The sequence below is a fragment of the Stenotrophomonas sp. SRS1 genome (assembly GCF_026130205.1).
Classification (GTDB): Bacteria; Pseudomonadota; Gammaproteobacteria; order Xanthomonadales; family Xanthomonadaceae; genus Stenotrophomonas; species Stenotrophomonas rhizophila_B.
The window spans coordinates 228,419-283,423 of sequence record NZ_JAINFD010000004.1 but is presented as its reverse complement, the minus strand read 5'-3'; the positions used below and the strand labels follow the sequence as shown (position 1 = coordinate 283,423).

Sequence of the window (55,005 nt, the reverse complement as noted above, 5' to 3'; positions counted from 1 at the left end):
CTCCGGCAGCGGGGCGACGTGCCAGTCGCTGGCGCGGATCTCGGCGGTATCGGCTCGGAAGTCCGGCAGGCCGCCGCCATCGAAGAAGGCCTGGCGCGCGACCCGTGCCTGCAGCCGGCGCTGACGCTCCGGCTCCACCGCCCGGTGCAGCGACACCAGCAGCGCCAGTACCCCCGCCGGCAGCAGCGCGGACTGGCCGGCCAGCTGGGTGGTGAGGGCAATGCCGGGGGTGGCCGGTGCATCGGCGGGGGTGGGCTGGGCGGTGGCGTAAGCGACGGCGGACATGGCGGGCTCCTGCGGTGCGGTTGAACGCCACCGTGCGCTGCCGCGCCGATATTTGACAAAGCAGTTATTGCAATGGCTTACATAAGGTGTGCTTATACTCATGACGCCATGACCACGCCGCGCACGCCAAGCCCCCGGTTTTCCTACAAATCCGACCGGCTCAAGCCGCTGCGGGCGTTCTGTCAGACCGTCCGCCTCGGCTCAGTCTCACGGGCAGCTGAGGCGCTGTTCGTCAGCCAGCCGGCCATCAGCCAGCAGTTGCAGGCGCTGGAGCGCGAACTCGGGGTCAACCTGTTCGAGCGCAGCGGCCGCCGCCTGGTGCCCAGCCGAGAGGGCCAGTTGCTGTATGAGATGGCGCTGCCGCTGGTGGAGAACCTGGACGGGCTGGAGGCCAGCTTCCGCGACAAGGTCAAAGGGCTGGACGCCGGCGAACTCAACATCGCGGCCAACAGCTCGACCATCCTGTACCTGCTGCCGCGCATCGTGGAGCGCTTCCGCCAGCGCCATCCGGACGTCCGCCTGACCCTGCACAACGCGATCAGCGCCGACGGCACCGACCTGCTCCGCAGCGATGCGGCCGACCTGGCGGTGGGCTCGATGACCGATGTGCCGGCCGACCTCAGCTACGCCCCGGCCTATCGCTTCGAGCAGGTGCTGATCGCCCCGCCCGAGCATCCGCTGGCGCACGGCGAACTCAGCCTGGAGGCGATCTCGCAATACCCGCTGGTGCTGCCGCCCAAACGCCAGATCACCTACCGGCTGGTGGACCAGGTGTTCCAGCGGCATCGGCTGCCCTACACCGTCGCGCTGGAGGTGGGCGGCTGGGAAGTGATCAAGCAGTACGTCGCAATGGGCATGGGCATCTCGATCGTGCCGGCGCTCTGCCTGCACGATGCCGACCGCGAGAAGCTGGTGACGCGCTCGATGGGTGCGTGGTTCCCGGAGCGCAGTTATGGCGTGATCGTGCGGCGCGGGCGGTTCCTGTCACCACAGGCAAGGGCGTTCATCGAGCTGATCCAGCCGGACCTGTTCAGCCCGCGCAGCTATGATGAAAGTGGTCATTCCGAGCGCTGACGCACGCCCCATGTCCATCGAACTCCGCCACCTGCGCTACTTCCTGGCCGTCGCCGAGACGCTGCACTTCGGCCGCGCGGCCGAGCGGCTGGGGATGTCGCAGCCGCCGCTCAGCCAGCAGATCCGTCAGCTGGAAACACTGCTCGGCGCGCGGCTGTTCCTGCGCGCGAACCGCCGGGTGGAACTGACCGACGCCGGGCGCGTGCTGCAGGAGCAGGCGCGTGAAGTGCTGGCCCGGGTGGATACCGCGATCGATCTGACCCAGCGCGCGCAGCGCGGGGAAACCGGTGAGCTGCGCATCGGGCTGACCCGGGCCACGCCGCTGTCCACGCAGATCCCGCGCGCGATCTTCGCCTACCGCCAGCAGTTTCCGCAGGTGCAGTTGAAGCTGCGCGAGATGAACACCCTGCAGCAGATCGATGCGCTGATGGCCGGCGAACTGGATGTCGGGTTGATCCGCAAACGTGCCCTGCCCGCGCCGCTGATGTCACGCAAACTGTTCAGTGATCCACTCGCGCTGGTGGTGCACGACCAGCATCCGCTGGTGCGTGATCTGCCGGCCGATGCGGCGGTGGCGCTGCGGCTGTTCGCGCATGAGCCGTTCGTCGGTTTCCTGCGCGAGGTCGGCGCGGGCATCCACGATCATGTGATCGCGCTATGCCGCAGCGCCGGCTTCACGCCGCGCATCGTGCAGGAGGCAGGCGAAGCCTCGACGCTGATCAGCCTGGCGGCCTCGGGGTTGGGGGTAACGGTGCTGCCCGCCTCGTGCTGCCATATCCAGGTGGACGGTGCACGCTTCGTCGCACTCAGTGATCGTGCGGCCAGTTCGGAAGTGCACGTGGCCTGCCGCCGCGGCCCAGCGTCGCCGCTGATCGGTCACTTCACCCGGCTGCTGCAGGGTGTCAGCGGCTGAGCGCAATCGCGGCGGCGGCCGGTTGCACGCGCTGGCCGAGACGCCACGCGATCACGCCACCGGCCACGGTCAGTACGCCGACGAAACCGCACACGCCCAGCCAGTCCCACTGCGTGTAGAACACACCGCCGAGCACGCCGGCCACGCTGGAGCCCAGGTAGTAAGCGAACAGATACAGCGCGGACGCTTCGGCGCGCATCGCACCGGCGCGGCTGCCGACCCAGCTGCTGGCCACCGAGTGGCCGCCGAAGAAGCCGAACGTCACCAGCGCGATGCCGGCCGCCATGCAGCCCAGCCACGGCATCGCGAGCAGCACGATGCCCAGCGCGATCAGTCCGTAGCAGATCGCCAGCACGCGGCTGCGGCCATGGCGATTGGCCTGCTGCCCCATCCACGCCGAGCTGAAGGTGCCGACCAGGTACACGCTGAAGATCAGGCCGACCACGGTCTGGCTGAGGCCATACGGCGGCGCCAGCAGGTGGAAGCCGAGATAGTTGTAGAGGGTGACGAACACGCCCATCAACACGAAGGCGGTGGCGAACAACCACGGCAACCCGGGATCGCCGAACAGGCTGCGCCAGCGCGAAGGCAGTTCGCGCAGGCCGATACGGCGGCTCTGGAAGTGGCGTGACGGCGGCAGCTGGATCCACAGCAGCACGGTACTGAGCAGTGCGATCAGCGAGACCACGCCGATACCCCAGCGCCAGCCCCAATGGTCGGCGACGATGCCCGCGATGAGACGACCGCTCATGCCGCCGATCGCATTGCCGCCGATGTACAGGCCCATCGCCAGGCCCAGCGCGCGGCTGTCCATTTCCTCGGCGAGGTAGGTCATGCCCACCGCCGGTACGCCACTGAGCGCGATGCCAAGCAGCGTGCGCAGCACCAGCAGCGAGGTCCAGTCATCCACCATCGCGGTGGCGACAGACAACACGCTGGACGCCAGCAACGCCGCGACCATCACGCTGCGACGCCCGATGCGGTCGGAGATCAATCCCGCCATCAGCATCGAGACCGCCAGCAGACCGGTGCTCAGCGACAGGGTCAGCGCACTGTTGGCTGCGGAGACACCGAAGTGGCGACTGAATTCCGGCAGCAGCGGCTGCACCGTGTAGAGCAGCCCGAAGGTGGAAAAGCCGGCCAGGAACAGCGCGGCCGCCGTGCGCCGGAAGGCCGGGGTGCCCTGCTGGATCTGATCGCCGGCCGCCGCTGCGGTGGCCGGGGGGCTGCGATCGGGGACCGCTGCGGTGTCGCCATTCATGCCGGTAAGGCCCGCGTAGACGGGCCGGAGCGAGGAGTCAGCGCTCAGGATAGGCAGCGCCGGCAGGTCGATCCATAACCTGATAGGTCTGAATCGAGATGTTGCAGATATCGATTCAGATCGCGACGGGCATTACAGCGTCTGCCAGGTCAGGCCTTCGCCCCGTCGGTAGTAGACGTGCGAGGCCTTGCCGTACAACGCGCTGGCCTGGACCAGGCCGAAGAAGCGGCCGTCGGCACTGTTGCCGCGGTGGTCGCCGAGCATCAGCACCTGCCCGGCGGGCACGGTCAGGCCGGTGATGTCCGGACCACCGCCCTGGCCCAGATCCAGCTGCGCCAGATGCTGACCGAAGTCTTCGATCTCACCCACCCCGGCCTGAGCCAGCGGATGGCCGTTGATGCTCAGGTGACCGTCGTGCAGCTCGACCCGATCCCCGCCAACCGCCGCGATGCGCTTGATCAGCCGGGTGCCGTCCTGCGGTGAATCGAACACCGCCACGTCACCGCGCTGCGGCTGGCCGGTGTGCAGCAGTTCCACCGACGTAAACGGCAGGCGCACGCCGTAGGCGCGCATGTCCACCACCACCCGGTCGCCCGGCATGAGCGTGTGCTGCATCGAGCCGCTGGGTACCTGGTAGTGGTTGGCCAAGGTGTCGCGCGCCGCAGCGAGCAGGCCGAGCATCACCAGCAGCGGCAGGGCTTCCTTCTTCAGCCAGCGCAGCAGGCGGTGGTCGGTGGCGGCAGAGGCGGCGGCGGGGGTGTCCATACGGGCGCTCCAGGAAGTGTGTGGCTGTGACCGGATGGACGGCGGGCAAGTTCCCTGGCCGGGTCCGAAAAAGCTACGCACTGTTTACGCCGGGCGTGCCGGGTCGGCATCGCGGTTTTACGGGGCGCGGCCGCATCGTGGCGACACCGCGCCGAAGGGCGCTTCGAAGAGACGTTCCATGACCATCCTGCTGATCCGGCATACACCGTCGAACGCCGTGCCGGACGCGTCGCCGCTGCCTGCGCGGGTCGCCGGGCACCGCCTGGCCTGCCGCGACTGCGACTCCGTGCCGGCCCTGGTGCGCTGCCTGCAGCGTGCCCAGCGCAGCCGCCCGGCGCTGGTCCTGATTGCCACCGCGGCGGTCGATGCGCCGCAGTGGGCGCGCTACGGCCAGGCACTGCGCACCGCGCTGGAGGACCTGCCGGTGCCGTACATCGAGATGGCCAGCAACGACGACGACGCGCTGGACGAGCACCTGCATCCGCAGCATGCCCCGGCCGCGCGGGTCGTCTGCAGCAGCGGTCGCCAGGATGCGTGCCGGCTGTCGTTGGCGATCGCCGCCCATCGCCTGCAGGCCGTGGAGGGCTGAGCCATGTCGATCTTCATCATCCGTGGGCCGGAAGCGGCCGGGCAGCTGATCCGTACCGCGCAGCCGCTACCGCCGCTCGTTCTCAAATCCCTGGTGCATCGCGCGATCGATGCGGGCACCACGGTGGCGATCCGCGCGTGTGGCTCGGAGCAGGAACTGCTGGATGCCCTGCGCGTGGCCGATCACAGCCGAGGCGAAGTCACCCTGCTTGATCCGGGGGCGTGCGTGGACAGCGCGCGCCTGCAGCGCCTGCTGCCGCATCTGCATAACGCCTACGTGGAAGTGCACGACGACGATGCGCGCGCCCCGGAGGCGTGCCTGCCAGCGCATGTGGGCCAGCGCATCGGCGTGGCCCGGGGGTACTGCGCGCAGAGTTACATGCACGCGCTGGAGATCGCGCTGGATCACCTGGGATGCAGTGAAATCGCTGAGGGCGTGCATGTGGGGACGTGATGCGCCGGGTCGCTGGGGCGGGCGCTGGGCCCCTATGCCCTTGGAGGCGAAATAGAGGGGGAGGGGGCGGCCGCAGGCCGACGCCGGAGGACATTCGCCGGAAAGGGCATAGGGGCCCAGCGCCCGCCCCAGCGACCCGGCCAGCGGAGCAGCAACCCAGAAAAAACGGCAGGGTTTCCCCTGCCGTTTTCGTTTCAGCGTGTACCGGTGGCAGGCGTACCGACCAACGGTCGGTACCTACCGGGATGCCGCGATTATTTCAGGCCACGATTGACCAACAGCGGTTCCACCGACGGATCCTTGCCGCGGAACTCGCGGTACAGATCGGCCAGCTCCACGCTGTTGCCGCGCGAGAGGATCTTGTCGCGGAACACCTGGCCGTTCTCCGGGGTCAGGCCACCGTTCTCCTTGAACCACTCGAAGGCGTCATGGTCCAGCACTTCGGCCCAGAAGTAGGCGTAGTAACCGGACGAATACCCGCCACCCCAGATGTGATCGAAGTAGCTGGTGCGGTAGCGCGGCGGCACCTGCGGCAGGTCGACCTTGAACTTCTTCAGCGCGGCCGCTTCAAACGGGGCGACGTCCTGCAGCTTGGCGTCGGCCGGCTGGGTGTGCCAGGCCAGGTCGAGCAGGGCGGCCGAGAGGTACTCGGTGGTCGCATAGCCCTGGTTGAAGGTGCGCGCCTTGAGGATCTTGTCAACCAGCGCCTGCGGCATCGGCTCGCCGGTCTTGTAGCTCTTGGCGTAGTTGGCGAAGACCTTCGGGTCCAGCGCCCAATGCTCGTTGAACTGCGAGGGGAACTCGACGAAGTCGCGCGAGGTGCTGGTACCGGCGATGGACGGGTACTTCACCTTCGAGAACATGCCGTGCAGCGCGTGGCCGAACTCATGGAACATCGTGGTCACGTCATCGAAGCTCAGCAGCGCGGGCTGGCCGGCGGCGGGCTTGGTGAAGTTGCACACGTTGTACACCACCGGCTTGGCACCGGTCAGGCCGTCCTGTTCGACGAACACATCCATCCAGGCGCCGCCGGACTTGCTGTCACGCTTGAAGTAGTCGGTGTAGAACAGGGCCAGCGAGGTGCCGTCCTTGTCGAACACTTCGTAGACCTTCATGTCCGGGTGGTAGGTGGGGATGTCGGTACGCGGCTTGAAGGTGATGCCGTACAGCTGCGTGGCGGCGTAGAAGACGCCGTTCTGCAACACGTTGTCCATCTCGAAGTACGGCTTGATCTGCGATTCGTCCAGGTCGTACTGCGCCTTGCGCACCTGTTCGGCGTAGAAGTCCCAATCGGAGGCAGCGAGCTTGAAGCCGCCCTTCTGCGCATCGATCACCTTCTGCATTTCGCTGATCTCACCACGCGCCTTGGCGGTGGCGGCCGGCACGGTGTCGGTCAGCAGCTTGAGCGCGGCGGCCGGGGTCTTGGCCATCTGGTCGGCCAGGCTGTAGGCAGCGTAGTTCTCGAAGCCGAGCAGCTTGGCCTTCTGCGCGCGCAGCTGGGCCAGGCGCTGGATGGTCTCGCGCGTGTCGTTGGCGTCGCCCTTTTCGGCCCGGGTTTCCGACGCCTTCAGCACCGCAGCACGCTGCTCGCGGTCGCTCAGCGAGCCGAGCACCGGCTGCTGGGTGGTGTTCTGCAGCGGCAGCAGGTACTTGCCATCGAGGTTGCGGGCCTTGGCATCGGCGGCGGCGGTGTTGATCGCATCCTCATCCAGGCCGGCCAGCTTGGCCTTGTCATCGACGACCACGGCACCGGCGGCGGTCGCAGCCACCAGACGGGTGTGGAACTGCGTGGCCAGCGTGGTTTCTTCCACGTTGAGCTTGCGCAGCGAGGCCTTGTCGGCATCGTTCAACTGCGCGCCGGCGCGCACGAACTCCTGGTAGTCACGCTCGACCAGGCGCTTCTGCACCGGGTCCAGGCCCAGCGCATCGCGCTGGTCGTAGATGGTCTTGATGCGGGCGAACAGCTTCGGGTCGAGGTTGATCTCGTCCTGGTGCTCGGCTAGCTTCGGGGCGACTTCTTCCTGCACCTTCTGGCGTGCATCGTTGGTGTCGGCCTGGACCAGGCCGAAGAAGATGCGCGACACGCGGGTCAGGGTCTCGCCGCTGCGCTCCAGCGCTTCGATGGTGTTGTCGAAGGTGGCGGGCTCGGGGTTGTCGGCGATCTTGCGGACTTCGGCCAGGTGCTGCTTCATGCCTTCGTTGAAGGCCGGCAGGTAGTCACTGTCCTTGATCTTGTCGAACGGCGGCGCCTGGAACGGCAGCGTGCTGGCGCTCAACAGCGGGTTGGCGGACGCATCGGCCGGCTGCTGGGTCGGGGCGGGCTGGGTATCGGTCACGGGGGTGGACTCCTTGCCGGAACAGGCCGCCAGCGCCAGGCTGATGGCAGCGGCCAAAACTACGGTACGCGACATGAAACGGGCTCCTTGGATGAGGGCGCGGGACGGAAAATCCCGCAGCCGATCACCCTACTCCCAAAGCCCGCAGGCGGCATGTGCCGGTCGTGGCGCGTGGCTGTGCGGGCCGTGGGGGCTACCCCGCCCGACCCGCCCGGCGGCGCTCAGACGGTGCCGCGGGTCTTGCCCTGCCAAGGGCGGTAGTACTCGCGGATCGCGGCCATGTCGGCCACGTCGTTGCCGGTGGGATGGAACAACGGGCCGATGCCGATGGTCTTTTCCGGGTAGTGGAAGTACGCGGCCAGCACCGGCACATCGGCCATGCGTGCGATTTTGAGGAATCCGGCCTTCCAGTGCTGCACCGCCTTGCGCGTGCCTTCCGGGGTGATCGCGTACCACAGGCGGTCCGAGCCACGGATCAGGCTGACCGCCTGCTCCACGGTGCCCTGCGGCGAGCTGCGGTCCAGCGGGATGACGCCGAGCTTGCGCAGCAGCGGCCCCAGCGGCCACCAGAACAGCGAGGCCTTGCCCAGCACCTTGACCTGCATGCCCAGCGCGATCTTGGCCGCCATGCCCCAGAAGCCGTCCCAGTTGGACGAATGCGGGGCGATGATGAACACCACTTTGGGCACATCGGGCAGGGTGCCGGTCACTTTCCAACCGCCCAGGCGCAGCGTGCAGCGGGCCAGCCAGCGGAGGAAGCGGTTCGGTTTGACCTGCGGCATGTTCGGCGGAACCACCGGCAACAACGGACTTCGGTTGTTCAAGCAATCACTCCCAATTGCGTGTGGTGCGCCCGCGCTTGACCTGCGCGCGCCCCTTTTTGGCGTCCAGACGACGCAGTTTCGACCCGTAGGTCGGCTTGGTGGCCACGCGTGCCTTGGGCACGCTCAGCCCCGCCTGGATGAAGGCGGCCAGTCGATCGCGCGCGTCCTCGCGGTTACGGTCCTGGGTACGGAAACGCTGTGCATCGATGACCAGCACGCCTTCGCCGGTCATGCGCCGGTCGCGGCGGGCCAGCAGGCGCGCGCGCAACGGCTCGGGCAACGAAGGCGAGCCGGCCACGTCGAAGCGCAGTTCGACGGCGGTGGAGACCTTGTTGACGTTCTGGCCACCGGCGCCGCTGGCGCGCACGAACCGCTCGACGAGTTCCGTATCCGGAATCGTCAGGTGCGCGCTGATGGTGACTGGCCCGTTGCCCATGGGCCGCATTGTAAGGGGAGGACCGCCGGCTGGGTGACTGCAACGTGCGTGGATGTCGCCGATAACGTCCTCAATTACGGTCTGATGACGCCATCGCAGGTATTCTCCGGTTTCCCGCAACGCAGGATGCTCCGCAATGTTCCCGATCCGCCCGATGGCCCGCCGTGGCCTGATCCGCATGACATTCGCCTTGGCGCTGGGCCTGGGCGCGATCGCGCCGGCCATGGCTGCGCCGCCGTCGGATGCCGACATCAACCGCCTGCTGGCCGCGTCGCGCGCGCAGACCATGCTGGACACGATGCTGCCGCAGATCGAGGCGATGCAGCGCCAGCAGTTCCAGCAGGTGGCGCAGCAGCGCCAGCTGGATGCGACGCAGCAGGCGCAGTTGCAGCGGATCGAACAGCGGACCAACCAGACCGTGCGTCAGGCGCTGTCCTGGAAGGAGCTGCGGCCGATGTACGTGGATCTGTACAAGCAGACCTTCAGCAAGGAAGACGTGCTGGCGATGGCGGAGTTCTATGAGAGCTCGGCGGGGCAGAGCCTGTTGGACAAGACGCCGGCGCTGATGCAGAACGTGATGGTGGCGATCCAGGCCAAGATGCAGCCGCTGTTCGTGGATCTGCAGAAGGACCTGGAGGCGATCGTCAATGAGCCGGCGCCTGCGGCCGCGCCGGCGAAGAAGTAATCGGGCTCAGGATCACAGAGGGGTACGTGTAAGTCCGCGTACCGCAGCTGTTCGTATCCCATGGATGAGGAAGCCGGGCAGGTCAGCGCACTTCCCAGTCGAACAGATCCATCGCCTTGCGGAATTCGCCATCCACCGGCGCGCTGATGTCCATCGGCGTGCCATCCGGATGCGGGAAGCGCAGGCGCTCGGCGTGCAGGAGCATGCGGTGGATGCCCTGCATGCGGAAGCTGCGGTTGTGGCGACCGTCGCCGTGGCTGGTGTCGCCGATCAGGTGATGCGAGAGGTGCTTGAGGTGGCGGCGGATCTGGCGGAACCGGCCGGTCTGCGGCTGGCAGCGCAGCAGGGCGTAGCGTGAGGTCTCGAACTCGCCCATCGGGATCGCGATCTCGCCCACGGCGACGCGCTGGAAGTGGGTGATCGCCTGTTTCTTGACCGGCTTGCCGGGGCCGCCATCGAGGTCGTGGTCGACCGTGAAAGCCTCGTCGGCCGGCCAGCCGCGGCAGATCGCGAGGTAATCCTTGGTGACGTCGCCGCCCATCAGCGATTTGCCGAGCACGCTGGCGCTTTCGCGATCGAAGGCGAGCAGCAGGCAGCCGCTGGTGGCGCGGTCCAGGCGATGGACGAGGAAGATCGGCTTGCCCAGCTGTTCGCGCAGGCGGTCGGCGAGGAAGTCGTCTTCGCCCCGGGCAAGCTTGCTGTCGTGGACCATCAGCCCGGCGGGCTTGTTGACCACGGCGAGCTGGTCGTCCAGGTGCAGCAGCTGCAGAGGGGGAAGCGCCGCCGGCGCCTCGGCGATGGCCTCGGCCTGCAGCTCGATCGCGCTCATCGGCGCCACCAGGCACTGGCCAGCGAGAACACGCCGGCCGCGCCGGTCACCCAGCTCCACACCGGGGCATCGCCGAAGTACCAGCCACCCGGCTGCAGGCCATACAGCACCGCGGCGACGATCATCAGGCCGACGCCGGCGATCGCCGCCACCGCGCGCTTCTGCAGTTTCTGCACGCTGACATTCAGCGCCGCCAGATCGCGCGAGCGCATCGACAGTTCGTGGTCGCCTTCCACCTGCTGCCGCAGCCAGGCGTGGACCAGGCGCGGCATGTCCGGCGTATGCGTCATGATTTCAGGCAGGCGCTTGCGCACTTCCTTGAGCACGCGGCGCGGGCTGTAACGCTCGCGCAGGATGCGTTCCAGCACCGGTCGCGCGACCGCCCAGATATCCAGTTCCGGATCGAGCTGACGGCCGACCCCTTCGATGTTGAGCAGGGTCTTCTGCAGCAGGATCAGCTGCGGCTGCAGGGTGAGCTCGTAGCGCTGGGCCACGCGGAACAGCTTGATCAGCACCTCGGCCAGCGAGATCTGCGACAGGGGGCGGGTGAAATAGGGTTCGCACACCGAACGCGCGGCCGCTTCGAGTTCATCGATGCGCACGTTGTTGGGCATCCAGCCGGCCTCGACATGCAGCGCAGCCATGCGCCGGTAGTCCTTGTTGAAGATGGCCATGAAGTTCTCGGCCAGGTAGTACTGATCTTCTTCGGACAGCTGGCCCATGATGCCGAAATCCAGCGCGATGAAGCGCGGGTTGTCGCGGCGTGCCGGATCGGTGTCGACCCAGATGTTGCCGGCGTGCGCATCGGCGTGGAAGAAGTTGTCGCGGAACACCTGGGTGTAGAACACCCGCACGCCCTTGGCGGCCAGCGCCTTGCGGTCGATGCCGGCCTTGTCCAGCGCGACGATGTCATCCGACGGAATGCCCCACACGCGCTCCAGGGTCAGCGCGCGCTCGGCGGTATGGCTCCAGATCACTTCCGGTACGTACAGATCGTCCGAGTCGATCCAGTTGCGACGCAGCACGCTGGCATTGGCGCCTTCGCGCTGCAGATCCAGTTCGGCGGCCAGGGTGTTTTCGACTTCGGCGACCACTTCGCGCGGGCGGATCTTGTCGGCACGCGGGTGCGCGCGCTCGATCAGCGCGGCGGCCGATTTGAGCAGCGCGATGTCGGCGTCGATCTGCTTTTCGATGTCCGGGCGCAGCACCTTGACCACCACCTGGCGGCCATCGGCGAGCGTGGCCGCGTGCACCTGCGCGATCGAGGCCGAGGCCAGCGGCTGCAGATCGAAGCTGGCGAAGGCTTCGCTGACCGGGCGGCCGAGCGCACGCTCGACGATGGCCTGCGCGGTGGCGCCGTCGAACGGCTTGACCCGGTCCTGCAGCAGGGTGAGTTCGTTGGCGACGTCGGCCGGGATCAGGTCACGGCGGGTGGAGAGGATCTGGCCGAACTTGACGAAGATCGGGCCGAGGTCCTGCAGCGCCAGGCGCAGGCGCGCACCGCGCGACTGTGCGGCGATGTCGGCCGAGGCGCGTGGCACGAATGGTTTGGCCAGGCGCAGCCAGCGTTCGGCCGGGGTACCCTGGAGCAGATCGTCGAGGCGGTAACGCAGGATGATGCGGCCGATGCGGCTGGCCCGGAAGATCGCCTTCATGGGCCCACCTGCCGCAGGCGCTGGACGCGCACGGCCATGCGTTCAACGTCGTCGCGCATCACGTCCACATCGTCGTGGAAGGCATCCAGTTCTGCTCGGGGTACCACGTCGCGCGACTCCTCGGTGACAAATTCAGCGGCGCTGTGCGCCAGGTCGGACGCGCCGCGGCGGGCGTGCTGCAGTGCCGAGCGCAGGGTGTTGGCGATCTGCACGCCCATCACCTCGCCGAACACGCGCACGAACGGCTGCTGCCAGTCCGGATCGAAACGGGTCGCCAGCTGCTGCAGGCGGCGGGCCAGCTCGGCATCGCCAGAGACCTTGACCCGCCCGGCCGGCGCATCACCGCCGCGGCGTGCATTGGCCAGGAAGGGCAGCTGGGCCAGCACCCCGCCCAGCGTGCTGCGCACGGCCAGGTCTGGCTCCTGCTGCGGATCGACCGGGCCAACCGTGAGGCGCTCCCCGTCCACCCCGATCCGCATCGCCAACGCAGGCGATTCCAGGGTCAGGGCGATGTGGCGGCCATCCAGCGCGGCCAGCGCGCGGCGGGTGTCCGGGTCCAGCGCCAGCGCGCGGTTGAGCGTGAGCTGCAGCGCATTGCCAGCCAGCGGCTTGAGGGAAGAGAGCAGGGAACGGGCCATCACCGCATTCTACCGTGCCCCCTTGAACGGCGGGCGTGCGCAGGCATCACGCGCTGCGCGTTTTGCCATGCACCGCGCGCCGGTCCATCCTGTGTGGCTCCAGAAGACGCAGGAGCGGCAACAGGCATGGGCAAGACCCGGGTAGGCATCATCTTCGGCGGCCGTTCGGCCGAGCACGAGGTCTCGCTGCAGTCGGCGAAGAACATTCTCGATGCGCTGGACAAGGACCGCTTCGAGGTCAGCCTGATCGGCATCGACAAGCAGGGCCAGTGGCACGTGAGCGACCCGCGCGACTTCCTGCTCAATGCCGGCGACCCGGCACGGATCGCACTGCACCGCTCGGGCAATACGGTGGCGGTGCGGCCGGGCCTGGAGCGCCAGCAGCTGGTTCCGACCGATCCGGCCACCGCACTGGAGCAGATCGACGTGGTGTTCCCGATCGTGCACGGCACGCTGGGCGAGGACGGCTCGCTGCAGGGCCTGCTGCGCATGGTCAACCTGCCCTTCGTGGGCTCGGGCGTGCTGGGCTCGGCAGTGGCGATGGACAAGGACGTGGCCAAGCGCCTGCTGCGCGATGCCGGGCTGGCGGTGGCGCCGTTCGCCTGCTTCAACCGGGTCACTGCGGCCCAGGCCGATTACACCGCGCTGGTCGCCGCGCTGGGCACGCCGCTGTTCGTGAAGCCGGCCAACCAGGGCTCTTCGGTGGGTGTGAGCAAGGTGCGCAACGAGGCGGACTTCCATACCGCCCTCGCGCTGGCGCTGTCGTTCGATCACAAGGCGCTGGTGGAAGCGGCGATCGACGGCCGCGAGATCGAGTGCGCGGTGCTCGGCAATGAACACCCCGAAGCCAGCGTCTGTGGCGAGGTGGTCGTGCACGATGATTTCTATTCGTACGACACCAAGTACATCAGCGAGACCGGTGCCGACATCGTGGTGCCGGCGGCCATCACCGATGCGGAGCAGTCCCGTATCCGGGAGATCGCCGTGCAGGCCTACCAGGCACTGGAGTGTGCCGGCCTGGCACGCGTGGATGTGTTCCTGACCGCGGCTGGCGAGGTGGTGATCAACGAGATCAACACGCTGCCTGGCTTCACCCGCATCAGCATGTACCCGAAGCTGTGGGCGGCCAGTGGGCTGGATTACACCGCGCTGATCACGCGGCTGCTGGAACTGGCGATGGAACGGCATGCGCACGAGCGCGATCTGCGCAGCGCCATCGCAACGACGGCCTGAACACCGTTGCCGATGTCAGGCCGTCGTTATTTCCGCAGCGCGTCCCACGCCGGAGAGAGGTGGCGCGGGACGCGCCGGACACTAGGTCCGCTTGCGGAACATCGAAACCACAGCCAGGATCAGGAAAACGACGAACAGGATCCAGGCGACGTTGCTGGCGGCGCCGGCAATGCCCGAGAAACCAAGCACCGCCGCGATGATGGCGATGACAAAAAAGATGACGGCGTAATGCAGCATGTCGACCCTCGCGTTGATGCGTGCCGGAGTTGGCGTGGGGCCATGTTCACCAACCTGCGGTGTTCAGGGAGTGATGGAATCCTGTGCGTTCGATGAAGATGCCAGCCGGGCCAGCCCTTCTTCGATACTGACCAAGGGCACATAACCGAAGTCGCGGCGCGCCGGTTCCATGCTGTACCAGTGCGGGGTGCACAGCTGCTCGGCCAGAAAGCGGGTCATCGGCGGTTCGCCGCGCAGGCGCAGCAGCGGCCACAGCCGCTCGCAGACCGCGCCGATCCGGTAGGCCGCCTTGAAGCTGATCGACTTCGTCACCGGCGGGGCATCCACCGCGGCCAGCAGCTTGTTGAGGAGCTCGCGCATCGGCAGCGGCTCGCCGTTGGAAATGAAGTACGCCTTGCCGGCGCAGGCCGCGCCCGGGGCCAGGTGTTCCAGGGCCAGGAAGTGGGCCAGCGCGGCGTTGTCGATGTAGGTGGTGTCCACCTTGTTCTGCCCATCGCCGACGAAGCGCAGGCGGCCGGCGCGGGCGCGCTCGGCCAGGCGCGGCACCAGCTGCAGGTCGCCCGGGCCCCAGATCAAGCGGGGCCGCAGCGCCACCGTGGCCAGCTGCGCATCGTTGGCCGCCAGCACGCGCTGCTCGGCGATGGCCTTGGTGGCCGCGTACGGCGCCTGGAAGTTCTCGCCATACGGCACCTCGTCCGCACCCAGGCCTTCGACCGGATGCGTGGCGCGATGGGTCACGCTGGGCGTGGAGGTGTAGACGAGCTTGCCCACGCCGTGCGCGCGGCAGGCCGCGATGACATTGTCGGTGCCGACCACGTTGGCCTGGTGATAGCTGTCGTAGCTGCCCCAGGCGCCGGCCTTGGCCCCGTTGTGGAAGACCGCATCGACCCCGGCCACCGCGTGCAGCACCGCCTGCGCATCGGCCAGGTCGCCGCGGATCTGGCCCACGCCCATCGCCTGGAGCGCGGGGTAGTGGCCGCGGTTGAACGCCAGCACCTGATGACCGCGGGCGATCAGCCCCTTGCACAGGGCCTGGCCGAGGAAGCCACCGCCGCCGGTAACGAGGATCTTCATGCGTGCTGCTCCAGTTGCGCGGTGGCCCAGACCGTGAGCTTCTCGCGGCCGATCTTGGCGTTGTGGCGGATGTCGACCGGGAAGCCCGGGTGCGGCAGGAACTGTTCGATGCGCGCGGTGTGCGCATGTGCGGCCGCTTCACGGCGCAGGCGCTCGACCAGGGCGGGCGAATCCACGGTGCCGGGCTGCAGTTCGTAGCACAGCACCGGCCGCTGCCGGCCCGGCGCGCCCACGCCGACCAGCGCGGTCCGTGCGATGCCGTCCAGCGCGTTGAACACCGGCTCGACCTGCTCGGTGTACAGCGGCCCCTGCGCGGTTTCCACGCGCTGGGTCTTGCGCCCACAGAACCACAGCCGGCCCTGCGCATCGAAGTAGCCGACATCGCCCATCCGGTGCACGACCCGGGCGCTGCCATCGGCCAGGGTTTCGGTGATCTTCGCCGCGGCGGTGGCCTGCGGGCGGTTGAAGTAGCTGTCGGTGGCGGTCGGGCCGGCCACGGTGATCTCGCCCACCTCGCCGGCGGCCAGCACGCGCGCCTGCGACCATGACGGCAGCGGCGCGTCGTCGATGGCGATGATGCGCACCTCGTTCGGCGCGACCACACGGCCGACACAGGTACCGGTGCCGGCCTCGGTGGCCTGGCGGGTGTTCTCCAGCTCGCGGCCTTCGATCACCGCCACCGGCAGGCACTCGGTGGCGCCGTAGGGGGTCCAGAACTGGGCGTCGTCGGGCAGCAGGCGGCGGATCCGCGCCACCACGTCCGGCGGCACCGGTGCCCCGGCCGAGGTCACCCGCCGCACGCTCGGCAGCGGCTGGCCGTGATCCGCCAGGACCCGCATCAGCGCGGGCGAACCGAACAGCTGGGTGACGCCGAAGCGGTTGATGGCGTCATGCAGCTTGCGCGGATCGGCCTGGGCCGGGCGGGTCGGATCCATGTCCGGGATCACCGAGGTCAGCCCCAGTGCCGGATCGAACAGCGCGAACGGCGGGAAGGTCGGCAGATCCACCCCACCCGGCTCCATCCCGAAGGCGGCGCGCAGCAGGTCGACCTGGCCGACGAAATGACGGTGGCGGTAGACCACGCCCTTGGGCACACCGGTGGATCCGCTGGTGAACAGGATCGCCGCGACATCCTCGCCATCGGTCGGGGCCAGTGCAGGCGCCGCCGTGGCGCCCTGGGCTTCCAGCCGGGCCAGGGTGGTGCCACCCCAGCCCCAGCGGCGGCCGACGGTCACCAGCAGGCGCGCAGAGCGGCACCAGCGCAGCACCAGGCGCGCCACATGGGCCAGGCCGATGCCGATGAAGGCCTGCGGCTGGGCCTCGTCCAGGCATTGCTTCAGCGCGCGCTTGTCGATGCCCGGGTCGACCAGCACCGGGACCGCGCCGTTCTTGAACAGCGCGAACATCAGCAGGAAGAACTCCGGCGAGGGCCGCACCATCACCACCGCGCGCACGCCGCGGCCGATGCCATGCGCGGCCAGGCCGGCCGCCATCGCGTCGCTGCGGGTGTTGAGGGTGCGGTAATCCAGGGTGACGTCATAACGCGCCATGCCGCCGGGCCCGGGCTTGCCGGGGCAGCGGATGGCGATCTGGTCGGGGCGTTCACGGGCCAGCTCGGGCAGGCGCGCGGCGATGTTGATGGCGCTGTTCATCCGTTCATTGTCGCCGCTGCAGAAAAATCTTGCGCGCCGGCCGGTGGCGTGGAAAATTCGCGCCCTTCCCTCCTGCTTCGCTGCCGCCCAAGGCCGGTGCCCCATGCCCCATCCCTGCCTCACCTGCGGCGCCTGCTGCACCCAATACCGTGTGGCCTTCCATTGGATGGAATCGGACGAGGTCACCCCCGGTGGCGTCCCGCACGAGCTCACCCAGGTGCTGGACCCGCACCGCCTGTGCATGCGCGGCACCCTGTCCAAGCCGGTGTACTGCGTGGCGCTGGATGCGGAGATCGGCGTGTATTCGCGCTGCAGCATCCACCCCAACCGCCCCAGCGTGTGCCGTGAGGTGGATGCCTCGTGGGAGTACGGCAAGGCCAGCCCCCAGTGCGACAAGGCGCGCGTGGCGCACGGCATGCCGGCGCTGACCCTGGCCGACTGGCGCTGGCGGGACGAGGCGGGCAATGACGATGATCACCCCGATGACAACGGCAATTCGCCGGCGCCGCCGCAGGCACCGATCGCGGCGTAACTGGCGGGCGCCCGGGGTTACGGCGCGAGGGCAGAAGCAGCCGACCAGCGGTCGGCTCTACCGGTGACGGGATCGGATGCGACCCAGCGTCGATACCACACGATCAGATCGGGTTCGCGTCCAGAAACGCGCGGATCTTCGGCACCAGCACCTCGTGCTTGTCTTCCAGCACATAATGCCCGGCATCCTCGAAGGCATGCACCTGCGCCTGCGGCAGTGCGGCCTGGAAGCCCTTCAGGAAGTGGTGGTCGAACACGAAATCACGCAGCCCCCAGCCGATGAAGGCGGGACGGTCGGCGTAGCTGGGCAGGGTCTGGCCGGAACGCTCCAGCAGCGACCAGGCTTTGTCGGCCGGCGACAGCGGGATGTCCTGCATGAAGCGGATGGTGCTGATGCGGTTGGCGTAGCTGTTGTACGGCGACACATAGGCGCGGCGCACATCGGCCGGCATCTTCCGCTCCACGCCCAGCCACGAGGCACCGGACGAGAACGCGTTGAAGGTGCGGATGATCCACTCACCCACCGTCCAGTGGCGGCCCAGCGCGATCTGCCACGGCATTTTCTTCGCGGCCGGCATCGGGAAGGCGGCGGTGTTGAGGACCACCAGGCGCTTGACCTGCGCGTGGTGCGACAACGCCCAGCCGAAGCCGATCATGCCGCCCCAGTCGTGCACGGCCAGGGTCACCGGGCCGCTGATGCCCAGGTGCGCGAGCAGCGCGTCGAGGTCATCCACGCGCGACTGCAGGGTGTAGTCGTAGTGCGCGTCATCGGGCTTGTCCGACAGGCCCATGCCGATATGATCCGGCACGATGCAGCGGTATCTGTCCGACAAGCCGGCCACCAGGGTGCGCCAGTAATAGCTCCACGACGGATTGCCGTGGACCATCACCACCACCTCGCCATCGCGCGGGCCTTCGTCGAGATAGTTCATCGACAGGCCGGGGCGCACCTCGAAGCGGTGCGGATGGGCGGGGTAACCGGGCAGCTGGGGCATGCAAACGCACCTGTGAAAAGGGCCGGCAGAACCGGCCCTTGATGTTCAATTCCAACGCCGCAGCAGCCTGCGGCGACTGGTTTACCAGACCACTTCGGCCATCGAGCAGTTCAGGCCCGAGCCGATGCCGAGCAGCGCGATGCGATCGCCCTTCTTCAGCTTGCCCAGCTGCTTGAGCTTGCTCAGCACGATCGGCACCGAGGCTGGACCGATGTTGCCGTGCTCGCCGAAGATCGTCATCACCTTCTTCGGGTCGATGCCGAAGTTCTTGATGAAGGCGGCGGTGTGCGGCTGGCTGACCTGGTGGATCACGAACTGGTCCAGTTCCTCCACGGCCCAGCCCAGTGCTTCACGGGCGGCGACGAAGGTCTTCTGGGCCAGCTTGATGCCTTCGATCAGCAGCATGCGGGTGTCGGTGACCATGCGGTCCAGGTTGCCGCGGCACAGCTGGTTCCACTCGGTGGCCGAGCGGGTCACGCCACCACGGTAACGCGGGGCATCGGGCACCAGCTCGGTGCGCGCCATGACCATCGCCGCGGCACCGCAGCCCAGGGTCAGGGCGGCCATCTCGTTGCGGAAGTCATCGGCGGTCACGCCCGGCAGGGCCATGCGCTCGAGGGTCTTCTCGTACACCAGGTTGGCGGTTTCACCGTCGACGATCAGCGCGTAGTCGATCTCGCCGCGTTCGAGCATGCGGGCGGCGATGTCCATGCCGTTGATGAAGGCCAGGCAGGCATTGGCGACGTCGAAGGTCATGCATTCGTCGCCGACCCCCAGGTTGCCCGAGACGATGCTGGCCGTGGACGGCTCCAGGTAGTCGCGGCTGACCGAGGTGTTGACCAGCAGGCCGATCTTGTCGGCGCCGATCCCGGCGTCTTCCAGTGCTTTGCGGGCGGCCAGCGTGGCGGCGTCGGAGGCCAGCATGTCGGCATCCCACAGGCGGCGGGCGTGGATGCCCGCGATATCGCCGAGCACATCGGTACGGATGCCAAGGCGATCCAGCGTCGGCTTCAGCCGTTCGTTGATTTCCTTGGACGTCAGCGTGTGCGGCGCGTCGATGTGCGCCAAGCCGGCGATCGAGACATTCTTGAAGAGCATCAGTTAGCGCCAAGGCTCAGGCAAAGGGGGCGCTATTGTAAGCCGGCACGGCTTTCACCGCACCTTTACGAATTCACGCCCGGGCGTATGGTCCGGGCGCGGGGTGAAGGGTTCAGCGTGGCGGGCACTGGAAGGCCAGGAAACGCTGGCTGCCATCGGCGGGCAGGCCCGAGGCCTGCACGGCATTGGCTCCGGCACTGGGTGCCTCGTTGCGGGCCAGGGTTTCCAGCTCTTCCTGCACACGCAACGGGTTGCGGTTGTAGAAACCCACCTTGCTCTTCACGGTGACCACCACCTCGCCCTTGCTCTGGCAGCCGCTCGGCGCGGGACCGGCCGGCAGCACGCGGACCGTCTTGCCGGAGGACTCGATCGGCACCCAGGTGCAGGCGGAAACGCTGAGGATCAGGGCGGACAGAAGCAGAATGCGCATGGACAAGGCCTGGCTGGAATACGTAAGGGAGTGTGCGGGAAACAACTGAATCGGGGGTGATCAGGGGCCGGGATGGTTCCCGGCGCCTGAGGGCGGGTCAGCGCGATGGCTGACCCGCTGTCGGCATCACCGGGCCTTGGGTGCCGCCGCCGGAGCAGCCGGAGCAGCCGGAGCCACCACCTTGCCTTCGGCATCGATCACCTGCACCTGACCGAAGTTGAGCGCACGCACCGGCGCCTCGGTCTGCTTGAGGTCACCCACCACCACCCAGGTCAGCGCGTTCGGGTCCAGCGTGGCCGCGGCCTGCTGCACCTGGGCCGGGGTCATCGCCTCGATCTCAGCCTTGCGCTGGACCACATAGTCGTCCGGGCGCTGGTACCGCACGATCCCGCTGATGGTGCCCATCACCGCGCTGGCGGTCTCGTAGGCACCGGGCAGGCTCAGGTTCTGGATGTTGCGGATGCGCGCCACTTCGGCCGGGGTGGCCGGCTTGGCACCGCTGGCGAACTCGGCGATCTCCTTGCGCATCTCCTGCATCGACTCGGCGGTCTTGTCGATCTGCACCGGTGCGCGGGCGCCCCACGGGCGCTGGCCCAGGGTGTTGCTGGCGCTGCTGCCGGCGCCGTAGGACCAGTGCTTCTGCTCACGCAGGTTCATGTTCAGGCGCGAGGTGAAATCACCGCCGAGCACGCCGTTGGCGATGTCGAAGCGGGTCGAACCCGGGTCCTTGGAGGAAGGCACCACCTGGCTGGCGAACAGGTTGGCCTGCACCGCGCCCGGCTGGTCGATCAGGTACACACGGGCCTGGGTCGGCCGTGCCACATCCACCGGGGCCTTGACCTGCGGCGCCGGACCCTCGGCCTTCCAGTTGCCGAGCTGGCGTTCCAGCAAGGGCACGATTTCCTTCAGCGTGGTGTCGCCGACCACGATCAGGGTGCCCTGCTCCGGGCGCAGCCAATCACGGTGGAAATCGACCAGGTCTTCGCGGGTCATGGACTGGATGTCCACTTCATTGCCGCTGCCGGTGAACGGGATGGCATACGGATGGCCGGCGCCGTACAGCAGCGTCGGCATCACGCGCATGGCCACGGCGCTCGGGTTGACCTTTTCCTGCTGGATGCCGGCGATCCAGGTCGCCTTGATGCGGTCGATCTCGCTCTGGTCGAAACGCGGCTGGCGCAGCATGTCCGCATACAGGGCCAGCGACGGGGCCAGGTTTTCCTTCAGCGCGGACAGGTACACGCTGGTGCTGTCCAGCGAGGCGGAGGCATCGAGCTTGGCGCCCAGTGCATCGACCGCATCGGCGAACGGCAGCGCGCCGAGCTTGCCGGCGCCCTCTGTGAGCAGGCCCATGGTGAAGTTCGCGGTGCCGGACTTGCGGCCCTGGTCGGCAGTGAAGCCGCCCGGGAACTCATAGCTGAACTGCACGACCGGGATGTCGTGACGCTCGGCCAGGATCACCTGGGTGCCGTTCTTCAGCGTGGCGCGGTGCAGCTCTGGGAACTTCAGGTCCGGGAAGGTCTTGGTCTGCGGCACGCCGGTGCTGCGGTCGACCTGCTTGGCCAGGGTCGTGAAGCTGGGATCCACCGCGGGCACGGTGAACGGCTTGGGCGTTTCCGAGGGCAGTTCGGCCAGGGCAACGCGCGCGCCGGGTTCGACCACGATCGTGTGGTCCCCAGCACCCAGCCACTTGGCACCGACATCACGCACCTGCGCAGCGGTGGCCGCATCGATGGTGGCCAGCGACTTGCGGAAGCAGCCCGGGTCACCTTCGTACACGGTGCACTCGGCCAGCGCGTCGGCCTTGCCGCCGAAACCGCCGATGCGCTCGATGCCGCGGATGAAGCCGGCGCGGAAGGCAGTCTTGCCGCGGCTCAGCTCATCGGCGGTCGGACCGTCCTTGGCCAGGCGCTTGACCTCCTCATCGATGATCGCCTCGACCTTGGCCGGGTCCACGCCCTGCTTGACGCTTGCCATGATCACGAAGTTCGAGCCCAGCTGCGAGCTGTAGGCGCCGGCGCTGATGTTGTCCACCAGCTTGTCCTGGTGCAGCAGGCGCTGGTCCAGGCGCGAGGACTTCGCACCGCCGAGAACCTGCGCGAACAGCTGCAGCTGGTCGATGTCGGTGGTGCCGACCTGGGCGACGTTCCACGCGCGGTAGATGCGCGCCTGCGGCACCTTGTCGGTCATCACCTCACGCGTGCTCTTCTCACGCTTGGCCACGTCCACCTTGGGCTGGGCCATGCTCGGGCCGGCCGGGATGTCGCCGAAGTACCTGGCGACCTTTTCCTTCGCCGTGGCCAGATCGATGTCACCGGCCAGCACCAGCACCGCGTTGTTCGGGCCGTACCAGGTGCGGAACCAGGTCTTCACGTCGTCCAGCGAGGCGGCGTTGAGATCGTTCATCGAGCCGATCACGCTGTGATGATACGGATGCCCTGCCGGGTACATCGCGCGGGTCAGCTTTTCCCAGACCTGGCCATACGGCTGGTTCTCGCCCTGGCGCTTTTCGTTCTGGACCACGCCGCGCTGTTCGTCCAGGGCGGCCTGGTCGATCGCACCGAGCAGATGGCCCATGCGGTCGGACTCCATCCACAGCGCCATGTCCAGCGCCGTGGTCGGCACGTTTTCGAAGTAATTGGTGCGGTCGGTATTGGTCGTGCCGTTCTGGCCGGTCACGCCGACCTGCTTGAAGGGCTCGAAATACTCGCCGTCGTGGTTCTCGCTGCCCTGGAACATCAGGTGTTCGAACAGGTGCGCAAAACCGGTGCGCCCGGCGGGTTCGTCCTTGCTGCCCACGTGGTACCAGATGTTGACAGCCACGATCGGTGCCTTGCGGTCGGTGTGCACCACCACGCGCAGGCCATTGGGCAGGGTGAACTGCTCGAACGGAATGTCGACCTTGGCCACCGTGGCCGGCTTGGCCAGGACCGGTGCGGGCGCCAGTGAGCCCAGTGCGGCGGAGAGCGCTACAGCCAGCAGCGCGGCACGCGGTCGAAGTTGGACGGTCATTCCGGATCCTTGGTCATGAAAGTGAAGCCGGATGCTAGCGCGCCGCCCGGGCAAAAGGCATCGGCCAACAGTCATTGGGGGCAAAACGGACAGTGCCGAAGCTCTCCAGCGGACACCTGTCCGGACGGCGGACACCTCACTCCGCAAAAAAATCCTTTGAAATCAACAGATAAAACTTGGCACGCGTCCTGCGTGGTACTGGGCAACGGAAGCAAGGATCAAACCGAAACTGACTGGATGCTGAACAAAAACAAGAAAGATCAAATTGTTCTTGCACGCCCCGAACCGGTGTACTACCTTACTACCACACCACTGCTCACCAACACTAAACAGGACCTCGCCATGAACACCAAGACGCTCGCCATCGCCATCGCCCTCGCCGCCGGCTCCGCATTTGCTTCGTCGGTGCAGGCCGCCCCCGCCATCGTCACCCTGGACACCGTGCAGGTCCGCCCGTCGGCCGACCAGATCAGCCAGGCCGAGGTTGAGCGCACCAGCAGCATCCCGACCCTGGCCGTCGTGGAAGTCCGCCCGACCGCCGGCCTGATCGCCGATTACCGTGCCGAGCTGTCCGCCAACCGCCGCGTCACCACGCTGGCCGCCATCGAAGTTCGCCCGACCGCCGAACAGCGCCAGGCCCTGGCTGCCGAACAGACCACCGACCGCGGCTACGTCGCCACCTTCACCGCTGCCGCCACCGCGGTGGCCAACGAAGTGATCATCAACCTGCCGACCCTGCAGGTGCGTCCGTCGCCGGCCGATCTGCAGGCCCTGGCCCTGGAAACCGCTGCCGCCGCCGCCTCGACCGCTGCCTCGACCCTGATCCGCCAGTAAGCCGTCGCTGCAGCCTCCTGCAGCCACGGCGTACACTTTGCCGATGACTGCCACGCCCACGTTCCATGTTGTCCTGTTCCAACCCGAAATCCCGCCGAACACCGGCAATGTGATCCGCCTCTGCGCCAACACCGGCGCGCGGCTGCACCTGATCGAGCCGCTCGGTTTCGACCTGAGCGACAAGCAGCTCAAGCGTGCCGGCCTGGACTATCACGAGTACGCCCGACTGCAGGTCCATCCAGATCTTGAGACCGCCCTGCAGGTGATTGCGCCCAAGCGCCTGTTCGCGCTGAGTACCCGCGGCAGCGTGCGTTACGACACCCAGCACTTTGAAGATGGCGATGCCTTCCTGTTCGGCCCGGAAACCCGTGGCCTGCCCCAGGACCTGCTCGACAGCCTGCCCCACGGCCGCCGCCTGCGCCTGCCGATGCGACCGGACAACCGCAGCCTCAACCTGTCCAACACCGTTGCGGTGGTGATGTACGAGGCGTGGCGCCAGAACGGGTTTGCCGGCGGGGAATGACTCAGAAAGCGTTGATGCCCGTGAGCTCGCGCCCGATCACCAGCTGGTGCACGGTCTCGGTGCCCTCGTAGGTGATCACCGATTCCAGATTGAGTGCATGCCGGATCGCCACGTGCTCGGTGGTGATGCCCGCGCCGCCGAGCAGATCGCGGCACTCGCGCGCGATGTCGATGGCCATGCGGCAGTTGTTCCACTTGGCCAGGCTCACCTGCTGCGGCTGCAGCTGCCCCGCATCCTTCAGCCGGCCCAGCTGCAAGGCCAGCAACTGGCCCGTGGTGATCCGCCGCGCCATGTCGGCCAGCTTGATCTGCGCACTCTGCGTAGCCGCCACCGGCCGGCCGAACAGCACGCGCTGCTTGGTGTAGGCCAGCGCTTCATCCAGGCACGCCACCGCGGCACCGATCGGGCCCCAGCTGATGCCGTAGCGCGCCTGGTTCAAGCAGCCCAGCGGGCCTTTGAGGCCCTGCACGTTGGGCAGGCGGTTACGGTCGGGCACGCGCACATTGTCAAAGAACAGCGCACCCGTCAGCGAGGCGCGCAGGCTCATCTTGTGCTTGATCTCCTGCGTGCTGAAGCCGGCCATGCCCTTCTCGAGCACGAAGCCCTGGATCCCGTCTTCGGTGTGCGCCCAGATGATCGCGATGTCCGCCACCGGCCCACTGGTGATCCACATCTTGCTGCCGTTGATCAGCCAGTCACCACCATCACGCACCGCGCGGGTCTTCATCGCCGCCGGATCGGAGCCGCCATGCGCTTCGGTCAGGCCGAAGCAGCCGATCACCTTGCCGGTGGCCATGTCCGGCAACCAGCGCAGGCGCTGTTCTTCGCTGCCGTAGGCGTAGATCGGGTACATGCACAGCGAGCTCTGCACCGAAACAAAACTGCGCAGGCCCGAATCGCCGCGCTCCAGTTCCTGGCAGATCAAGCCGTAGCTCACCGCGTTCAATCCACCGCCGCCGTACTGCTCGGGCAGACTGGAGCCAAGCAGACCCAGGGCAGCGATCTCGGGGATCAGTTCATCAGGAAAGCGGCCTTCATCAAAGGCATCACCGATGATCGGCAGCACCCGGGTATCGGTGAAGCGCGCCACCGTCGCCTGCACCGCGCGCTCCTCCTCGCTCAGCAGCGAACGGATATCGAACAGATCGAACGGATTGAGTGACATGGCATCCCGGCAGGTGGCGGTGGAACAGGCCTCCATTGTGGTCGCTGCGCGGGTAAGGGCCAAGAGACGGGATGCCGCGCCCATTGCTGCATCGCAGCATATCGGCATCGATCGCGCACCAACACCGCTGTCATCGTCGGCGATCTAGGCTTAAATGCGTCGTGCCGGTACTCTGGCGCACTGATCCACCGTTTCGCCGTGGTGTGACACGCGCGATTCCCAGGCAACCGCCGCCGTTCACCCCGCGGCACTACCCAAGAGTTACGCAGCCCCATGAGCGAAGCAATCAACGTCCTGCCCCCGCGTGAAGTGATGGAATTCGATGTGGTGATCGTCGGTGGCGGCCCCGCTGGCCTGGCCACCGCGATCCGGCTGCGCCAGCGCGCCATCGAGGCCGGCCGCGAGCTGTCGGTGTGCATCCTGGAGAAGGGGTCTGAACCCGGCGCGCACATCCTGTCCGGCGCGGTGATGGATCCACGCGCGTTGACCGAACTGTTCCCGGACTGGGCCGAGCGCGGCGCGCCACTGAAGCAGAAGGTCACCCGCGACGAGTTCCTGTTCCTCAATGAAACCGGCGCGCGCAGCACGCCCAACGCGTTGCTGCCGGAGTGCTTCCACAACGAAGGCAACTACATCGTCAGCCTCGGCGAGGTCACCCGCTGGCTGGCGCAGCAGGCCGAAGCGCTGGAGGTGGCGATCTTCCCCGGCTTCCCGGCGGCGGAAGTGCTGTACAGCGACGATGGCGCGGTGATCGGCGTGGCCACCGGCGACATGGGCATCGAGAAGAACGGTCAGCCCGGCCCGGCGTTCGAGCGCGGCATGGCGCTGCACGCCAAGTACACGATCTTCGCCGAAGGCTCGCGCGGGCATCTCGGCCGCCAGCTGATCGCCCGCTTCCAGCTGGATGCCGGCAAGGATCCGCAGGCCTACGGCATCGGCATCAAGGAACTGTGGCAGATCGATCCGGCCAGGCACGAGCCGGGCCTGGTGGTGCACGCCGCCGGCTGGCCGCTGGATAACGATACCTACGGCGGCGCGTTCCTGTACCACGCCGAGGGTGGCAAGGTATCGATCGGCTATGTGGTCGGCCTGGACTACAAGAATCCGTGGCTGAGCCCGTTCGAAGAGTTCCAGCGCTTCAAGACGCACCCGGACATCCGCAAGCACCTGGAAGGGGGCAAGCGCATCGGCTACGGCGCGCGCGCGATCACCGCCGGTGGTTTGATGTCGCTGCCCAAGACCGTGTTCCCGGGTGGCGCGCTGGTCGGCTGCGAGGCCGGCTACCTCAACGTCAGCCGGATCAAGGGCAGCCATGCCGCGATCAAGACCGGCATGCTCGCCGCCGATGCGGCCTTCGATGCGCTCGCCGCCGATCGTCAGCACGATGAGTTGAGCGCCTATCCGCAGGCGTTCGAGAGCAGCTGGCTGCATGCCGAGCTGCAGCAGGCCAAGAACTTCAAGCAGTGGTTCAAGAAGGGCCAGACCGTGGCCACGTTGATGACCGGCATCGAGCAGTGGCTGCTGCCCAAGCTCGGCATCCGCAATCCGCCGTGGACGCTGCGCCACAGCACCCCGGACCACGCCTGCCTGGAGCCGGCGTCGAAGCACGCGAAGATCACTTATCCCAAGCCCGATGGCGTGCTCACCTTCGACCGCCTCAGCTCGGTGTTCCTGAGCAGCACCAACCACGCCGAAGACCAGCCCAGCCACCTGACGCTCAAGGACGCCAGCGTGCCGGTGCGGATCAACCTGAGCGAATACGCCGGGCCGGAAGCGCGTTACTGCCCGGCGGGCGTGTACGAGTTCGTCGGCAGCGATGGGCACGAACAGTTGCAGATCAACGCGCAGAACTGCGTGCACTGCAAGACCTGCGACATCAAGGACCCGACCCAGAACATCGTCTGGGTGACCCCGCAGGGCGGTGGCGGTCCGAACTACTCGGGCATGTGATCGCAACGGCCTGCGACCACCGGTCGCAGGCCATCGGGCGCGGCAGTCACCGCCGCGCTCGCTATCCTGAGCGTCCTGTTGGACGTGACCGCTGCGCCATGGCCCCTGCTTTCCGATCGATAGTGCCGTTGCTGGCCTGCCTGCTGCTGGCGGCGTGTTCGCGCGCCCCGCAGACGCCGGAGCAGGCCCATCACCAGGATCTGCAGCGCGCGTTCGCAATCTGCGCCGGCTGCCACACGGTCAGCCCCGGCGGCGTCCACCGCTTCGGCCCGAACCTGCACGGGGTGATCGGCCGGCGCGCCGGCAGTGTCACCGGCTACCCGTACTCCAACGCCATGCGCGAGGCCGGGCTGACCTGGAACGAGCAGACCCTGGATGCGTTCCTGCGCTCGCCGACCCGCGTGGTGCCGGGCACCCGCATGGTCAACACCACCGCCGATCCGGAGCGCCGCCGGCAGGTGATCGAGTACCTGCAGCAGCAGCGCTGACCTCATCGCCGGTTGAGCACCTCAGGACGCCTGCAACTGCGGCAGGTAGGCACGCAGGCCAGCGGCGAAGTCGGCGATGGCCCCGGCCTGCGGGGCGACCCCGCCCTGCTCCACCTGCTCCAGCAGGGTGCGCGCCCGGGTAGCCAGTGCATCGGCGCCCAGCGTCGCCAGGGCGCCGACCAGACGATGCAGCACATCGATCGTGGCTTGCCTCGCGTCATCGCGTACCGCGGCATCCAGGCGCGCCAGATCCTCTTCCGAGGTGGTGCACAGGCTGTCGATGAGCACGGTGGCGACATGCGCCGATCCGAACCGGCGCACCACCGCTGCACGATCCGGCAGTGCGTCGCCAGCCGCATCGTCGGGATCGGTGACCAGCACGTGCCCGCGCTGATCGCTGCCCGGCAACCAGCACAGCAACGCCTGCCGCAGCAGTGCGAGCGGCACCGGCTTGCCCAGCAGATCGTCCATGCCCGCCTCACGGCACCGCTGCAGGTCATCCTCCAGCGCACTGGCGGTCAATGCCAGAACCGGCAACCGTGGCCTGCCGTGGTCGCGCTCCTGCTCGCGGATGCGCCGCGTCATGGCATACCCGTCCATCACCGGCATGCGGCAATCGGTGATGACCAGGTCGAAGCGGGCGCGGGCCAGCAGCGCCAGTGCCTGCTCGCCGTTCTCGGCCAGCACGTGTGGCAGGCCCAACTGCTGCATGCGCCAGCCCATCAGCGCCTGGTTGGTGGGATGGTCTTCCACGATCAGCACGCGCCGCTGCAGCAGCTCGGCCGGCATCGGCAGCGTGTTGGCCTGCTCTTCGGCGGCGCCGGGCAGTTCTTCCGCTGCGACGGCAGGCAGGCTCAACCGCACCTCCACGCGGGTACCTTCGCCCAGCGCGCTGTGCAGCGTCAGCGAGCCGTGCATCAACGCGACCAGCCGCTGGCAGATGCTCAGGCCCAGCCCGGTGCCACCGTACTGGTGGCTGGTGGCAGCCTCGGCCTGGGCGAACGGCGCGAACAGACGCTCGCGCTGCTCGGTGGAGATACCGATGCCGGTGTCGCGCACGGTCAGGCTCAGCGTCTGCGCGCCGTCTGCATCGGTATCGATCACCGCCAGTGCAACGCTGACCTCACCGCGATGGGTGAACTTGAGGGCATTGCTGAGCAGGTTGAAGGCGATCTGGCGCAGGCGCATGCCATCGGCCAGATGCATCGCCGCTACGTCATCGTCGATGTGCATCCGCAGCGCCAGATCCTTGGCCACGGCCTGCGGCGCAAGCAGCTGCTGCACATTGCCGAGCAGCGCGCGCAGTGCCACCGGATGCGGCTGCAGCGACAACGCGCCAGCTTCGATCTTGGAGTAGTCCAGCAGGTCGTCCAGAATCTGCCGCAGCATCTGCGCCGAGTCTTCGATCACCCCGATGATGCGGCGCTGCTCGGTATCCAGGGTGGTGTGTGACAACACCTCCACCATGCCGAGCACGCCGGACATCGGCGTGCGGATCTCGTGGCTCATCGTGGCCAGGAACTCGGACTTGGCCGCGGTGGCGCGCTCGGCCGCCGCCTTGGCCAACGCCAGCGCATCGGCCTGCGCACGCCCCTCGGTGACATCGACCCAATAGCCGCTCCACAACAGCGCGCCGTCTTCGGCGTCGTAGGGCAGCGCGCGCGAGCGCACCCAGCGCAGCGTGCCACGCGGGCAGGTACGGAACTCCATGTCCAGCGGGGCGAAGTCGCGTGCGGCGCGCTCCAGTGCCTGGCGTACGCCGGCGCGATCGCGTTCGTCGATCCGGTCCATCAACGCGCTCTCGTCGGCCATCGCGTCGGCCGCGCTGAGCCCGAACAGGGCTTCGGTATCGCCAGCGATATACGGGATCGACAGGCGCCCATCGCGCTCGCGCCGCCCCTGGTAAACGATCGCCGGCAGGTTGTCGGTCACCTCGGCCAGGCGCTGCTCGGCACGTCGGCGCATCGCCACTTCACTGCGCAGCCGCCAGTGTCCCCAGCCGTGCACCAGCAGGGCCGTCAGCAGCACCAGCGTCAACGGCACCGCCCAGCGGGCGATCCCGCGCCAATCCAGATCACTGCGGTACTCGGCCGACAGCCAGTCGCTGCGGATCGCTTCGTGCTCACGCGCGCTCATACTGACCAGCATGCGGTCAAAGGTGGTGGCCAGCGGCGCGTACTGCCGTTTGACCGCCAGCGACAACCGATCACTGAAGCCGGCCGGCGCCGCCACGTGCAATTGCGCGGGGTAGCGTTCGCGGACGATCCGGTCGACGATCGCCAGATTCCCGATGTAGGCATCGGCATCGCCATGGGCCAGTCGTGCCAGCGCGAGCTCGGCACTGCGCGCTGGTACGATGCGCGCGTTCGGCGCCTGCTGCAGGATGTAGCCGCGCAGGCGGTCCGGATCGGCAAGCAGGATGCTGCGCCCGTCCAGGTCGCGCACGCCCAGCACCGAAGGGCTGCCGGCGGCAGTGACGATCACGTTCGGCACGGTGATGAAGGGCTGGCTGAAAACCCACTCCTCGCCGAGGTAGGTCGAGTCGTTGGGGATGCCCATGATCGCGTCGACGTCGCCACGCCGCAGTTGTTCGCGCACGTCGAACCAGTCATGCGCCGGGACGCGGGTGAGCTGTGCACCCACGGTGCGCAGCAGGCGCAGGTATTCGGCCGATACGCCGCTGGGCTGATCGTTGCTGTCGATGAAGGCCAGGGGTGCCGCATTCGGCGCGAAGGCAAGCCGCAAAGGCGTGGCGAGCACGCGCTTCTCTGCAATGCCCAGAATCATCTGCGACTGGACCGACCATGCCGGCGTCTGCAGCCACCGCCGCTGCAGCTGCTCGCGATCACCGTCCGCCAGCGCCGCCAGGCCCATGTCCAGTGCTTCGGCCAACGGCTGTTTGGCGTTGGGCACACCGAAATGCAGGCGCTCCGGTGGCAGGTCGCTGGGGCGCAGCAGAGCGACATCGGTCAGCCGCCGCTCGGCAATCAGTGCCGTAGCGACATAGGCATTGCCGATGTACACATCGGCCTCGCCGTTGCCGACCATGGCCAGTGCAGCCATGGTGTTGGCGGCGATCACACGGCGGGCGGCGGGAAAGCGCGCGCGGACCTCATCACTGGTGACGAACTCGCGCTCGGTGACCACGCGCAGTCCGCGCAGGTCCGGATCGGCCGATGCGCGGGTATCGCCGGGGCGGCCGACCAGTGCCAGCGGGGCATTCGCATAGGGCCGGGTATAGACCATGCACCGCGTTCGGTCGGCGGTGAGGGTGATGTTCATCACCACGTCGACTTCGCCGCGGCAGGCGGCATCCAGGACATCGCTCCAGTCGCGGTACATCCGCACCTTCACCTGGACCCCCAGCTGCCGGGCAAGCAGGCTCAGGTAGTCGTAACCCAGGCCGACCGGTTTGCCGTCGCGCATGGATTCGAACGGCGGCCAACCGCTGTCGTACATGCCCAGGATGATGGTAGGGTGCCTGCCAAGCCACTCGCTCTGCCGGGGCGACAAGGTGGGCGGCGGAGCGGCGGATGCCGACACGCTCCATGCCGTTGCGAGCACGAACAGCACCAGCCAGCGGACGACATGGATACGCATGCTGCCTGATCTCCGTAGAATGATATCCCCATCCCGGCACGGCCCGACGGCTGCCTTACAGGCAATACTAGTCCATGACCCTGCGCATTATCATTGCCGATGACCATCCGGTCGTACGGATCGGCACGAAGGCCGTGATCGAATCCAGCGGCATTGGCCAGGTGGTGGCCGAGGCCAGTACCGTGGCCGAGCTGATGGCCGCGCTGTCCGATCACCCCTGCGATGTGCTGGTCACGGACTACTCCATGCCGGGCGGCCAGCAGGCCGATGGCTTTGCGATGATCGCCATGATCCGTCGGCGTTTCCCCGCGTTGCCGGTGCTGATGTTGAGCGTTTCCAACAACCTGGCCATCCTGCGCCTGGTGGTGGCCACCGGGGTGCTGGGTCTGGTCGACAAGACGTCTTCGATGGACGAACTGCCACTGGCGATCCAGACCGTGCATCGCGGAGTGCCCTATGTCAGCCTCACGCTGAAAGAGCGCATTTACGCGATCGGCACGAACAGCGTGGAGGAAGGCGAAGCCAAACCGCTCTCGCCGCGCGAACTGGAAGTGCTGCGTTTGCTGGGCAGTGGCATGACGGTCAAAGAGATCGCCCTCCATCTGCACAAGAGCGTGAGCACCATCAGCCGCCAGAAGGGCGACGCGATGCTGAAGCTCGGTCTCAAGGGCGACGCCGAGCTGTTCGATTACCTGCGCGACGGCGAACGCTGATCGTCGCCGTCCCGCGGACGGCACCTCTACCCGCTTCGATGCACGCGCGATGCACCGCCATCGCGATGGCGATCCGTCGTGCGTGATGTGTTGCGCGCGTACCTAACAGATCGCACACAAAGAGTTCCCTGTAATGCGGCTGCATTTATGTACTGCTCAGTTTGATATTCAGGGCTAATTCGGGTGACTAACGGATAATTCACACCTGTCGCCAGCAGCGATTTCCCCCTCCACTGCTGGCGGACAAAACCAAAAAATAAAAAGGTGTCCCCGAAAATGAAGACTTCCCTGCTTGCTCTGGGTCTGCTCGCTGCACTGCCGTTCGCTGCTTCGGCAACCGACGGTCTGTCGTACAACTATGTTGAAGGCGGCTACGTGAACACCGATGCCAAGGGCGGCGACGCTGATGGCTGGGCGGTGAAGGGCTCGGTCGCCGTGGCGCCGAACTTCCACATCTTCGGTGACTACAACGCGCAGGAAACCAAGCGCGGCAGCAACGATGTGGACCAGTGGAAGGTCGGTGTCGGCTACAACTACGGCATCGCCCCGACCACCGATCTGGTGGCCCGCGTTGCTTACCAGAAGTTCGATCCGAAGCGCGGCCTGGACTTCAACGGTTACTCGACCGAAGTCGGCGTGCGCAGCGCGTTTACCCCGAACTTCGAAGGCTACGTGATGGCCGGTTACGAGGATTACAGCAAGAAGCACGGCATCAATCCGGACGGCGAGTTCTACGGCCGTGTCGGCGCCCAGGCCAAGCTCAACCAGAACTGGGGCCTGGCCGGCGAAGTGAAGCTGGCCAAGGGCGGCGACAAGGAATGGTTCGTCGGTCCGCGCTTCACCTGGTAATACGCGATACGCACCACCGCGGTACGTTGTTGGATGGCGCGGTCTCTCTCCCCTGCGCCATGAAGCCCGGCTCACGCCGGGCTTCACTTATATGCAGCACCTGGCGACGCCCTCGTCGGTACGCCACGAAACAACCCGGCCCTGCGCCGGGTTTTTTCGTTCTGGCGGTGAAAAAAAACCCCGGCGCTTGCCGGGGTTTTTCGTGCCTCACTTGAACAGCGTGTCCGGATACTCCGGCTTCTGCTCGCGTGCCAACAGCGCACGCAATCCTTCTTCCGGCGTCTGCTCACCGTGCAGCACCGCGCGCACGCGGTCGGAGATGGGCAGATCGATCCCATGACGGCGCGCCTGGCGCATCACTTCATCGGCGGTCTGCACCGACTCGACCACCTGGCCGATCTCACGGACCGCATCGGTCAACGTCTGGCCACGGCCCAGGGCCAGCCCCAGGCGCCGGTTGCGCGAGAGATCACCGGTGCAGGTCAGCACCAGATCACCCAGACCGGCCAACCCCATCAGGGTCTCCGGCTTGGCACCGATCGCCGCGGCCAGCCGCAGCATTTCGTTGAGGCCACGGGTGATCAGGCCGGCACGGGCGTTAAGGCCCAGCTGCATGCCATCGGCGACGCCGGTGGCCACGGCCAGCACGTTCTTCATCGCACCGCCGAGCTCGGCACCGACCATGTCATCGCCGGTGTAGGCGCGGAACGCCGGACCGTGCATGGCATCGGCCACCTGCTGGGCGAAGTCCGGCGCGTCACCGTGCACGGTGATCGCGGTCGGCAGGCCCTGGGTGACTTCCTTGGCGAACGACGGACCGGTCACTACCGCCAGCGGCACGTCCGGCCCGAGGACCTCACGCGCCACTTCGTGCAGGAACCGACCGGAGCCGGGTTCGAAGCCCTTGGTCGCCCACGCCACGCCGGCCTCGGCCGGCCGCAGTGGCGCCAGCGCACGCACGGTTTCACCGAAGGCGTGCGAGGGCACCACCACCAGGATCCAGGCAGCGTCCTTGACGGCAGCGGCCAGATCGGTGGTCGCGCGCAGCGACTCGGGCAGCGGAATGCCCGGCAGATAACGGGTGTTCTCGTGGCGCTGGTCGATGGCCTCGACCATCGCCGCATCGCGCCCCCACAACACGGTCGGATGACCGTGCCGCGCGAGCAGGCTCGCCAGGGCGGTGCCCCAGGAGCCGGCGCCGAGAACCGCGATTTTGTCTGCGTGGTTGCTCATCCGTACTGCAGCGCCGATCAGGCGTTGCCGGCCGGCTCGGAATCAGCGAGCGAGGTCTCGCCCTGTTCCTGACGCTGGCGCAGGGTTTCGGCGTACAGGCCTTCGAAGTTGATCGGCTGCAGGAAGAACGGCGGGAAGCCGCCGGCCTGGATCAGCTCGCTCACCAGCGAACGCACGTACGGGAACAGGATGTTCGGGCACTGGGTGCCGAGCAGCACGTCGATCGACTGCGGGTCCAGGCCGACCAGGCCGAACACGCCGGCCTGCTGCACTTCGGCCACATAGGCGGTCTTCTCGCCGGCCTTGCAGGTCAGGGTCACGGCCAGCACGACTTCGAAGGCGCTCTCGCCCAGACGCTGCACGCGCTGGTTCAGGTTGAGCTGCAGTTCCGGCTGCACGGCGTCATTGAAGACGGCCGGAGCGTTCGGCGATTCGAACGAAACGTCCTTGACGTAGATCTTCTCGACGGTGAACGAGGGACCGGTGGCGGCGTCGACCGGCGCGACCGCGCCGTTGGTGTTCTCTTCGGACATTTCCTGTTGCTCCAAAAATGAATGCTGTAAAAACGGATTGTTACATGCCCTGCGATGGGGGCGCTGTGCGCCGCGCACAAGGCGTGCGCTGCAATCCGAGGCGGATCAGTTGCGGCCCTTGACCAGCGGCAACTCGGCCTGCTGCCACGCCGGGATACCACCGTCGAGCACGTTGACCTGGGTGAAACCGGCCTTCTTCAGCGCCTTGGCAGCGGTCTCGGAGGCATTGCCGGTACGGCACACCAGAACGACGGGGCTCTGCTGGGCCTTGGCCACCAGCTTGTGCTCCGGACCGAACTGGCTTGGCTGCACGTTGCGGCTGCCGGCGATATGGCCCTTCTCGAAATCGCTGCTCGAGGACAGATCGACCACGATGGCGCCACCGGCATTCATCAGCTGGGTCAGTTCAGCCGGCTTGAGCGACTTGAAGCCGCGGAACAGTCGGCGGACTTCGGTCACGATGATGGCCACGGTCAGGCCGACCAGGGCCATCGACAACATCGGGTTTCGGCCGGCAAAGGCCAGCAACTCTTCGTAATTCACTAAGATCACGGGTCGATAAGCGGGCGCCGATTGTCGCACATGCGGGCGAATCGGCGTCCAGCCCCGTGCGGGCGGGCCTCAGCGGTCCTGCCAGAGGTCCGGCAGGCCGTTGGCCTGGAGCCAGCGCTTGTCCTCGGCGTCCCAGCGCCAGATCTCCCGCACCCGCACCGTCCGCTCGGACTGGGTGTTGTTGTTGATCACCCGCACCTCGGCCGTGCGCCCCACCCGGCCGTCGGGCATGGGCACGTTGTCGCTGGCGCGATAGCTGGAGATTTTCACCTGCTCAAAGCGGCGCAGCTCCAGATCGCTCAGCGGGTGAACCTTGGTGTACTCCGGATCCAGGTACGGCAAAGCGTCCTCGACGGTGCCCCAGCGCATCGTGGCGTCGTACTTGATCTGGGTTTCCTCCAGCGCCTTGCGCTGCTTCCTGGTGGTCTTCTGCTCGGCGGCGAGCGCGGTCACGCTGGTCAGCGCGAACAAGGCGATCAGCAGGATCTGGAGCGTACGGCGCATGCGAATTCCCCAATAGGCAAGGCGCCCATCCTACCGCCTGGCGAAGGCCACGAAGCGCCCGCTCAGCTCTGCGGCGGCCTTGTCGCCTTCGCCAGGCTGGCGGGCGGTGAGGCTGATGCGGGCCTTGCCGCGCTGGGCGAAGGTGGCCAGGAAGCTGTCCCAATCGACCTCCGCGTCGGCCTGGGCCTGCGCATCCAGGTCGCCATAGACCGGGGCCAGGTAGCGGATGTGGCTGTCGGCCACGTAGACATCCGCATCGAACCCGGCCAGACGCAGGCGCAGGGTCACCAGCGCCCAACCGGACAGGGTCAGCGCCGAGGCGAGGCTGCCGCCGAACGCATTGCCCTTGTCGTTGACGTTGGCCGCCAGCGGGGCGCGAATATGCAGGACGCCGTCGCGATAGTCGTGGACCCGGATCTGCATGGCCGCCACCGGCGGCATGGTATCCAGGACATGCTGCAGCGCGGACAACTGCGCCGGCAGGGAATCGGTTGCGGACATCTGGCTGATCACGTCACATCGAAGGGCTCGCATAATGCCCGCAATGAACACCGAAACGAAAGTCGCGCCCTGGACCCTGATCTCGCTGCGCCCGCGTGGCCAGCATGCGCCTGTGCGACGTGCGGCCAAGGGCACCGGCGCCAGCGTCATCGCGCTGTCACCGTGGGCGCTGCAGGCGCGCAGGGATGCGGCCACCTGCGCCGACCTCGCCGCTGCGCTGGCGGCCGAGCGGGTCGTCTTCAGCAGCCCGGCCGCCGTCCATGCCGCAGCGCGGCTTGCCCCCCTGGATGGCCCGCACGGCGGCCAGTGGCTGGCGGTCGGCGCAGGGACGGCCGCCGCCCTGGCGCGGCAGGGCGCCCGTGATGTGCTCGCCCCGGGGCGGATGGACAGCGAAGGGTTGCTGGCGCTGCCTGCGCTGGCGGACCTGCGCGGCCTGCGAGCCGGGCTGGTGACGGCCCCAGGCGGGCGTGGGGTGATCGCCACCACCCTCCAGCAGCGCGGCGCCCAGCTGCTGCGGGCCAACGTGTATGTGCGCCAGCCCCTGCCGTTGGCACCGCGCACGCTGCAACGGCTGCGGCAGGCATCTGCCCCCTGGGCACTGGCAGTGAGCAGTGGCGAGGCCTTGTCACTGGTGCTGGAGCAGCTCCCCCCGGACCTGCAGGCCCGCCTGCGCACGGCAGCCGTGGCGGCCGCCAGCGACCGGTTGGTAGCGCAGGCACAGGCGGCCGGCTTCCTCAACGTGTTCCTGGCCGCCGGCCCGCTGCCGGCGCAGCTGGTTGGCGCTGCACACGCCGCGCTCATGCACCCCGCATCTTCCTGAACAGGGAAGGGCTGCGGCCTTGCAGGGGGCTCGGGCGTCAGGCGATGCTGTGCGCCACGTCGCTCGCCAGCCAAGCGGACTGCCCGGCGCGCGCGACAAGGATGCCTGTATGAACGACCCTGTTTCGCCCCCCTCTTCGAGCCGCCCCCTGCGCTGGATCGTGCTGATCGCGGCGCTGGCCGTATTGGTCGGGGCCGGTGCCTGGGGCTGGATGCAATGGCAATCGCGACAGACGCAGGAGCGCCTTCGCGCCGAGAACAGTCAACTGCAGATGCAGGGCCTGCTGGACAGCGTCGAGGCACTGCGCCGCGACCAGCGTTCGACCTCCCAGCGCGTGCAGGATGCGGCCGCGACCAACCGCGTGCTGCGCGATGAAATGCTGGGCCTGAGTCAACGCAATGCGCTGCTGGAAGAGAATCTGGCCAAGCTCGCCGACAGCACCCGCCACGGCGCCCAGGCGCTGCAGCTGGAAGAGGCCGAGCTGCTGCTGAGCCAGGCCGGGCAGCGCCTGGCGTATGCCGATGACGTCGAGGGGGCCAAGCGCCTGTACGCGTTGGCGGCGACCTCGCTGGACGACGTGCAGGGCAGTGAGTATCTGAACCTGCGGCAGGCGCTGATGCAGGAGCGCAACGCCGTGGATGCACTCGGCCCGGGCGCACGCGCCCAGGCACAGGCCGCGCTGGCGCAGTTCGCCGCGGCCCTGACCGGCCTGCCAGAGCAGATTGACGCACCGGTCGACGCCACGGCCGTGACGCCGTGGTGGCACCAGGTGCTGGCCCCGTTCGTGACCATCACTCCCACCCGCCTGCAGGGCCCCTTGACCGAGGCCGAGCGTGTGGCCGCCTGGGATTCGCTGCAGCTGGAGCTGACCCTGGCGCGCGCCGCCGTGGAGCGCGGCGACCAGGCCGGTTACGCCCAGGCGCTGGACCGTGTGGCGCTGTGGCTGCCGCGGCTGTGGCCGGATTCACCTGCTCTGCGCGAGCGTCGTGCTGAACTGCATCAACTACGCGCCCGTGAGCTGCGTCCATCGTTGCCCGAACTGGGCAGCACCCTGCAGCAACTGCGCACGATGCGTACTGGGAGTTAATCGATGAAGCCGTTTCAATCTCTAGTGGTCCTGCTGCTGGCCGTCGCCCTGGGCGTGATCGCCTCGCAATGGCTCGGTACCGAGCAGCTGCGCCAGTTTGGTGAAGTGATCTACCGCTATGGCGGCACCGACTACCGCTCCACCGTGCCCCAGGTCGCGCTGATGGTGCTGGTCGGCCTGCTGGTGCTGTGGTTGCTGTGGAGCCTGCTGGCCTCGCCGTTCCGCGCCTGGGGCCGCTACCGCCGCAAGCAGGGCCGCGCCCGCCTCACCGAAGGCCTGCAGGCACACGAACACGGCCACTGGCAGCGTGCGGAAAAGCTGCTGACCAGCGCTGCTGAAGACAAGGAAGTGAGCGCGGTTGCCATGGTGACTGCGGTCCGCAGTGCGCAGGCGCGCGATGACGATGCGGCGGTCAATCAGTATTTGCAGCGCCTGGCCACCGAAGATGCCACCAGCCATGCCCTGCTGCTGGCCGAACGCCTGCTGGCCCAGGAACGCCCGGTCGATGCGATCAACGTGCTGGACGTTGCCGCGATCCAGCCGCTGCCGCCGCGCGGCCTCTGGCTGCGTACCGAAGCGCTGGCGCGTGCCGATCGCGCGCATGAGGCCTATGGCCAGCTGGGCGCGCTGCGTAAGCAGAAAGTGCTGCCCGATGCCGCCGTGGCCGAGCTGGAAATCCGCCTGGCCGCGCAGTCGCTGCTGGAAGCCGGTGACGTCAACGCGCTGGCCGCCCAGTGGGAAGCCACCCCGAAAGCCCTGCGCAGCGATCCGGATGTCGTCTCCGCCTATGCACTGCGTGCGGTTGCACTGGACTGGGACGAACCGGCCCTGCTCAACCTCGAACAGGCGCTGGACACGCGCTGGGACGAATCGGTGGTGACGCTTTACGGCCAGATGCCGGTCGAAAAGCTGGCCACGCGCCAGGCCAACCTGCAGCGCTGGTTGACCACGCAGCCTTCCAGCCCCGCATTGCTGCTGGCGTTGGGCCGCATTGCCGCGCGTCAGCGTCAGCACACTCTGGCCGAGGATTACCTGCACCGCGCGATCGCCGCCGGTGCCGGCCCGGCCGCATGGGAAGCGTTGGGCGAGGTGTTCCTGGATCGCGGCGAGACCGCGCTGGCCTCGCAGTGCTTCGCCAATGCCCTGCGCCAGCAGCGTGGTGATGACAGCGTGGCGCTGGCCCGGGCCTCTACCACGACGCCACTGGACCCGATCGTGCCCGAACGCGCCACCGTCGAGGAGCAATCGCTGATGGGCGAACCGGCCCCGGTGCAGGATCGCCTGCATGTGGAGCAAGGACGCGTGCTCGCCGAGGAAGATCGCCTGCACGTGGAGCGCGACGAGTTCGGCAATCCGCGTCTGCCGTAAAGGGCAGCAGGTACCAGGTAGTGCCGGCCGCTGGCCGGCAATGCGGGGTCCCGGAGAGGGTTTGAGGAGCCGGCCAGCGGCCGGCACTACCAGAGCGGGATGGTGTACACCTCCGCCAGATACAAAAAAGAAGGCCGCCCTTGGGCGGCCTTCTTCGTTCAATGCAGCGCAGGCGATCAGCGCTCGACGATCGCCACCACGCCCATGCCGCCGGCGGTGCAGATCGAGACCAGCGCGCGGCCACCGCCGCGTTCGGCCAGCTGCTTGGCCGCCGTGGCGATCACGCGGGCGCCGGTGGCGGCGAACGGATGGCCAGTGGCCAGCGAGGACCCCAGCGGATTGATCTTGGCCGGGTCGATCCTGCCCAGCGGCGCATCCAGGCCGAGGCGATTGCGGCAGTAATCTTCACTTTCCCACGCGCGGAGCGTGCACAGCACCTGGGCGGCGAACGCTTCATGGATCTCGTAGATGTCGAAATCCTGCAGGGTCAGGCCGTTGCGCTTGAGCATCTCCGGCACGGCGATGGTCGGTGCCATCAGCAGGCCTTCGCCGTGCACGAAATCAACGGCCGCCACCTGCGAATCACGCAGGTACGCCAGCGGCTCGTGGCCATGCGCACGCGCCCATTCTTCGCTGGCCAGCAGCACTGCCGAGGCGCCATCGGTGAGCGGAGTGGAGTTGGCAGCGGTCAGCGTGCCGCGGCCGGAGACCTTGTCGAAGGCCGGCTTGAGCGTGGCCAGCTTTTCCAGCGAGGTATCGGCGCGCAGGATGTTGTCGCGCTCCACGCCGCGGAACGGCGCGATCAGATCGGTGAAGAATCCGCGCTCATAGGCGGCGGCCAGCTTCTTGTGCGAGGACACCGCCCACTCGTCCTGCGAGTCGCGGGAGATGTTCCACTCCTTGGCCATGTCTTCGCAGTGGTCGCCCATGCTCTTGCCGGTACGCGGCTCGGCCACGCCCGGGAATTCCGGCTTGAGTTCGCTCAGCTTGAAGCCGCGGGTCAGTGCCTTGAGCTTGTCGCCGGTGCTCTTGGCCCGGTTGGCCGCGAGCAGGCGTGCACGCAGCTTCTTGCCGTACACGATCGGCACATCGGAGGTGGTATCCGAGCCGCCGCCGATGCCCGAGTCGATCTGGCCCAGCGCGATCTTGTTGGCCACCGCGATGATCGTGTCCAGCGAGGTGCCGCAGGCGCGCTGCATGGTGATGCCCGGGGTCAGCGGGGAAAGGCCCGAGGACAGCGTGGCTTCGCGGCCGAGGTTCCAGTCGCTGGAGTGCTTGATCACCGCGCCCATCGCCACTTCGCCCAACTGCTGGCCGTGCAGGCCGAAGCGTTCGACCAGCGCACCGAGTGTGCGCACCGACATACCGAGGTTGCCGACGTCCGAATAAGCCGTGTTCTGGCGACAGAACGGAATGCGGACGCCGCCGAGGATGGCGACGGGACGGGCGTTGGGCATGGAGATACCTGGCATGGGAGGGGTGTCTGCAACATGGCCTGCACGAAGGAGCAGGCATAATGGTCCCAAGTGTAGCTGCCGCCCTGTGATGGGCCAACCGTGAAACCATGAGCAAACCCGACCACGGCATGAATGCCATTGGCGTACTGGCATTGGAACTGGCCGGCGGCGACGCCCCGCGCCATGCCGCGCTGTCCTCCGAACAGGCTGGTGAACTGGCCGAGCGCGTCGGCCGCGATCTGGCCAAGCTGGTGCCCGGCGTCAGCGGGCTGGACTTCGTGTTCGCCGGCGCCCATTTCGATCCGGCTGAAATCCTGCGCCCGGGCTGGCCGGTGCACCGGCGCCTGGAAGAACTGCAGATGCGCGCCCCGGGCCGCAACCAGGGCCCGCGCGTGCTGGCCTTCGGTGCCGGCGCCGACGGCGATGTCCCGCTGCCGTTCCAGGCCGATGCCAGCCTGACCGGCGGCGGCCTGCGGGTCGTCCCGTTCCTGCTGACCGGCACCGAAGTCGTCCAGACCCAGGCCGTGGCCGAAGCGCTGGAAGAGGTGCTGCTGGCCCAGGGCATGGCGCAGGCCGATACTGCGCTGCAGGCGCAGAATGCCTTCGGCGCACAGATCGAGCACGCCCGCTATTTCACGGTGAATGATCTCGCCGCGATGATGTCGATGCAGTACGACAACCAGGGCCTGGCGATTCTTTGGCCGCTGATCGAAACCGCGCTGATGGCACCGCACGTGGAAGAGTGGCTGGATGCCGCGCCGGAGCCGCTGCTTCGATACGCTGATGGCGAAGTGCGTATGGCGCTGTTCGACCCCGCCGGCTGGTGTGCGTACTACAACCACGGCACCGGCGACTGCGATCGCCTGCAGGGCATCTACGATCAGTACCTGATCCGCCAGCGGCAGATGGCCGCCGTGCTGGAAGCGCACGGCCTGCCGGTGCTGTTCGTGCATTGCGAGGCCGGACAGGACGCGCGCGCGCTGCTGGCGCGCTAAGGCATTAACGGGGACGGAGGTAGTTAAGTCTGCGGCTTAACTACCTCCGTCCCCGTTGTCTATATTTCATGGAAGACACATGCAGACGAACGCTTACACACTCAACGCTGCATCCCGCATCGCTCTAGCGTGCATCCTGTTGCTCTTCGCCGCCGCGACCGCCCGCAGCCGCGAGATACAGCACAACGAAGCTGACAGCGAGCCGATGGAATACACCACGGTCGCTGCCTTTGTGGAAGGCCTGCCCATGCGCAAGGACGTGGAGGCCATGCGCGGGCTGCCACTGGAGCCAGGCATGCTCGCCTACCAGACAACCGCGGCGGCCGTGATCGAAGATCCCGCCTTTTCCGCCAGAACCTGGCTGATCTTCACCCCACCGCATCCGATGGCACCGTCCGTTGCCCGGTTGCGCACGTATCTGCCGGAGCATGAACTCCACCGTCGCCGCCAGGCATGGGCCACCTTGTGCGAAAGCACCACCGAAGGCTGCGCCCGGATGAATGCCTATCTGAGACGCGTTCTGGGAGGCGTCAAGAGGGACGGAGGTAGTTAAAAAAACGCCGGCTTTCGCCGGCGTTTTTTCGTCAAACACGGCCCGGATTACGGGGCCGCTTTGATCACCGCGCACGCCAGGCGTGCACCGGCATTGCCGGTCGGCTGGGTCTTGTAGTCATCCGCGTCGGCATGGACGATCAGGCCGCGGCCGATGATGTCGAAGCCATCGCCCTTGCCGATGTTGACGTTGGTCGAGACCGGGGCGTCGACCACGGCGTTGCCCTGGGCATCAGCCTTGATGTTGGGCATGTCGCCGCCGTGATGCGGTTCGCTGGCCACGTTGCCGTGGTCCTGCTGGCCCGGATTGAAGTGGCCGCCAGCGCTGGCGCCGTCCGGCGCACTGCAGTCGCCCTTCTCATGAATGTGGAAGCCGTGCTCGCTGTTCGGCTTGAGGCCGCTGACCTGGCCTTTTACGTGGACCTTGCCGTCAACGACGCTGAAGGTCACGTTGCCCTTGACGTCGTTGCCCTGGGTGGCAGCGAGATCGGCAATGGCAGTGTGGTTGGCATGGGCTTCGCTGGTCATTGCCGGCGGAGCCTCAGGGGTCGTTTCAGCCGTCGGCTGGGACGCCGTGGCTTCGGCAGCCGGAGTGGCTTCCGGGGTGGTGTCGGCCGGCTTGTTGCAGGCGGTCAGGCCGAGCGCGGCGATGGCAGCGAACAGGGTGGTGTGGATCAGGCGCATGTGGATCTCCTTGCGGGTAGCGTTGGAAGAAACGACGTCGAAGGAGGGCGCGATCAGCGCACGACCCGGATGACGCCGCAGGCAATTCGGGCGCCGGCGTTGCCGGCCGGCTGGCTGCGGTAATCGTCGGCGTTGGCGTGCACGATCAGGGCACGTCCGGCGATATCGGTGGCTGCGCCGCCGCCAAGGGTAACCGCTGGCAGGCGGATGTCGACGTTGACGCGGCCCTGCGCATCGGCGCGCAGGTTGTCCATGTCACCGACGTGATGCGTACCGGCACTGTTGCGGCCATGCGGCTGGCCGGCAGGATTGAAATGCGCACCGGCGCTGCTGGCATCGACCGCACTGCAGTCGCCGCGCTCATGCACATGGAACCCGGCCACCTGCAGCGGCTGCAGGCCACCGATGACACCGGTGATGTGCACGCCACGGGCGTCCGGCACCAGCGCCAGGCGTCCACTGACCAGACTGGCCGAGGCCGGCGACAGATTGGATTCGGCCATCTGCGCGGTGCTGACCACCGGTACGACGGGGGCGACGGGGCGCGGCGGCGGTGTGGTGCCGCAGGCGGCCAGACCGACCGCGATCACCGCAGCGAGGACGACTTGGGAACTGCGCATGGGAAGACTCCTTGGTTGCAAACTAACCGTGTGCTCGTCCACGGGCCATGAAAGCGGCCCGGACATCGCGCACACGCGGTGTGGACATGCGGTTCATCCGCCGCGACGGCGGCCGGCGCCGAGCTTGCGGGTGAGGGTGTTGCGGCCCATGCCCAGCCGCGCGGCGGCCTCGGCACGGCGGCCATGGGTGATCTGCAGGGCCGCTTCGAGCAGCGCCTGGTCGACCCGGTCGCGCACCTGCGCGTGCAGGCCTTCAGCCCCTTCGGCCAGACGCTGGCGCGCCCACGCCGAAAGCAGCGTTTCCCACTGCCCCGGATCACCGGCACTGCGCGAGCGCGGTGCGCCGGCACCGCGATGCAGTGCGCTGTCCACATCGGCCACGCCGATGCTGTCGGCCGCCGCCAGCGCGGCCATTCGCCAGCAGACGTTCTCCAGCTCACGTACGTTGCCGGGCCAATCGTGTTCGCGCAGCGCCTGCAGTGCTGCTGCGGTCAGGCGCTTGGGCGGTGTATCGAGTTTGTGCGCGGCCGCAACAAGGAAGGTTTCGGCCAGCTGCGCGACATCGTCACGACGCTCACGCAGCGGCGGCAGGCGCAGTCGCACCACGTCCAGCCGGTGCAGCAGATCGGCGCGGAAACGCCCCTGCGCGACCAGCGTTTCCAGATCCTGATGGGTCGCAGCGATCACGCGCACATCCACGCGGATCAGCTCACGCCCGCCCACGCGGAAGAACTCGCCCTCGGCCAGCACGCGCAGCAGACGCGTCTGCAGCGGCAATGGCATGTCGCCGATTTCATCCAGGAACAGCGTGCCGCCGTTGGCCTGTTCGAAGCGGCCGATATGGCGACGCTGCGCGCCGGTGAACGCACCCGCCTCATGGCCGAACAACTCACTCTCCAGCAGTTCGGACGGAATCGCCGCGGTATTGAGCGCGACGAACGGCCCCTGCACGCGCGGCGACTCGTGGTGCAGCGCATGCGCGACCAGCTCCTTGCCGGTGCCGGTCTCGCCATTGATCAGCACCGACAGTGGCGCCTGCGCCAAGCGGCCGATCGCGCGGAACAACGCGCGCATCGCCGGGGTATCGCCGACCAGCTGCGGACGCTGATCGGGCGGGGTCGTGCTGGCGGTCTCGCTCGGCTCGGCCAAGGTGACATCCGGGGCCGGCAGGACGCGCTGCGCCAAGGCGACCGCATCGTCCAGATCGAATGGCTTGGACAGGAACTCCTGTGCACCGCCGCGGAAGGCACCGGCCGTGCTCGCCACATCGGTATAGGCCGACATCACGATCACCGGCAACTGCGGATGCGCCGCCTTCAGCTTGTCCAGCAGGACCAGACCATCATCACCAGGCATGCGGACATCGGTGAACAGCAGATCCGGCGGCGGCTGCTCGGCCAGCATCGCCAACGCGGCCGCCGCACCGTCGAAGCCTTCGACACGGTAGCCGGCCTCGCGCAGCGCGGTGCACAGCACGAAGCGCACCGCGCGGTCATCGTCGACCACCCAGACGCGCTGGGCGGTGGTGTCGACCTGGTCAGCCATGGGCGGCAGTGTCCTCGGCGGGGGTGCCCTGCCCGATCGGCAGCAGCACGGTGAATACGGTATGGCCCGGGCGCGATCGGTAGGTCAGCGTGCCGCGGTGCTCGCGCGCGACCTGCTGGGCCAGCGCCAGGCCCAGCCCGGTGCCTTCGGCGCGCCCACTGACCAGCGGCAGGAACAGATGCTCGGCCAGGTCTTCGGGCACGCCACGGCCGTCATCGGCGATTTCCAGCCGCAGCGCCAGCGGATGCAGTTGATCGGTGATGCGCACGCCGTGCTCCACGCGCGTGCGCAGGGTAACGGTACCCGCACCGGCTTGGATCGCATTGCGGACCAGGTTCCACACCGCCTGGGTGAGGCGGTCGGCATCGCCATCGAACTCGGGAATGCTGGGGTCGTAATCGCGCTGGATGCGGACCGCCCAGCCGCCCTCGCTCTCCGCCAGGCGCAGGACACGCTCCAACGAGGCGTGGATGTTGAGCGGCGCATGCGGCGCGGCCGGTGCGGGCGACAGCAGCTGCTCGAGCAGACCGTTCAGGCGTTCGATTTCCGAGCCGATCAGTTCGATCAGCTCACGCTCGTCCGGATCGCGCTGTGCGTTGCGGCGTGCCAGCAGCTGGGCCGCGCCCTTCAATCCCGCCAGCGGGTTGCGCAGCTCATGCGCCAGGCCCTTGAGCGCGGCACTGAGCGCGCTGGGCAGCGCCTGGGTGGGGTCCAACCCCGGGAATTCATCGACCGGATGCGCCTCCAGCAGCCAGCCGCCCTCGTCCCAGCGGCTCAGCCACCCCTCGGCAAAGCGCGGTGCATCGCCCGGCAGCGCCAAGGCCAGCCGGTGCAGGCGCAGGGTGTCACGCTCATCGCGGGCCAGGAAGTGGGCCAAGGCGTCGCCCTGGGCCTCCAGCGAGGCCAGCGGCTGGCCCAGCAGGCGGCGTACGCTCACGCCCAGCCAGCGGGCGAAGGCAGGATTGCAGCCCACCACACGGCCGCTGGCGTCGGCCCAGGCGACCGGAGTGCCGAGGGCGTCGAGGGCGGGGGGCAGGAGCACGGTGGTCATTGCACCAATGTAGTGCAAAACGGCAGGCGTGTTGATCTTGTGCTGCGCGCAGCCGAGAGCTGGCAAACGCGCGGGCAGCGTGCACCCGCCGTCAGTTGGCGGGGTCTGGCGCCTTCGGCAACGCCACACCCTTCGGCCACAGCATCCAGATCGTGCCCTTCTGCTTCATGTGCCCGGCCAGCTCACCGGCGGCATCGCCAGTGCCCCAGAACAGGTCCGCGCGCACTTCGCCGGTGATGGCACCGCCGGTGTCCTGCGCGGCGACCGGGCGCACCAGCGCGGTACCGTCCGGCCGCGTGGTGGACAGCCACAGCAGGCTGCCCAGTGGCACGACGTTGCGGTCCACCGCGACGCTGTAGCCGGCGGTCAGCGGCACGTTCAATGAGCCGCGCGGGCCGTCATCGCTGTCCGGGCCACGGGTGAAGAACACATAGCTGGGGTTGCTGGCCAGCAGCTCGGGCACGCGTGCGGGATGGGCATCGGCCCAGGCGCGGATGGCGGCCATGCTCACGTCGGCCTGCTTCAACTCACCCTGCTCCACCAGCCAGCGGCCGATCGGGCGGTAGGGATGGCCATTCTGGTCGGCGTAGGCGATCCGCAGTTGACGACCATCGGCCAGCTGGACGCGACCGGATCCCTGGATCTGCAGGAACTGCAGGTCCATCGGGCTGGTCAGCCAGGCCAATACGGGGGCTTTGACGCCGTTCGCGGCGATCCGCGCGGCATCGTCATACGGCTTGAGCACGCGCCCCTCCACGCGGCCGCGCAGGCGCTTGCCCTTGAGTTCGGGGTAAAGGCTGTCGAGCTGGACGCTGACCATGTCGTCGGGCACGCCGTACACCGGTACCGATGCCTTCGCGGTGCGGGTGAGGCTGCCGGCATAGATCGGCTCGTAGTAGCCGGTGATCAGGCCGTCGGCGCGGTTGTTGGCGGCGCGCAATGCGTAGACATCCAGATTCGCCTGCAGGAACTGGCGGACGGCGGACGGCGTAGTGGCGATGTTGGCCGCCGCTGCGCAGGTGGGCGCCCAGGTGGCGTCGCTTTTCAGGCGCGGGCAGGCGCCGCGCCAAGCCGCGAAGCCGGCTTGCAGATCGCTGTCGCTCACGGCGGGGAGCGCTTTCCAATTAGCCTTGGCGTAGGTACCGGGGGTGGTAGACGGCGGTGCATCGGGCTTGGGCGTGCTGACGCTGCAGGCGGCGAGCAGGGCCAGGCCCAGAAGGGTCAAGGCGAGGTGCTTGAATGCGGCGGTGATGCGCTTGGCCTTCATGGGTGCTCGTTTGTGCGGTGTAAGCGTTTGATTGTAAGTGGCTGCTGCCCACGCAGCGGATCAACAGTCCGCGCTGGCCGTCCGCTCTACCGCTGCAGGAGCAGCGAATGCAGGATGCGGGCGTCTTCGAGGTCGAGATCAGGCGGCAGGTCGTCACGGCCACGGAAGCGGCGATGGAAGGCGCCGGCTGCGGCGGCGCGGTCGTCCAGCGGGTAGCCGAAGGCCTGCAGGGCCAACCACGGGTCGAAGCCTTCCGGCGCAGCACCATCGCTGGCGCGCGGCCATACCCCGAAACCCGCCTCGGCCAACTGCTGCCAAGGGAAGTAGCGGCTAGGGTCCTGCTTGCGGACCGGTGCCAGGTCCGCATGGGCGATGATCTGCGTGCGCGGGATGTTTAGGCGCGTGCACAGATCGTCCAGCAGGCGGATCAACGCGGCAATCTGGTCAGCAGCAAACGGACTGTCGCCGTCGTTGTCGATCTCGATGCCGATCGAAGCAGAGTTGAGGTCAGTGATGGTGCCCCAGCGGCCACCGCCGGCATGCCAGGCACGGCGGCTATCGGCGACCAGTTGGTAGATGTGGCCATCCGCGCCCACCAGATAATGTGCGCTGACTTTGCCACCGCTGTTGGCGGTGCGCAGAGTGTGCAGGCTCTGCTGGACGTTGTCCTGGTCGGTGTGGTGCAACACGATGATGACCGGGTTGCGACTGTTGTAGTTCGGCGAAGGCACCCAGGTTGCAAGCGGGCTGCGCACATCGGTGCTGGCGCAGGCGGCGAGCAGAAAGGTGGCAAGCAGCACGAACGGGAGGCGGAATCTGGGCATGGCCTGATTGTGCGTCATTCGGCCTTGCCCTGCGTAGAGCCACGCAGGGCGAAGCCTACCTGCGCTCCCGGGTTATGGTTCCAGCTCTCGCACGACTGCAGCCCGCGAGCACGTTGCGGGAGGGCAGTCCGCTGACAAAGCCTATAACGCACTGACCCGATGCAGTGTCTTCGACGCTACGGGTGCGACCTCCCCATCACAGGCTCTGCCTATAGCTTGAACTCCTTGCTCAGAACCTCAACTCCGTCGAGCAACACCGTGCAGCGCTTGGCATCGGCGGCAGGCATGAGCTGGCCGAGCAACGGATTGAGCGAGGCATAGAATGTCTTGCTGCAGGCAGCGTCCTTTTCAAACGGTAGGGAATGGCCCTCTGCGTCAAACGTGATACGGCACTCAGACACCAAGCTCTCAGGCAGGACTGCGATTGGCGCGCCCTTCATCGTGGCCATGTCCATCACGGTGACCATTTCGTTGCAACCACCACCCACGACCTGCCCCTCGTACCGGCCCTCGAACACCACATCCTCGTAGTCGGTACCACTGAACACGGGCTTTCCATTGATGCTGGCAGTCACACTATTGGGTTTGAACATCCCCGCCGACACGATGCACACCTCAGCCCTGGCGGGGGTACCCTCCATATCCGGTGTTTCCGACTGGCATTCAGCAAACGCCACCGAAGCTCCAGACAGCGAAAGGATCACGATGGCGATTGAGGCGTAGGTGCCTTGTTTCATAGAAAATCCTTCATTCATCGGAGACAACAGGGCCGAAGCTCTGGAACAATCGACGCTTCGGACGTTCACGCAACATCCTTGGTAGTGATCACCATTGGTACCCGTAAGCCCAAGCCGCATTACCCACGGCGAGAGCCAGGAATAGGCAACCACCTGATAGGGCGGCGCCTGGCGACCGAAGAAATTCCACACGTTCAATCAAGCGCTTCTGTGCCTCGCTCAACGCGTCGCGCTTCAGGCCAGCCCAGAGCATGAACATGTAGATCGATAGCACTACAAATACGATTGAATGCAACCACGCTGGAAGAACCGTTCCATTCATTACCAGACAGCTCCAAAGTTGAAAAATCAGCACGCGCTCGCGGAGCTGGACCCACTGACCAGAGAGCGGCCTGCGAGCGCGGAAGTTTAGACGAAAGAACCATGAGCACCGGCGACCAGACCGAGCAGGATTGCCGCGGCTATCCGTCTGGGCGCCCAATCGTCCAGACGCTACCGAACGTCCCACCCAGCAAGGCGCTGAAGATCCCCCCTTCGCGAAAGCCCCGCCACCTCAGCGCAAGCATTGCTGCTCTTTCTCTTGTCCTGCCGATGCGCCTGACCGACTTCCAGCAGGATGTCGCTTCCGGAGTCCAGGCCCAGTGTGGTGGATGCCGTCAGGGCGCCCTGGACCACGTGGATGTCGACACGTAGACGGTGCAGACAGATGCTGTTTAATTACGTGCCGGAATTCCCGCTGGCTACATGACAGAGAAGACGCGGAACGACGCTACTGTTCAATCCCCTCTCGTTCCATGAGATGCATCAGTTCATCACCAAGTGCGCTTCCAACGTCCATTGTTACGCCAATTCTCGTTTGATAAGAACTCCTACCCAATGTTGCGAACGACTCGCGCAGACAGGAGAAAAGAACGTTCAGCTCATCCTTGGTCAAATGCAGTTCAATCCTTTCGTCGCCAAGGTTTTTCAGGTCCATCCTTTACCCCCTCATACTCGCTCGGCGTGGCGCGGAAAGCGATCTTTACGTAACGCATCATCTGACCACGCCAGTTCTACAAGAGAGCGAGTCAAGCATTTCTCGCTCTTTTCTGTTCCGCGTACTCCTTTAGATACTCCTCCAATGGTCTATCTGTGCCAAGAACCACAAGCTCTCCAGAATCCCTATCAATCAAGAAGGGGCCATTACCGGCCAACTGTGCAGAGAAGTCCCCGGTGTCCAAGAATTCCTTCGACTGATAGAAAAAGTACCAACCCTCCTGGAACTCACCCTCAAGCGAGATCTGGACCAGAATGTCAGACTGCCTCAAGTACTCCACGGCTTGCGATAAAGCCCGGCTGTATGTGATCACAATTCACCTCACTTACTCTGTTTTTGGAAGATGTAGAGCTTTGAATTCTCTCGCATCAGCAGCCTTCTCTGGCTCATGCCTCTCATGACTTCGTCATAAGCCATTCCGATCTTCTTCCGCGCATTCGCAGCGATATCCCCAGCAACCTGGTCGCTGGTGGCCATCACCGTGCCCATCACATTCGCCATCGCCTGCTGATTGGCCAGCTGCAGCTCGGCATTGGGCATCGCCTCAATCGCGCGGTGCGCGGTGGCGGCATCGGTGTTCACGCCCAACTCGGCGGCAGTCACCTTCTTGCCGCCGATCACGATGTTGCCCTCGGTCAGCGTGGCGCAGGTGGTACTGCTGTCGCCGCCCGACTCGTGCATCGGCACGCCGCCACCGAAGTTCGGCGTGGCACCATCCGTGGTGGGCTTCCAATTCTCTGCCCGCCCGCCATAGCCACCGCTGATGCTGCCCGAGCTGCTGCTGTGCTGCATCTGGTTCTGCAGGTCGCTGAAGGTCAGCGTCTGCGCGGTCAGTTCGCTGTTGGTGGCGTTGGTGCTGGCAATCGCACCGCCCACCAGGTTCACGTGACCGGCATCGACGTGGTACCCACCGTCACCGGCGAACAGGCCCGACTGCTGCCCCACGCCCTGATAGCTGCCGTTGGATTTGCCCGCGCTTCTGCCAGGTGGTGCTGTTCGCGTTGGACTTGCTGCTGCCCACGCTGGCTTCTGCGTACACGTATGCGCCGGTCTTTGCGCCTGGCGCCACACCCATGCCCTGCACCACGTGGATGTCACCGCTGGTGCTGGTCAGGTTGAGGTTCCCACCTGCCTGAGGGGTAAAGTCCTGTGAGACCACGCTGCTGCGGTCGGCGCACTGCTGTTGGCGGTCTTGAAGCCGATACGGCTTCGGCATTGAACATTGAGTCGTCAGAATGAGTCACCATTCATATCCAGACGGCGATAGACAACGGCGGCGGAACCTAGCCAACTATAAAGCTATCTCGGCATCAACGAGAAAGCTGATTAATACACAGGGCACCTTCGACCAGAACGCAGCGCCCACCATTACTCCAAAGCTCAAAGTACCCGGATAGATCAATATCAAGGTTAATTAGCGGACTAGCCATATACCACGCAATGCAATAATCCGCCGAAAGACCGTAGAATGCCTCAAGCAACGCAGAGACAATTTCCGAATCTGAAACTAGATTCTCCAATACGGAATCAGAGATAAGATCGAAGGACCAGACATTCGGATTTTCTTTCCACAGGGCAACCTTCAGAACTTCGTCGCCAACTAATTCAACGGATGCATGACGGCAAACCTCTGCAATCTCCTCATCACCAAATATAGTTGAGGAAGGCTCTATTTCGCTCAACCAGCGCCGCCCTATTTTTAGCAAAGACTGCTTGTCTTCCACCACTTTAGGAAGCAGGTTAGTGGGGAGATTCCCATTGGATAGTACCGTTCTTGCGATCTCCAAGAGCGCGCCGGAATGCGGAAGATAGCTAAATATCACCGACAACTCCTCGATGCTATTGTGACTTTTCAGTAATCCCATAAAATGAGATTTATCGAGGAAGATATCACCGCGAAAGTAGGTACGCCAGTTTTATAAAAGAATTGTCACCTGCTACTTTTCCTTTCCCCCTCAGCCACTTCATGATAACGCCCTGCCATCGCCCCAAGCACCTTGGTATAACAGGGATATTCAAACTCATACGTTGCAGAACTCTTGCCTGACAGCCTCAATAATCGAAGCCAGTTCCCAGCGCTCAATCCACACTTCGGAGACGTCTGGCCAGGAGCCGGAATTTTCAAGCATAGAACCCTCTGACCGGTGTACGTCAGCAGCGAGAATGCGGACTCGCGGCCCGTCGGCTACGGCGAATGCATAGCATCCTCCTTCCTCTAGATTGTAAGTTGACGCCTGATAAGTGTAGTCACTTATAAAATCGTCAGGAACGTCGTCTTCATCCATCACATACCCTGGGCGCATGGTTCTCAAAATTTCATAAAATGCTTGTGGTGCTGGCATTCCTGATATCAACTGATTCTCTGGCAGATCATGAAGAGCGTTCCCCTCTCCCAAGCAACAAATATCTGCACTTAAAGTAGCCACCCGCACGGTCGGGGGGAATATCTTCTGATCAACAACAAAATGAAATATTCCGTTCGAATATCCACCTTCCGATGTCCACTGCGGGAGCGCCTCTATAATCATCGCAAACCTATTCGGATCACCAAAAACTGTCATTTCCAGCCTTTCCCTTTAATTCCAAATGCACGCTTTACTTCTGACGGAATATCATTCTTCTTCAGAGGAGCTGATTTATCACTCGTGCTTCCCGCCCAATGCCACGTACCGTCATTTGCGTTGGTAAACTGATGTACTTCACCATTTGAATCAAGTGCATATCTTTTTCGTCCGTTTTCCACCGAGGAGCCGAACAAATCCATGGAGTTTCCGGGTTCCGTCCCTGCATTGTAGTTGTAGCCACGCTCGCCAGGGCTATGCTTGCCATTTGATTGATAAATGAGGCCATTGGATGCAGTTGTCGGCTCAGGAACAGGCATAGAAGTGCCCCTTCCTGGCGTGGGAGCCTTGGCATTGCCACCCTTAATTCCCCAACCAGTGCCGACTGCACCAACACCCTTATCCGCGGCGCGCTTCAGCAGCGCAAGATACGCCGCCGATTCCTCCTTGGCGGTCATGACGGATGCTTGGTCAAACGCACCTTGGATCTCAATCCCTGGATAGGGGGAGGTAACGATCCCAGTCAGGAGGTTCCACTGCGCAATGATGCCGGACCGCATGGCCTCTGCATCGCGCACGGTCTTATCCATGAGCCAGCCATCGAAACCCTTACTTACGATTCCTGACAGATTCAACGCACCCGAAACCAGCATGTCGTTCGTGAGCTGTCTCCATCCGTAAGCGAAGTCTGCGCCAGGAGTCCTGCTCCGCACCCGGTCGTCTACTGGGATCCCTGGGTGCTGCTGCCAGTAGATATCCATGCGAGCTGACCACTCGTCCTTGTAATCCTGCTCAGACATTGAGGGATACTGTTGCATGCTCAGCTTTACTTCTTTCCCATAGGCGAGCAGTTCACGATCTCGTTCCGCGTTCAACTCGTCATATGCACTCGTCACGCCGTCCTTGCACGCCTGTACATTTCCTCCGGCGGCATCGCATGCGGCTCGCTCGTGTTCCATCAGAGCTATCTCCGGCTTACTCAACCAGTTGTTTTCCACCGAATTTTTAGCAAGGGTGGCACCCAATGCAGCGCTGCTGATGCCGTCGCCAGCCAATCCTCCGGCTAACGCCCCCACCGCCTGCGACAACGCCACGATGTTCTGCCTCTCCTCATCATTCAGTTTGGAGATCTCGCCGCCGTACAGGTGATCGGTGAGGAACTTTGCCGCCAGCTCACCGCCTGCCGCTGCGCCCGCACCGCCGGCAGCGTTGCCACCATTGGCCTCAGCCAGCAGCGCACCCAACAGTGAATGAGAGAGCAGCTGCAGTGCAGCGTTCGGATCACTGCCATGGTTCGTATCGAACTTGTCACCGATCAGGTTCGCCGCATACGGCGCCAGAGCGTTGGCCACCACTTGACCGCCGCCCTGCCCGGAGGCAGCACCCACCAGCAGCGTGGTAACAGCCTCGAGCGCGCGGCTGTTGTCGCCACCGATGCCCCACTGCTTGGAGTCCCGGTAGGCCTGGCTGTCTTAGGTGAGCAACGCATCACGCGCCGCTGCATCCATGGCATTGAAATTCGCCTTTTCCTGTGGCGTCAGGTCGGCAAAGTAGGCTTCAACTGCCTTGTTGGCCTTATAGCCCTGCACATCATTGGCAATCTGCTTGCTGGTGGCCACCACCGTGCCCATCGCATTCGCCATCGCCTGCTGATTGGCCAGCTGCAGCTCGGCATTGGGCATCGCCTCAATCGCACGGTGCGCCGTGGCGGCATCGGTGTTCACGCCCAGCTCGGCGGCAGTCACCTTCTTGCCGCCGATAACGATGTTGCCTTCGGTCATCGTGGCGTAAGTGGTGCTGCTGTCGCCGCCCTTCTCGTTCATCGGCACGCCGCCACCGAAGTTCGGCGTGGCACCGGTAAACACCGGCGTGTTGCCTTCCATCGCGCCGCCGTAGCCACCACTGATGCCGCCCGAGCTGGTGCTGTGCTGCATCTGGTTCTGCAGGTCGC

56 protein-coding genes (2 of these 56 only partly in view) are annotated in these 55,005 nt (G+C 66.3%); 19 read left to right on the top strand and 37 right to left on the bottom strand.

What is annotated here, in order from left to right; genetic code table 11:
- Nucleotides 1-285 carry the start of a malate synthase A gene (aceB, locus tag K4043_RS16315; protein WP_265309946.1) on the bottom strand. Its footprint begins 1,362 nt before the window's first position, so only the first 285 of its 1,647 coding nucleotides appear in the window; the start codon lies at nt 283-285; its stop codon lies beyond the left edge, outside the window.
- A gap of 108 nt (nt 286-393) precedes the next feature.
- Between aceB and K4043_RS16310 the strand changes: the two genes are divergently transcribed.
- Nucleotides 394-1,359, top strand: coding sequence for a LysR substrate-binding domain-containing protein (locus K4043_RS16310; protein ID WP_265309945.1), 966 nt, complete (start codon nt 394-396; stop codon nt 1,357-1,359).
- A gap of 10 nt (nt 1,360-1,369) precedes the next feature.
- Entirely contained in the window at nt 1,370-2,272 is a 903-nt protein-coding gene (locus K4043_RS16305) for a LysR substrate-binding domain-containing protein (RefSeq protein ID WP_265309944.1), read from the top strand.
- Here K4043_RS16305 and K4043_RS16300 read toward each other — a convergent pair.
- Both K4043_RS16300 and lepB read right to left on the bottom strand, forming a co-directional pair.
- Complete coding sequence (locus tag K4043_RS16300) at nt 2,262-3,533, bottom strand: MFS transporter (protein WP_265309943.1); 1,272 nt, start codon at nt 3,531-3,533, stop codon at nt 2,262-2,264. The two genes, K4043_RS16305 and K4043_RS16300, sit on opposite strands and share 11 nt — an antisense overlap.
- Before the next feature lie 132 nt (nt 3,534-3,665).
- Nucleotides 3,666-4,298, bottom strand: coding sequence for a signal peptidase I (gene lepB / locus K4043_RS16295; RefSeq protein ID WP_265309942.1), 633 nt, complete (start codon nt 4,296-4,298; stop codon nt 3,666-3,668).
- A gap of 178 nt (nt 4,299-4,476) precedes the next feature.
- On the opposite strand from lepB, the gene K4043_RS16290 reads away from it, so the two are divergent.
- Together K4043_RS16290 and K4043_RS16285 are read left to right on the top strand one after the other, a co-directional pair.
- Nucleotides 4,477-4,887: a hypothetical protein gene (locus tag K4043_RS16290; RefSeq protein ID WP_265309941.1), complete on the top strand. Its 411-nt coding sequence runs from the start codon at nt 4,477-4,479 to the stop codon at nt 4,885-4,887.
- 3 nt (nt 4,888-4,890) lie between these two features.
- A complete protein-coding gene (locus K4043_RS16285; RefSeq protein WP_123731076.1) occupies nt 4,891-5,340 on the top strand; it encodes a 3-dehydroquinate dehydratase in 450 nt (149 codons plus the stop codon).
- Nucleotides 5,341-5,594: 254 nt separating this feature from the next.
- On the opposite strand, the gene dcp is transcribed toward K4043_RS16285, so the two are convergent.
- The 3 genes from dcp to arfB form a co-directional block, all read right to left on the bottom strand.
- Nucleotides 5,595-7,751: a peptidyl-dipeptidase Dcp gene (gene dcp / locus K4043_RS16280; RefSeq protein ID WP_265309940.1), complete on the bottom strand. Its 2,157-nt coding sequence runs from the start codon at nt 7,749-7,751 to the stop codon at nt 5,595-5,597.
- 146 nt (nt 7,752-7,897) lie between these two features.
- Complete coding sequence (locus tag K4043_RS16275) at nt 7,898-8,458, bottom strand: lysophospholipid acyltransferase family protein (protein ID WP_259260783.1); 561 nt, start codon at nt 8,456-8,458, stop codon at nt 7,898-7,900.
- A 46-nt stretch (nt 8,459-8,504) separates the two neighbouring features.
- Entirely contained in the window at nt 8,505-8,936 is a 432-nt protein-coding gene (arfB, locus tag K4043_RS16270; protein WP_123731074.1) for an alternative ribosome rescue aminoacyl-tRNA hydrolase ArfB, read from the bottom strand.
- Nucleotides 8,937-9,114: 178 nt separating this feature from the next.
- Between arfB and K4043_RS16265 the strand changes: the two genes are divergently transcribed.
- Nucleotides 9,115-9,621, top strand: coding sequence for a DUF2059 domain-containing protein (locus tag K4043_RS16265; RefSeq protein ID WP_265310029.1), 507 nt, complete (start codon nt 9,115-9,117; stop codon nt 9,619-9,621).
- Nucleotides 9,622-9,703: 82 nt separating this feature from the next.
- On the opposite strand, the gene K4043_RS16260 is transcribed toward K4043_RS16265, so the two are convergent.
- From K4043_RS16260 to K4043_RS16250, 3 genes are read right to left on the bottom strand one after another with little or no spacing between them, the layout of a single operon-like run.
- Complete coding sequence (locus K4043_RS16260; protein ID WP_265309939.1) at nt 9,704-10,450, bottom strand: pseudouridine synthase; 747 nt, start codon at nt 10,448-10,450, stop codon at nt 9,704-9,706.
- Nucleotides 10,447-12,105 (bottom strand): ubiquinone biosynthesis regulatory protein kinase UbiB, encoded by a 1,659-nt coding sequence (gene ubiB, locus K4043_RS16255; RefSeq protein WP_019184870.1) that lies wholly within the window; start codon nt 12,103-12,105, stop codon nt 10,447-10,449. Before ubiB ends, K4043_RS16260 begins: the two co-directional genes overlap by 4 nt.
- Nucleotides 12,102-12,743: an SCP2 sterol-binding domain-containing protein gene (locus tag K4043_RS16250; protein ID WP_265309938.1), complete on the bottom strand. Its 642-nt coding sequence runs from the start codon at nt 12,741-12,743 to the stop codon at nt 12,102-12,104. The genes ubiB and K4043_RS16250 overlap by 4 nt, the downstream gene beginning before the upstream one ends.
- A 126-nt stretch (nt 12,744-12,869) precedes the next feature.
- On the opposite strand from K4043_RS16250, the gene ddlA reads away from it, so the two are divergent.
- Nucleotides 12,870-13,976, top strand: a complete 1,107-nt coding sequence (ddlA, locus tag K4043_RS16245) for a D-alanine--D-alanine ligase (RefSeq protein ID WP_265309937.1) — start codon at nt 12,870-12,872, stop codon at nt 13,974-13,976.
- An 81-nt stretch (nt 13,977-14,057) separates the two neighbouring features.
- Here ddlA and K4043_RS16240 read toward each other — a convergent pair whose 3' ends face one another.
- The 3 genes from K4043_RS16240 to oleC all read right to left on the bottom strand — a co-directional run bounded on the left by K4043_RS16240 (nt 14,058) and on the right by oleC (nt 16,939).
- Nucleotides 14,058-14,213 carry a DUF1328 domain-containing protein gene (locus K4043_RS16240; RefSeq protein WP_019184873.1) on the bottom strand — a complete coding sequence of 52 codons (156 nt, stop codon included), beginning with the start codon at nt 14,211-14,213 and terminating at the stop codon, nt 14,058-14,060.
- Nucleotides 14,214-14,276: 63 nt separating this feature from the next.
- Entirely contained in the window at nt 14,277-15,287 is a 1,011-nt protein-coding gene (gene oleD / locus K4043_RS16235) for a 2-alkyl-3-oxoalkanoate reductase (RefSeq protein WP_265309936.1), read from the bottom strand.
- Nucleotides 15,284-16,939, bottom strand: coding sequence for an olefin beta-lactone synthetase (gene oleC, locus K4043_RS16230; RefSeq protein WP_265309935.1), 1,656 nt, complete (start codon nt 16,937-16,939; stop codon nt 15,284-15,286). The genes oleD and oleC overlap by 4 nt, the downstream gene beginning before the upstream one ends.
- A 103-nt stretch (nt 16,940-17,042) precedes the next feature.
- Between oleC and K4043_RS16225 the strand changes: the two genes are divergently transcribed.
- Nucleotides 17,043-17,471 carry a YkgJ family cysteine cluster protein gene (locus K4043_RS16225; RefSeq protein ID WP_121044414.1) on the top strand — a complete coding sequence of 143 codons (429 nt, stop codon included), beginning with the start codon at nt 17,043-17,045 and terminating at the stop codon, nt 17,469-17,471.
- Nucleotides 17,472-17,574: 103 nt separating this feature from the next.
- On the opposite strand, the gene K4043_RS16220 is transcribed toward K4043_RS16225, so the two are convergent.
- From K4043_RS16220 to K4043_RS16205, 4 genes are all read right to left on the bottom strand, one after another.
- A complete protein-coding gene (locus tag K4043_RS16220) occupies nt 17,575-18,465 on the bottom strand; it encodes an alpha/beta fold hydrolase (protein WP_265309934.1) in 891 nt (296 codons plus the stop codon).
- A gap of 81 nt (nt 18,466-18,546) precedes the next feature.
- Nucleotides 18,547-19,563, bottom strand: a complete 1,017-nt coding sequence (locus tag K4043_RS16215; protein ID WP_019184878.1) for a 3-oxoacyl-ACP synthase III — start codon at nt 19,561-19,563, stop codon at nt 18,547-18,549.
- Between the two features lie 112 nt (nt 19,564-19,675).
- A complete protein-coding gene (locus K4043_RS16210) occupies nt 19,676-19,993 on the bottom strand; it encodes a DUF4156 domain-containing protein (RefSeq protein WP_088434811.1) in 318 nt (105 codons plus the stop codon).
- A 126-nt stretch (nt 19,994-20,119) separates the two neighbouring features.
- Nucleotides 20,120-23,005 (bottom strand): pitrilysin family protein, encoded by a 2,886-nt coding sequence (locus K4043_RS16205; RefSeq protein WP_265309933.1) that lies wholly within the window; start codon nt 23,003-23,005, stop codon nt 20,120-20,122.
- Nucleotides 23,006-23,347: 342 nt separating this feature from the next.
- Between K4043_RS16205 and K4043_RS16200 the strand changes: the two genes are divergently transcribed.
- Both K4043_RS16200 and trmL read left to right on the top strand, forming a co-directional pair.
- A complete protein-coding gene (locus K4043_RS16200) occupies nt 23,348-23,839 on the top strand; it encodes a hypothetical protein (protein WP_265309932.1) in 492 nt (163 codons plus the stop codon).
- Nucleotides 23,840-23,882: 43 nt separating this feature from the next.
- Complete coding sequence (trmL, locus tag K4043_RS16195) at nt 23,883-24,362, top strand: tRNA (uridine(34)/cytosine(34)/5-carboxymethylaminomethyluridine(34)-2'-O)-methyltransferase TrmL (protein WP_123731066.1); 480 nt, start codon at nt 23,883-23,885, stop codon at nt 24,360-24,362.
- Between the two features lies 1 nt (nt 24,363).
- Here trmL and K4043_RS16190 read toward each other — a convergent pair whose 3' ends face one another.
- Nucleotides 24,364-25,527, bottom strand: a complete 1,164-nt coding sequence (locus tag K4043_RS16190; RefSeq protein ID WP_259260588.1) for an acyl-CoA dehydrogenase family protein — start codon at nt 25,525-25,527, stop codon at nt 24,364-24,366.
- A gap of 273 nt (nt 25,528-25,800) precedes the next feature.
- On the opposite strand from K4043_RS16190, the gene K4043_RS16185 reads away from it, so the two are divergent.
- Both K4043_RS16185 and K4043_RS16180 read left to right on the top strand, forming a co-directional pair.
- Complete coding sequence (locus K4043_RS16185) at nt 25,801-27,477, top strand: electron transfer flavoprotein-ubiquinone oxidoreductase (protein ID WP_265309931.1); 1,677 nt, start codon at nt 25,801-25,803, stop codon at nt 27,475-27,477.
- Between the two features lie 98 nt (nt 27,478-27,575).
- Nucleotides 27,576-27,965, top strand: a complete 390-nt coding sequence (locus K4043_RS16180) for a c-type cytochrome (RefSeq protein ID WP_265309930.1) — start codon at nt 27,576-27,578, stop codon at nt 27,963-27,965.
- 21 nt (nt 27,966-27,986) lie between these two features.
- Here the strand turns inward: K4043_RS16180 and K4043_RS16175 are convergent, their stop codons facing one another.
- Nucleotides 27,987-31,565, bottom strand: coding sequence for a transporter substrate-binding domain-containing protein (locus tag K4043_RS16175; protein ID WP_265309929.1), 3,579 nt, complete (start codon nt 31,563-31,565; stop codon nt 27,987-27,989).
- A 74-nt stretch (nt 31,566-31,639) separates the two neighbouring features.
- On the opposite strand from K4043_RS16175, the gene K4043_RS16170 reads away from it, so the two are divergent.
- Both K4043_RS16170 and K4043_RS16165 read left to right on the top strand, forming a co-directional pair.
- Complete coding sequence (locus K4043_RS16170; protein WP_265309928.1) at nt 31,640-32,278, top strand: response regulator transcription factor; 639 nt, start codon at nt 31,640-31,642, stop codon at nt 32,276-32,278.
- Between the two features lie 276 nt (nt 32,279-32,554).
- The gene (locus tag K4043_RS16165) at nt 32,555-33,127 is read left to right on the top strand and encodes an Ax21 family protein (protein ID WP_123731060.1); all 573 of its coding nucleotides are present in this window, start codon (nt 32,555-32,557) and stop codon (nt 33,125-33,127) included.
- A gap of 207 nt (nt 33,128-33,334) precedes the next feature.
- Here K4043_RS16165 and K4043_RS16160 read toward each other — a convergent pair whose 3' ends face one another.
- The 5 genes from K4043_RS16160 to K4043_RS16140 all read right to left on the bottom strand — a co-directional run bounded on the left by K4043_RS16160 (nt 33,335) and on the right by K4043_RS16140 (nt 36,450).
- Entirely contained in the window at nt 33,335-34,360 is a 1,026-nt protein-coding gene (locus K4043_RS16160; protein WP_123731059.1) for an NAD(P)H-dependent glycerol-3-phosphate dehydrogenase, read from the bottom strand.
- A gap of 17 nt (nt 34,361-34,377) precedes the next feature.
- Nucleotides 34,378-34,893: a protein-export chaperone SecB gene (gene secB / locus K4043_RS16155; protein ID WP_019184891.1), complete on the bottom strand. Its 516-nt coding sequence runs from the start codon at nt 34,891-34,893 to the stop codon at nt 34,378-34,380.
- A 105-nt stretch (nt 34,894-34,998) separates the two neighbouring features.
- A complete protein-coding gene (locus tag K4043_RS16150; RefSeq protein WP_088434820.1) occupies nt 34,999-35,436 on the bottom strand; it encodes a rhodanese-like domain-containing protein in 438 nt (145 codons plus the stop codon).
- A 78-nt stretch (nt 35,437-35,514) separates the two neighbouring features.
- A complete protein-coding gene (locus K4043_RS16145; RefSeq protein ID WP_123731058.1) occupies nt 35,515-35,949 on the bottom strand; it encodes a hypothetical protein in 435 nt (144 codons plus the stop codon).
- A 30-nt stretch (nt 35,950-35,979) separates the two neighbouring features.
- On the bottom strand, nt 35,980-36,450 hold the full coding sequence (locus K4043_RS16140; RefSeq protein ID WP_123731206.1) for a YiiD C-terminal domain-containing protein: 471 nt from the start codon (nt 36,448-36,450) through the stop codon (nt 35,980-35,982).
- A gap of 43 nt (nt 36,451-36,493) precedes the next feature.
- Between K4043_RS16140 and K4043_RS16135 the strand changes: the two genes are divergently transcribed.
- The 3 genes from K4043_RS16135 (at nt 36,494) to K4043_RS16125 (ending at nt 39,725) form a co-directional block, all read left to right on the top strand.
- A complete protein-coding gene (locus tag K4043_RS16135; RefSeq protein ID WP_265309927.1) occupies nt 36,494-37,270 on the top strand; it encodes a uroporphyrinogen-III synthase in 777 nt (258 codons plus the stop codon).
- Between the two features lie 109 nt (nt 37,271-37,379).
- Nucleotides 37,380-38,357, top strand: a complete 978-nt coding sequence (locus K4043_RS16130) for a uroporphyrinogen-III C-methyltransferase (protein ID WP_265309926.1) — start codon at nt 37,380-37,382, stop codon at nt 38,355-38,357.
- A gap of 3 nt (nt 38,358-38,360) precedes the next feature.
- Nucleotides 38,361-39,725, top strand: coding sequence for a heme biosynthesis HemY N-terminal domain-containing protein (locus tag K4043_RS16125; protein WP_123731055.1), 1,365 nt, complete (start codon nt 38,361-38,363; stop codon nt 39,723-39,725).
- 176 nt (nt 39,726-39,901) lie between these two features.
- Here the strand turns inward: K4043_RS16125 and K4043_RS16120 are convergent, their stop codons facing one another.
- The gene (locus K4043_RS16120) at nt 39,902-41,197 is read right to left on the bottom strand and encodes an acetyl-CoA C-acetyltransferase (protein ID WP_123731054.1); all 1,296 of its coding nucleotides are present in this window, start codon (nt 41,195-41,197) and stop codon (nt 39,902-39,904) included.
- A 92-nt stretch (nt 41,198-41,289) separates the two neighbouring features.
- On the opposite strand from K4043_RS16120, the gene K4043_RS16115 reads away from it, so the two are divergent.
- Entirely contained in the window at nt 41,290-42,177 is an 888-nt protein-coding gene (locus K4043_RS16115) for a hypothetical protein (RefSeq protein ID WP_123731053.1), read from the top strand.
- 79 nt (nt 42,178-42,256) lie between these two features.
- Nucleotides 42,257-42,730: a hypothetical protein gene (locus tag K4043_RS16110; protein ID WP_123731052.1), complete on the top strand. Its 474-nt coding sequence runs from the start codon at nt 42,257-42,259 to the stop codon at nt 42,728-42,730.
- A gap of 47 nt (nt 42,731-42,777) precedes the next feature.
- On the opposite strand, the gene K4043_RS16105 is transcribed toward K4043_RS16110, so the two are convergent.
- The 7 genes from K4043_RS16105 to K4043_RS16075 form a co-directional block, all read right to left on the bottom strand.
- A complete protein-coding gene (locus K4043_RS16105; RefSeq protein WP_123731051.1) occupies nt 42,778-43,413 on the bottom strand; it encodes a superoxide dismutase family protein in 636 nt (211 codons plus the stop codon).
- Between the two features lie 53 nt (nt 43,414-43,466).
- Nucleotides 43,467-44,033, bottom strand: coding sequence for a superoxide dismutase family protein (locus K4043_RS16100; RefSeq protein ID WP_265309925.1), 567 nt, complete (start codon nt 44,031-44,033; stop codon nt 43,467-43,469).
- 93 nt (nt 44,034-44,126) lie between these two features.
- Nucleotides 44,127-45,578, bottom strand: a complete 1,452-nt coding sequence (gene ntrC / locus K4043_RS16095) for a nitrogen regulation protein NR(I) (RefSeq protein ID WP_123731049.1) — start codon at nt 45,576-45,578, stop codon at nt 44,127-44,129.
- Nucleotides 45,571-46,629 (bottom strand): ATP-binding protein, encoded by a 1,059-nt coding sequence (locus K4043_RS16090; RefSeq protein WP_265309924.1) that lies wholly within the window; start codon nt 46,627-46,629, stop codon nt 45,571-45,573. Before K4043_RS16090 ends, ntrC begins: the two co-directional genes overlap by 8 nt.
- A 91-nt stretch (nt 46,630-46,720) precedes the next feature.
- A complete protein-coding gene (locus tag K4043_RS16085) occupies nt 46,721-47,896 on the bottom strand; it encodes an MltA domain-containing protein (RefSeq protein WP_265309923.1) in 1,176 nt (391 codons plus the stop codon).
- Nucleotides 47,897-47,982: 86 nt separating this feature from the next.
- Entirely contained in the window at nt 47,983-48,720 is a 738-nt protein-coding gene (locus tag K4043_RS16080) for an N-acetylmuramoyl-L-alanine amidase (protein ID WP_265309922.1), read from the bottom strand.
- Nucleotides 48,721-48,929: 209 nt separating this feature from the next.
- A complete protein-coding gene (locus tag K4043_RS16075; RefSeq protein ID WP_265309921.1) occupies nt 48,930-49,655 on the bottom strand; it encodes a hypothetical protein in 726 nt (241 codons plus the stop codon).
- Nucleotides 49,656-49,880: 225 nt separating this feature from the next.
- Here K4043_RS16075 and K4043_RS16070 point away from each other — a divergent pair, with 225 nt between their 5' ends.
- Nucleotides 49,881-50,150 carry a hypothetical protein gene (locus tag K4043_RS16070; protein ID WP_265309920.1) on the top strand — a complete coding sequence of 90 codons (270 nt, stop codon included), beginning with the start codon at nt 49,881-49,883 and terminating at the stop codon, nt 50,148-50,150.
- Nucleotides 50,151-50,226: 76 nt separating this feature from the next.
- Here the strand turns inward: K4043_RS16070 and K4043_RS16065 are convergent, their stop codons facing one another.
- The 6 genes from K4043_RS16065 to K4043_RS16040 all read right to left on the bottom strand — a co-directional run.
- A complete protein-coding gene (locus K4043_RS16065) occupies nt 50,227-50,433 on the bottom strand; it encodes a hypothetical protein (protein WP_179460560.1) in 207 nt (68 codons plus the stop codon).
- Nucleotides 50,434-50,814: 381 nt separating this feature from the next.
- Nucleotides 50,815-51,378 carry a hypothetical protein gene (locus K4043_RS16060; RefSeq protein ID WP_265309919.1) on the bottom strand — a complete coding sequence of 188 codons (564 nt, stop codon included), beginning with the start codon at nt 51,376-51,378 and terminating at the stop codon, nt 50,815-50,817.
- Between the two features lie 425 nt (nt 51,379-51,803).
- Nucleotides 51,804-52,316 (bottom strand): hypothetical protein, encoded by a 513-nt coding sequence (locus K4043_RS16055; RefSeq protein ID WP_265309918.1) that lies wholly within the window; start codon nt 52,314-52,316, stop codon nt 51,804-51,806.
- 198 nt (nt 52,317-52,514) lie between these two features.
- Entirely contained in the window at nt 52,515-53,054 is a 540-nt protein-coding gene (locus tag K4043_RS16050) for an immunity 42 family protein (RefSeq protein WP_265309917.1), read from the bottom strand.
- Entirely contained in the window at nt 53,051-54,442 is a 1,392-nt protein-coding gene (locus K4043_RS16045; protein WP_265309916.1) for a VENN motif pre-toxin domain-containing protein, read from the bottom strand. The genes K4043_RS16050 and K4043_RS16045 overlap by 4 nt, the downstream gene beginning before the upstream one ends.
- Nucleotides 54,443-54,526: 84 nt before the next feature.
- Nucleotides 54,527-55,005 carry the 3' portion of a hypothetical protein gene (locus K4043_RS16040; RefSeq protein WP_265309915.1) on the bottom strand. It continues 136 nt past the right edge of the window, so 479 of the gene's 615 nt are visible here — the last part of the coding sequence; its start codon lies off the right edge, out of view; its stop codon occupies nt 54,527-54,529.

What these genes read in the sequence shown, in the direction of transcription:
- K4043_RS16310 (WP_265309945.1), top strand. Translation starts at nt 394, where the DNA reads ATGACCACGCCGCGCACGCCAAGCCCCCGGTTTTCCTACAAATCCGAC.
- K4043_RS16305 (WP_265309944.1), top strand. Translation starts at nt 1,370, where the DNA reads ATGTCCATCGAACTCCGCCACCTGCGCTACTTCCTGGCCGTCGCCGAG.
- K4043_RS16300 (WP_265309943.1), bottom strand. Translation starts at nt 3,533, where the DNA reads ATGAATGGCGACACCGCAGCGGTCCCCGATCGCAGCCCCCCGGCCACC.
- lepB (WP_265309942.1), bottom strand. Translation starts at nt 4,298, where the DNA reads ATGGACACCCCCGCCGCCGCCTCTGCCGCCACCGACCACCGCCTGCTG.
- K4043_RS16290 (WP_265309941.1), top strand. Translation starts at nt 4,477, where the DNA reads ATGACCATCCTGCTGATCCGGCATACACCGTCGAACGCCGTGCCGGAC.
- K4043_RS16285 (WP_123731076.1), top strand. Translation starts at nt 4,891, where the DNA reads ATGTCGATCTTCATCATCCGTGGGCCGGAAGCGGCCGGGCAGCTGATC.
- dcp (WP_265309940.1), bottom strand. Translation starts at nt 7,751, where the DNA reads ATGTCGCGTACCGTAGTTTTGGCCGCTGCCATCAGCCTGGCGCTGGCG.
- K4043_RS16275 (WP_259260783.1), bottom strand. Translation starts at nt 8,458, where the DNA reads ATGCCGCAGGTCAAACCGAACCGCTTCCTCCGCTGGCTGGCCCGCTGC.
- arfB (WP_123731074.1), bottom strand. Translation starts at nt 8,936, where the DNA reads ATGGGCAACGGGCCAGTCACCATCAGCGCGCACCTGACGATTCCGGAT.
- K4043_RS16265 (WP_265310029.1), top strand. Translation starts at nt 9,115, where the DNA reads ATGACATTCGCCTTGGCGCTGGGCCTGGGCGCGATCGCGCCGGCCATG.
- K4043_RS16260 (WP_265309939.1), bottom strand. Translation starts at nt 10,450, where the DNA reads ATGAGCGCGATCGAGCTGCAGGCCGAGGCCATCGCCGAGGCGCCGGCG.
- ubiB (WP_019184870.1), bottom strand. Translation starts at nt 12,105, where the DNA reads ATGAAGGCGATCTTCCGGGCCAGCCGCATCGGCCGCATCATCCTGCGT.
- K4043_RS16250 (WP_265309938.1), bottom strand. Translation starts at nt 12,743, where the DNA reads ATGGCCCGTTCCCTGCTCTCTTCCCTCAAGCCGCTGGCTGGCAATGCG.
- ddlA (WP_265309937.1), top strand. Translation starts at nt 12,870, where the DNA reads ATGGGCAAGACCCGGGTAGGCATCATCTTCGGCGGCCGTTCGGCCGAG.
- K4043_RS16240 (WP_019184873.1), bottom strand. Translation starts at nt 14,213, where the DNA reads ATGCTGCATTACGCCGTCATCTTTTTTGTCATCGCCATCATCGCGGCG.
- oleD (WP_265309936.1), bottom strand. Translation starts at nt 15,287, where the DNA reads ATGAAGATCCTCGTTACCGGCGGCGGTGGCTTCCTCGGCCAGGCCCTG.
- oleC (WP_265309935.1), bottom strand. Translation starts at nt 16,939, where the DNA reads ATGAACAGCGCCATCAACATCGCCGCGCGCCTGCCCGAGCTGGCCCGT.
- K4043_RS16225 (WP_121044414.1), top strand. Translation starts at nt 17,043, where the DNA reads ATGCCCCATCCCTGCCTCACCTGCGGCGCCTGCTGCACCCAATACCGT.
- K4043_RS16220 (WP_265309934.1), bottom strand. Translation starts at nt 18,465, where the DNA reads ATGCCCCAGCTGCCCGGTTACCCCGCCCATCCGCACCGCTTCGAGGTG.
- K4043_RS16215 (WP_019184878.1), bottom strand. Translation starts at nt 19,563, where the DNA reads ATGCTCTTCAAGAATGTCTCGATCGCCGGCTTGGCGCACATCGACGCG.
- K4043_RS16210 (WP_088434811.1), bottom strand. Translation starts at nt 19,993, where the DNA reads ATGCGCATTCTGCTTCTGTCCGCCCTGATCCTCAGCGTTTCCGCCTGC.
- K4043_RS16205 (WP_265309933.1), bottom strand. Translation starts at nt 23,005, where the DNA reads ATGACCGTCCAACTTCGACCGCGTGCCGCGCTGCTGGCTGTAGCGCTC.
- K4043_RS16200 (WP_265309932.1), top strand. Translation starts at nt 23,348, where the DNA reads ATGAACACCAAGACGCTCGCCATCGCCATCGCCCTCGCCGCCGGCTCC.
- trmL (WP_123731066.1), top strand. Translation starts at nt 23,883, where the DNA reads ATGACTGCCACGCCCACGTTCCATGTTGTCCTGTTCCAACCCGAAATC.
- K4043_RS16190 (WP_259260588.1), bottom strand. Translation starts at nt 25,527, where the DNA reads ATGTCACTCAATCCGTTCGATCTGTTCGATATCCGTTCGCTGCTGAGC.
- K4043_RS16185 (WP_265309931.1), top strand. Translation starts at nt 25,801, where the DNA reads ATGAGCGAAGCAATCAACGTCCTGCCCCCGCGTGAAGTGATGGAATTC.
- K4043_RS16180 (WP_265309930.1), top strand. Translation starts at nt 27,576, where the DNA reads ATGGCCCCTGCTTTCCGATCGATAGTGCCGTTGCTGGCCTGCCTGCTG.
- K4043_RS16175 (WP_265309929.1), bottom strand. Translation starts at nt 31,565, where the DNA reads ATGCGTATCCATGTCGTCCGCTGGCTGGTGCTGTTCGTGCTCGCAACG.
- K4043_RS16170 (WP_265309928.1), top strand. Translation starts at nt 31,640, where the DNA reads ATGACCCTGCGCATTATCATTGCCGATGACCATCCGGTCGTACGGATC.
- K4043_RS16165 (WP_123731060.1), top strand. Translation starts at nt 32,555, where the DNA reads ATGAAGACTTCCCTGCTTGCTCTGGGTCTGCTCGCTGCACTGCCGTTC.
- K4043_RS16160 (WP_123731059.1), bottom strand. Translation starts at nt 34,360, where the DNA reads ATGAGCAACCACGCAGACAAAATCGCGGTTCTCGGCGCCGGCTCCTGG.
- secB (WP_019184891.1), bottom strand. Translation starts at nt 34,893, where the DNA reads ATGTCCGAAGAGAACACCAACGGCGCGGTCGCGCCGGTCGACGCCGCC.
- K4043_RS16145 (WP_123731058.1), bottom strand. Translation starts at nt 35,949, where the DNA reads ATGCGCCGTACGCTCCAGATCCTGCTGATCGCCTTGTTCGCGCTGACC.
- K4043_RS16140 (WP_123731206.1), bottom strand. Translation starts at nt 36,450, where the DNA reads ATGTCCGCAACCGATTCCCTGCCGGCGCAGTTGTCCGCGCTGCAGCAT.
- K4043_RS16135 (WP_265309927.1), top strand. Translation starts at nt 36,494, where the DNA reads ATGAACACCGAAACGAAAGTCGCGCCCTGGACCCTGATCTCGCTGCGC.
- K4043_RS16130 (WP_265309926.1), top strand. Translation starts at nt 37,380, where the DNA reads ATGAACGACCCTGTTTCGCCCCCCTCTTCGAGCCGCCCCCTGCGCTGG.
- K4043_RS16125 (WP_123731055.1), top strand. Translation starts at nt 38,361, where the DNA reads ATGAAGCCGTTTCAATCTCTAGTGGTCCTGCTGCTGGCCGTCGCCCTG.
- K4043_RS16120 (WP_123731054.1), bottom strand. Translation starts at nt 41,197, where the DNA reads ATGCCAGGTATCTCCATGCCCAACGCCCGTCCCGTCGCCATCCTCGGC.
- K4043_RS16115 (WP_123731053.1), top strand. Translation starts at nt 41,290, where the DNA reads ATGAGCAAACCCGACCACGGCATGAATGCCATTGGCGTACTGGCATTG.
- K4043_RS16110 (WP_123731052.1), top strand. Translation starts at nt 42,257, where the DNA reads ATGCAGACGAACGCTTACACACTCAACGCTGCATCCCGCATCGCTCTA.
- K4043_RS16105 (WP_123731051.1), bottom strand. Translation starts at nt 43,413, where the DNA reads ATGCGCCTGATCCACACCACCCTGTTCGCTGCCATCGCCGCGCTCGGC.
- K4043_RS16100 (WP_265309925.1), bottom strand. Translation starts at nt 44,033, where the DNA reads ATGCGCAGTTCCCAAGTCGTCCTCGCTGCGGTGATCGCGGTCGGTCTG.
- ntrC (WP_123731049.1), bottom strand. Translation starts at nt 45,578, where the DNA reads ATGGCTGACCAGGTCGACACCACCGCCCAGCGCGTCTGGGTGGTCGAC.
- K4043_RS16090 (WP_265309924.1), bottom strand. Translation starts at nt 46,629, where the DNA reads ATGACCACCGTGCTCCTGCCCCCCGCCCTCGACGCCCTCGGCACTCCG.
- K4043_RS16085 (WP_265309923.1), bottom strand. Translation starts at nt 47,896, where the DNA reads ATGAAGGCCAAGCGCATCACCGCCGCATTCAAGCACCTCGCCTTGACC.
- K4043_RS16080 (WP_265309922.1), bottom strand. Translation starts at nt 48,720, where the DNA reads ATGCCCAGATTCCGCCTCCCGTTCGTGCTGCTTGCCACCTTTCTGCTC.
- K4043_RS16070 (WP_265309920.1), top strand. Translation starts at nt 49,881, where the DNA reads ATGAGCACCGGCGACCAGACCGAGCAGGATTGCCGCGGCTATCCGTCT.
- K4043_RS16065 (WP_179460560.1), bottom strand. Translation starts at nt 50,433, where the DNA reads ATGGACCTGAAAAACCTTGGCGACGAAAGGATTGAACTGCATTTGACC.
- K4043_RS16050 (WP_265309917.1), bottom strand. Translation starts at nt 53,054, where the DNA reads ATGACAGTTTTTGGTGATCCGAATAGGTTTGCGATGATTATAGAGGCG.